This window comes from Hymenobacter negativus (assembly GCF_017571495.1).
GTDB lineage: Bacteria > Bacteroidota > Bacteroidia > Cytophagales > Hymenobacteraceae > Hymenobacter > Hymenobacter negativus.
In genome coordinates, this window is the sequence record NZ_JAGETZ010000003.1 from 346030 (window position 1) to 403700 (window position 57671).

Sequence of the window (57671 nt, forward strand, 5' to 3'; positions counted from 1 at the left end):
GGTTCGCATTGCTGGTCCGGGCCTTACGCAGCATGGCCTCCATTTCCGGTGTCTCGAAAGGCACCATCGATTGGCTTTGAAAAATGAGTTGATATGCGCCCATAGCATCCAGGAAAAATTGAACAAGCGAATGCATGCCGGCCCAGCGCGGAATGCCACCAAAAAAGAGCGACGAGCGTAATATTACCTTAATATTTTGCTTTGTATATGAGTAGCTTAAATATAAGCATTTTTATAAATGTATTTGAGGGCTAATTGTACGTAAATGCGTTCAAAAACAGCTAATCAGCTTCTGAAAAAGGAGGTAATAGCCACGAAGAAATAGCTGGGAAGCGGCGACTGGCAGCACCCGCTCCTCACGCCACAAGAAATCTCCGAAACGGCCTTCCTGTCATCGAAATAGCGTCGAGTTTACGACCTTGTTGGTTTCAAGACTTTTTTCTGATGAAACAACTCGTCCTTTCGGCCCTCGTGGCCTTGCTAGTGGCCGCTTCTGCCCGCGCCCAAACCACGCCTACCGTCATCCCGGAACCAGTGCCCACCGCGCCCACGCCCGACCCGCTCTGGCGCAAGTCCCTCAAAACCGGCCTTGGCCTCAACGAATCGCTGCTCAGCAGCAACTGGCGCGGCGGGGGCGTCAACACCATCGGCTTCAATGCCCTGGCCAATGCCCGCGCCAACCGCAAGCTCGGCCCCCACAGCTTCGACAACGAGGCCGATTTTCTCTTTGCCTTCTCCGAAACCAAGGGCCTTGGCTACCGCAAAAACCAGGACCGGCTCTACCTCGACACCAAATACGGCCGCGCCATCAGCAGCAAGTGGGACATGTTTCTTTCCCTCAACCTGCTCACCCAGTTTGCCCCTGGCTACAAGTACGACACCGATGCGGCGGGCCTCGACCGGGCCCAGCTCACGTCCGATTTCTTCGCCCCTGGCTTCGTCACGGCCGCCTATGGGTTTGAGTTCCGCCCCGCGCCCTACTTCCACCTGCGCCTCGCGCCCTTCGCACCGCGCCTGACGGTGGTGAACCGCGCCGACCGCTTCGTGGCCGCCCTCGGCGATACACCCTACGGCGTGAACCCCGGCCACAGCACCCGCTTCGAGGTATTGGCCGCCCAAATCCTGGCCGAACTCGATAAAAACATCAGCCCCAACGTCAACCTCAAGGCCCGCTACCTGCTGTTTGCTAACTATAAAAACGTTAACCCACAGGAAATTGACCACCGCCTCGACGTGGGCCTCACCGCCAAAGTGGGCAAATACGTGAACGTGGGCCTTACCGCCATCGCCCTCTACGACTACGACCAGGACAATGCCGTGCAGTTTTCCCAGGGCCTCACCATCGGGGTGGCTTATTCGGTGCAGAATTTTGTGGACGCGAAGAAGTAAAAAAAAATCTAACTTGTGGTTGAAGGGTAAGCGCCGCCACTGGCATACACTACAATGCAAGGCTCTGGCGCGCTCACTTTGCCAGCAATGCAACAAATATTGGCGCCCACTTGGGGCTGCTGGGTGGCCCCTGCGCTGTGCCATCCCCACTGACGTTACCATTCCATGACGTGCCTGAGCAGTTTGACTGGTTTGAATAATCGAATGAACACGACATCGAGCGTGAAAAAATGCTTGTGGGAACTACTAATGCTGGCGCTATTGGCCGGGCGCGGCTATGGGCAACAGCTGAAGAGCCGGGACGTGCGGCGAGAGGATTTTATCGTGGCGGGGCAGGCAGGCGAGCTTTCCGTACGGCGGGTAACGATAGGTGTGCCTGTGGCGGGCCGGCGGGTGCTGCTGCTGGTGCACGGCGGCGGGGCTGGTGGGGTAGCCTCTTTCGACTTGGCCGTGCCGGGCGGCTCTTTGGCTGCTGATTTGGCCGAGCGGGGCTTGACGGTGTATGTGCTGAACATCCGCGGGTGGGGCGGCTCGGCCGACCCACCCGTGGGGGCCACCGACACAACGTGCGTGAACCTGAGCTGCCGGGAAGCCGCCGACGACATTGCCCAAGTGGTACAGGCCGTGCGGCGGCGGGAGCGGGTGCAACAGGTGGCGCTGTTTGGTTGGGCCAGCGGCGGGCATTGGGCCGGATATTACGCCAGTCACCACCCGCGCCGGGTCAGCCACTTCATCAGCCTGAACGCATTGTATGGAGTGCGGGCGCCGTGGCGCTTGCGGCCGGGCTTTGCGCGGCCCACCGACTCGACCCACTTCAACCGGGCGTTGGGACCGTGGCGGATGACGGGCGTGGCCGGTATGAGCCCGGCGGTGTGGGACCAGCTCATCCCGGTGGCCGACAAAGCCCAGTGGCGCGACCCTGCCGTGGCGCGTGCCTACGCCGAAACGGCCGTGGCCCTTGACCGGGGCAGCTCTACCCGAACCCCGCCCACCTTGCGGGTGCCCGGTGGCTGGCGGGAAGAAAGTTTTTATCAGTCGCTGGGAGCTACCTACTGGCGTGCGCAGGCCTTGCGCATGCCGGTACTGGCTCTGCGCGGGGAACTGGATTTCTGGTCGCGCCCTGCCGACCTAGCGGCCTTGGCGGCGGCGCTGCCTCCCAGCGGCCGGCACCGGACGGTGAGCTTGCCGCTGGCCACGCACTTCGTATTTCTGGACCGGGCCGACAAAGGTCGGGACCAGCTGCTGCGCGAAATTGTGGATTTTTTGCAGTGACGGCCCCACCGCTGATGCGGAAGCGTTGAGTGAAATCTTAGAAGTTGTGGGAGAATAGAAGCGCTATTTATACTCTGGCGCATGTCACGCCGTGCTTATCCCACAGATTTAATCGATGCGGAATGGGTTCTGGTGGAGCCCTACGTCGCCACGAACGGATACGGCCGCCCGCTGCTGGGTCATTGAGCGCACCTTTGCCTGGCGGGGCAAGTACCGGCGCGTGGCCGGCCCCGATTACGAAACCAATCCACGAAATAGTGAGGCGTGGATTAAAGTATGTCTCAGCAACTTGATGTTGCGTCGGCTGGCCAAGCGAACAATATCCAAACCTGACGATTAACTTATCCTATACCCTCTTAAGCCGGACGGCCCGGCGACGATTTTCAATGGCTCCTTTCACCGTCAGCAGCAAATCAACGGCGCTGATTAGGACGAAGGGGTACGCAATGGCGAAGTAGCGGGCATCCACCAAATGGATGATTAGGCAGAACAGGCCGATGAGGTAAAGCGGAACAATCTTTACAATCAGGGCGGCAAAATTGGGGCGCCATCCCAACAGCAGGGTGCCTGCGAGTCCTAGCGCAACCAGCGCCAGGTACCACAGATGAACCAGGATTTTCAGGCCTTTTTGCCAGGGCGGTAGCTGCGCGAATGGGGCCGGAAAGAGGTAGTCGCCGGGGTGCGCAAACAGCAAGCCATAAGCCAGCTTGAAGGGCACGAGCACAAAGGCTCGCATGGGCCGTGTGCGCTGAAAAGCCTGCTTGTAGGCCACCAGGGCCCGTCGCGCCCTGGCCTCGGCCACTTGCCGGGGGGCAGGGGGGAGTGTGCTGTCCTGGGCCACCCCGAGGTAGCGCCTTACCAGCACCAACGAGTCGTAGGTAAAGGCTGGAGGCGCGATTTTGCCCGCTTCGCCCCGGAAATTGGGGGAGGAGTCCGTGGCGGGCTTGTAGAACCAGGCCATGTCGGTATCCGGCCGCCACCACGCATGCTCTTCCCCAATAGCGCCCATGAACTCGTTCAGCTCATTGAGGGCGGGCGCGGTTTTGTAGCCGGCCCAGGTGTTGCTTTGCAGGGGTACCAGGTGGTGGTACCAGGGCCAGTTGCGGGCCACCCACGCCCCATCGGCCACCAGAAAAGGCAACAGGAGCAGAGCCCCCCGCAGCAGGCCCTGCCGCAGCCCGGGCCCGCGGCCGCCCGCCTCCACCAGCGGGCGCAAGACATACCAGCCGGCCAGCAGCCCCAGCAGGGGAGCCAGAAACGGACGCAGAAAAACCATCCAGGCCAGCCAGCAGCCGATGCGGAGCACGGCGCCCGCGGGCGCGGGCCGCTGCCCCTGGCAAAACGCATGCACCCCAATGATTAAAGCACTGATGGCGAAGCTTTCGCTGAGCAGCCGGATGTCGAACACCGTGGTGAAGGTATTGGCCGCATAAAGCAGTACCGTCCACTGAAACGCCGCCGAGCGCTGCGTGGCTTGCTGGGCCAGCCGCCCCAGGCAGTACAGGGCCCACAAGCTCAGCACAAGCTGCAGCAGGACCACGCCATCGGCCGCCCCGCCGGGGCCCCATACCAGCCGCAACGCCCCGTATACCACGCCGTAGCCCGGCATGCGCCCGGCATAGGTTTCGAGCCGGGACAGGTCCTGCGCGTAAATGCCGTGCCGGAAGAGGTTTTCGACCGGGTCGAGGTAGGAAAAGGTATCGCCGCCGCGCACGGCGAAAACCCCACCTGCCGCGCTGCCACCCGAATAGCTGGGATGAATCAGGAAAGCCAAGCCCAGCTTGATGCAGCAGGCCAAACCAAAAAACAGCCACTCTTTGCGCGTCATGCTCATTAGTAGCCAAAGGAATTGATGCAAGGCGGGGTAAAAACCATCGGCTAAAAGTACACCCCCACCCCGATTTGAACCGCCATCCAAGCAACCAGACAGGTAGTGCCTGGCCCGGCCACGCCCCGGCGGCGGGCACGGCATCGCATAGCCAAAGTGGCTGGGCAATATGCCCGGTAAGCATGATTAGTGCAACGGTAATTTGAAAAAATGCTGTTTATGAGTGTACGGGAGCTCGGGATGAGTGTACGGGAACTGTAGACGAGGCTACGAGGGCCCGGGACGGGTGTACGGATGCAATGGCGGGCACTACGGGAGCGGGAGCGGCGGCTACGGTTGCCGAGGTGCTCCGTACGGGAGCCCAAGCAGTACCTACGGGCTTATTGGGCGTGGGAATTGGCTTGCTTTTGCTTGATAAATAAGGTAAATATGGTAATTATTGTGCAGCTTGCTGCGGGGCTCGATGGTCGGGCTTCGGCAGCCGTGCCCAGCGGCATCTTTATCTACCACAATCGATGAAACAGATTCAGGTCAAAGCCAATTACTCCATGTCGCAGGGCGACCTCATCCTGCTTTGCCACCTCAAGGCCGATTTCATGGACCGCGACGCTGGGGCTTTCGAAACACGCGGCATCAAGCCGGCCCGCGTAGAGGCCCTGCGCAAGCAGGCCGATGCCGCCGCTAACCTGCCCAGCGACGAGCAGCTCGACTACGCCAAGCAAGCCCTCACCGAGGCTGTTGCCACCCAGCGCGGCGTGGTGGAAAGCGGCATGGCCACGCTCATGAGCCAGGTGGCCATCGTGCACGACAACCGCAGCCTGGCCTACAAAGCCTTCGGCAGCGCCAGCCTTTACGACGACAGCGAGGGCGAGTTCTACGTGAACATGGGCCACCTGCTCGACTGGGCCAATGCCCGCGCCGACGAATACGTTGTGCAGGGCCTCACCTTGGCCCAGCTCCAGGCCCTGGAAACCGAAACCGAAAAATACCTGCTGGCCCTCAAGGCTCAGCGCCAGGCCATTTCAGGCCGCAGCGCCACCACCCAGGCCCGCCAAATTGCCCTCAATGCCCTCTACGACGAGTTGGCTGCCCTCTGCGGCATCGGCCAGGGCCTCTTCAAGCAAACCGACGTGAGCAAGTACGACGACTACGTCATTAACCCCGCCGCAGAATCGGGCACGCCCCCCGAAACGCTGCCGTAGGCGTGCGCGCTTGTCACAAAAAGCGCCGGAACCCCTGGGGATTCCGGCGCTTTTTTGGTGGAGCTACGTCGGTGGAAATGCGGCAGCAGCAGGATTCAGCACCACACCAATAGGCCACTAATCGTTATCCGCCTCGTTGTTTGGCTTGGGAACGGCAATTGTTGGCAGTTCCTCACCCAGTGATTTGGCAACCTGATAATGTGACCAATTTTCTATTTCCTGCCCTCCGTAAATAATCATTCTTACGGCTACGTCTTTGGTGTCCATGTCGCCAACGTACATTCTCAGATGGTCAGGGACATGCTCATAGCTGGTTTTTAGCCGCTGGACATTGGCAATAGTTGGGTTGGCTAAATAATTTTCATAGTCTTGCCTGCACATATTAATGGCTGAAGGCTGGCCATTTAATTCCCTAATGAAATCTTTGATTTCAAGTAGCTTATTCTCGATAGCTATACTGAACGAAGCTTCGGTTGCGATGAAACTACCAAGGCCATGAATGTATACTGCTGAATTAGTAGGAATTTCTGATACAATTTCTCCGCGCTCAATTAGCTCTTCAAAATCAGCCAAGCCTAAATAATAGGGCGCTTCTACTCTCGAAATCAGTATTGAGCTATCTGCAAATGCGCTGACCCTTATTAGGTAATAGGAGTTATCTTTTTTCTGAAACAGATTAATACTATCTCCATTTACTTTTTCAGGAAATGGGTCATTAGGATAACGTTTCAGCTCTTTATAAACGGTGCCATTTCCACTTTCACCTATTCTAGTGCCATTAATGACCTTTTGGCTATAATGGTATATGTTTTCCAGCTTGGGATTAAGCTCTCGAATTATTTCCTGGACATATTCGATAAAACTGTTTTTATTGAACAGCCAATCCCCATGCTGAATTTCCCAGCTTCCCAGCCCGTGGATGGATATTGACTCACCATCGGGAATGCTAAGTGACACCCATCCCTTGTTTACATCTTTCTTGAAGTACTCAAAGTCTTCAAAATTCCAGCATGAAACCCTACCATTCTCATACACATCGATGTCGACTAAGAAATAGCTTCCATTATGAATAATTGCTGGTATAGCAACCCCTTCAATCGTTTGAACTCTAAATACTCTGGTAGAAGGCTTAATCATGTTGCTGGCTTTTCGTTTAAATAGATTAAAACTCATCGGGAAGGGGTGGGAATGGTATTCAATAATTTACCGCAGCGCGTAAATCCGCTCAATTATCTCCACCACTTTTAAGCCCTCCAACGCATTGGTGGTGGCAAAGCTGCGGCGCTGCACGGTGTCCACCACGTTTTCGATGACCTGCACGTGGTTGGCGGCTGAGCCCTGGAAAGGGCCGTAGTCGTTGGCGGGGCTGGTGGGGGGCAGCGCGGGCATCTGGTAGCCTTCCAGGTGGCAATATTCTACCTTGTCCATGTACTGGCCGGCAATGCGCAGGCTGCCGCGCTCGGCCACCACGGTGAGGGAACTTTCGAGGTTGCGGTCCCACACGGCGGTGCTGTAGCTGAGCGTGCCGCTGCCGCCGCGCACAAGGTCGAAGGTGACGAGGCCGCTGTCTTCGAACTCGGTCAGCCCTTCGTGAGTGAAGTCCCGAAACCGGGCCGAAATATTGGCGATGTCGCCAAACACCCAGTACAGCAAATCGACGAAATGGCTGAACTGGGTGAAGAGCGTGCCGCCGTCCAGCGCCTGGGTGCCCTTCCAGCCGCCGGGCCTGTAGTAGCGCGCATCCCGGTTCCAGAAGCAATTCAGCTGCACCAGAAACACCTGGCCCAGGCGGCCCTCGTCGTACACCTGCTTCAGCCAGGCCGCCGGGGGCGAATAGCGGTTCTGCATCACCCCAAACACCAGTCGGCCCGTTTGCAGGGCCGTGTGCACAATGGTTTCGGCATCGGCCTTGTGCAGCGCAATGGGCTTTTCGATGACGACATGCAAGCCGTGACGCAGGCCGGCCACTGCCTGCGGGGCGTGCAGGCCGTTGGGCGTAGCCACTGTAAGGACATCAGCCGCAGGACCAGTTTGCAGGTATTCTTCGAGCGAAGCAAAGAACGGCACGCCGGGAAACTCCGCCGCGAGGCTGGGCTGCAAGTCGGCGCGCACGTCAATCAGCGCCGTTAGCGCGGCGCCAGTGTGGCGGGAAACCAGCGCGGCGTGGCGGCGGCCAATGTGGCCCACGCCACAGATGGCGAAACGGACAGAAGTCAGTGTAGAAACTTGCATGTTAGGAAATCATCGCCCAGAGTTTAAGAATCGAAACGCTCTTTTCGCTTCTTAAACTCTGGGCGAAATAATTATTGTCCGAAAAACTCGCTTATGCGCACTATCACATACTCCTGCTGCTCCGCCGTCAGCAGCGGATGTATCGGCAATGACAGCACCGCGCCGCACAGCCGTTCTGCCACCGGAAATTTTCCTGCTTGATATCCTAGGTAGGCGTATGCCGGCTGCGCATGAACCGGTAGCGGGTAATAAATCATGGTCGGTACTCCGCATTTCTGCAGGAACAATTGCAGCGCATCGCGACGGCTCCCGTCTTCCACCTGAATGGTGTATTGGTGAAAAACATGGCTGCTGCGCGCATCTCGTGCCGGGATGGCGATGCCGGGCACGGCAGCCAAGGCGGCATCGTAGCGGGCGGCTACGGCTTGGCGGGCGGCGGTGTTGTGCGGTAGCTGCCGCAGTTTCACCCGTAGCAGGGCAGCTTGCAAGGTATCGAGCCGAGAGTTGAGGCCGATACATTGGTGGTAGTATTTCTGGCTTTGGCCGTGGTTGGCGAGCTGGTGGAGCAGGGCAGCGCGCTCGGCATCGCGGGTTAGAAGGGCCCCGCCATCGCCGAGGCCGCCCAGGTTTTTGGAGGGAAAAAAGGACGTGGTACCTACCGCACCAACTGCGCCAGCGAAGGCCGTTTCGCCATCGCCAAACCGGAACGTAGCTCCAAGAGCTTGGGCGTTGTCCTCTATCAGGGCCATCCCATGGCGAGTGGAAATGCTCCGTAGCGTCTCCAAATCGGCACATTGCCCAAACAAGTGCACCGCCACGATGGCTCCTGTGCGGGGCGTAATTGCCGCTTCAACTGCCGCTGGGTCAACATTGAAGGTATCAGGAAGTACATCCACCAGCACCGGGCGCAGGCCCAGTAACGCCGCAGCTTCCAGCGTAGCCACGTAGGTGAAAGCGGGTGTGATGACCTCCGCCCCGGTCGGTAGATTCAGGTTCATCAAGGCCAGCGTGAGGGCGTCGGTGCCGTTGGCGCAGGGGATGACGTGGGCGCCACCCAGGTACTCGCCCAGCTCCGCCGCGAACTGTCCCACGGCCGGCCCCTGAATAAAGGCCGCCGAATCCAGTACCTCCCGCATGGCATCATTCAAAGCTGGTTGCAGGGCCGCGTGTTCGGCCGCCAAATCAAGCAGCCGAATAGGAGAGGAGGGGGCAGGAAGAATCAAAGCGGAGCGGTGAAAAAGGGGCTGGCCAAAGATACTGGGCAAACTCAAGCCAGTTCCCGCAATAGCCAGTGCAGCTTCAGCAAATCGAGGGCGCGCAGGTACGGGGTAGCCGATAGCAACTGCCGGCGCAACCCCGGCGCAGCGGCAGCCAGCCCAGCCGCGGCTAGCCCGGCCAGTTTCAGTTGCCGCAGTCGTAGGGCCGTTTGCAGCAGGCGCGAGTCAGTGCCGAGGCCATCCTGCTGGTACACCTGCACTAGGTTACGTACGGCCTGCTCGCTTTTCTGCAGGAAAACGTCGGCCGGTTCCAGCCCGGCGTGCAGCACCGGATTGTCTAGATGCAGCACCTGGACGTGCGCCGCTGCCAGCTCCACGCCAAATTTGGTATCCTCGTGGCCGTAGCCAGTCAGGCGCTCATCCAGCGGCAGCTGCCGAAAAATATCGGCCCGAATCAGCGCATTATTAATTGTGAGCTGCCCATAAGGCGACTCCTGCCGCACAGGAGCCGGCCGCGCTTCCCGCCCCTGCCCATACAGCCAGCGCAGATACAGCGCCGGGTCGGCGGGCGGGATTTTATCGTAGCAGGTGCCGCCGATGAGCACGGCAGCCCGGCCGTGTGCCGCCGCGTAGCGGGCTAGCAGCCGGGTATCCGGAAGCAGGCTGTCGTTATCGAGCAGCAGCAGCCACTCGTGCTGCGCCGCCGCCGCCAGCTGGTTGCGAATGGCGGCGCGGCCCACGTTGCAGGGCAATTCCCGATACTGTATTTCAGCGTGGGTGGCCAGCAGTCGGTTCAGCACCCGAAAGTCTTCGGATGAGCCGTCGTCTAACAGGATTATTTCAAAAGGGCCGGGCCAGTCGCTACGCTGCGCAAGCAGAGACTCTACCAATTCGCACACATTCCAATTAAAAACCGGAATCAAAATCGATAGCCCTGGCATCATTTCAATCGGTAAACAGCCTGAGTCCTTTAGTGCGTCCGGTTCGAGTATCCCGAATTTTCAATTCGGCTTGCGTCTGACTTTACCGCACGCGCGCCGAATCCAGCAATTCGCCGTCTTTGCATGTCAGCACGCGGTGAGGATATTGCTCAATGAGCTGAAAGTTGTGCGTCGCCATCAGAATAGCAGTGCCCGCATTATTTATCTCGCCGAATAGCTGCATGATGTTGGCCGAAACATCTGGGTCGAGGTTGCCGGTGGGTTCGTCGGCGAGCAGCAAAACGGGCTCGTTTAGCATGGCGCGGGCAATAACCACGCGCTGCTGCTCGCCACCCGAGAGGCGGTGCGGCATGCGGTTGGCGGCACCGCTCAGGCCCACGCGCACCAGCACGTCCGAAATGCGCTGCTGCTTCTGAGATTTGCCTTTCCAGCCCGTAGCGTTGAGCACAAACATCAGGTTTTCAGCCACCGTACGGTCAGAAAGCAACTGGAAGTCCTGAAACACAATGCCCAGCTTGCGGCGCAGGTAGGGCACCTTGCTGGCGGGCAGCTTGGGCAGCGAATAGCCGGCCACAGTGCCCAGCCCGCTTTGCAGCGGCAGGTCGGCATACAGGGTCTTCAGCAGCGACGACTTGCCTGAGCCGGTGCGGCCCACGAGGTAGCAAAAAGCTCCTTTCTCCAGCGCAAAAGTTACGCCTTGCAACACCGCCTGCTGCTCCTGCATTATGGTCGCATCGTGCAGCTCAATCACATTTTCGGTCATACAATTACAAACTCAGGGGCCGCAGTTTCCCGAATTCCAGCCCCGAAATCACCGCGGCCAACTCGGTTTCCTTGCCTTCGAGCCCGTAGCGGTGCAGGTCCTTCAGCGGCCGGTCGGCCCGGAAATACGCAATGAGCACGAACGCCTCGTCCCGCAACTGGATGTAATCCGGAATTTTGGCCTTGCCTTTTACTTTGATGATATACATAGTGGCAATTAGGAATGAAGAATGAAGAATGAGGAATTACAGAACGTCAAATTCTTAATTCCCCATTCTTCATTCCTAATTAGGCGTTACGAATTAACGCGTTTGTGGTCGGCAAGGAAAGTGGCCAGGCCCTTATCCGTAAGCGGGTGGTTGAGCAGGCCGGTGATGACGTTGAGCGGGCACGTCACCACGTCGGCACCAATTTCAGCGCACTGAATAAGGTGAGGCACGTGACGCACCGAAGCAGCCAGCACTTCGGTGGGGTAGCCATAATTACTGAAAATCTGCACAATCTGCTCAATCAGCTGCAAGCCATCGTGGCCGATATCGTCCAAGCGACCGACGAAAGGTGAGACGTAAGTGGCGCCCGCCTTGGCAGCCAGCAGGGCCTGGCCAGCGGTGAAAATCAGGGTGCAATTGGTTTTGATGCCCTTGTCGGAGAAATACTTGATGGCTTTGATGCCGTCCCTAATCATGGGCACTTTCACCACGATGTTGGGGTGCAACTCGGCCAGTTCCTCGCCTTCGCGAATAATGCCGTCGTAGTCAGTCGCAATTACTTCGGCCGATACATCACCGTCCACCAATTCGCAGATTTGGCGGTAGTGCGCCATCACGTTGTCGATGCCGCGGATGCCTTCTTTGGCCATCAGCGAAGGGTTGGTGGTTACGCCGTCGAGGACGCCCAGCTCCACGGCTTCGCGGATGTCGTCGAGGTTGGCGGTGTCGATGAAGAATTTCATTTAATGTAGCTATTAGCTGTTGACTATTAGCTGTTAGCGCTTTAACTGAGCACCTGAAAAGCTAATGGCTAACAGCTATCAGCTAACAGCTAATGAAAAAAGAATCGGCCCCAAAGCTACTCATTCATCCGCCAATATGCGGAATTGAGTAGCGCCGGGGCCGACGGGAAAAGACAAAAAAAAGCAAGCCAAAATCGCACCGCTACAACCACCTACCCTTGCTACCTTCCGGTCCTGGGGGAATTCAGCAGGAGCTGGTCGTTCTGACTTGCCGATGCAAAGGTAAGCCGGACTTTCTGCATTTCTGCAACAGCAGGCACATTTTGCGTGGAAAACTGCGGGGGCTTGCCGAGCTAGTGCCGGCAACTGCTTGACTGCTGGCGCACTATGCCCCAGAGCGAAAAAGGCAGTCTACCCGCGCAGGGTTTCTACCGCAACGGCATCAAAGAGCATAACTTCCCTGTATGCGTGTGCCGGCGTTGCTTTCTGATGAGGATTTGGTGGTCGCATTGCGGGTGCAGCAAACGGGTGCGTTTGAAGAGGTGGTGGCCCGCTACGGCGCACGCGTGCTCAACACCTGCCTGGGGATGCTCCCGCAACGAGCTGATGCCGAGGACGTGACCCAAGAAGTGTTTGTGGAAGTATACGGGCAGTTGACGGCCTTTCGGGGGGATGCGAAACTGAGCACCTGGGTTTACCGCATTGCCGTGAACAAGTGCCTGGAATGGCAGCGCTACCGCAAGCGACAGAAGCGGTTTGCCTTCTTTACCAGCTTGTTTGGAGTCGATAGCAATGTGCCAACCCACGACCTGCCCGACTTTGAGCACCCAGGAGTGCTGGCCGAGCGGCGGGAGCAAGCTAGTATTCTGTTGCAGGCAGTGGCGCAGCTGCCTGAGCGGCAGCAGGCTGCTTTCACGCTTTTTCACCTCGAAGGTTTACCTCACAGTGAGATTGCCGAAGCCCTGAGCTTATCAGTAGGAGCGGTGGAGTCGCTGCTATTTAGGGCCAAAGCCAGCCTGCGGCAACGGCTGGGTGCTTATTACCGGGAAAATATGTCGGACTAGCGCAGGGTTTCCCCATCGATGATATCTAAGCAATCAAGACAATGATGAGCAACAAACCAATTTCCGAGCATGCATGGGTGGAGCAAACGCTCCAGAGCCTGGAAGGAACTGCGCGTCCCGTGCCTTCGCCGTGGCTACACCAGCTGGTAGGCCATCGGCTGGCGGCCCGGCAGACGGCTGCGCTAGCTGAGGCCCCGGGGCTCGGCTGGATATTGACGCGGGTGGCGGTGGTGGCCGTCCTGGTGCTGGCCAATCTGGTCACGTTTGCCCACCACGACGATTTTGGACGCGGTAAGGACCCTTCGCCAATTGCCGCCGAATATGCTTACCCGACCCTGACGGACGTCAACTGACCACCCATCGCCGGCTCCAACCATGGCTCTTACTAAAACCCGTATTCTTTCGCTGCTCGTGCTGGCGTTGGCCCTATTGAATGTGTGTCTACTGGTGTTGTTGTGGTTAAGCCGTTCTGGCCCTACTCGTTCGGCCCGGCCCGGCGTGAGCTCCGTAGCGGCTTACGTGGTGCATGAGCTGGACCTCACGCCCCGGCAGCAGGAGCAGTATAAAGCCCTGCGCCAGCAGCACCAGGCCCGGATGCAGCATCTGCTACCAGCCCTCATGGCACGGCGGGAAGAGCTATTCTCTAATCTGGCCCAAACCGCTGCCGATACGGCCGCTCAGCCCCACTTGCTCGACCGGATTGCAGCACTCGAACGCAGCATCGACTCCTTGACCTACGTGCACTTTGTGCAGGTAGGTCGCCTCGTGACGCCGGCCCAGCAGCCGCGCTGGCAGCAGATAGCGCCAACCCTACCACGCATGATGCAGCAGGTCCGTCGGGGCCGGCGCGGGCCGCCAGCCCAGGGCCAGGCTTCCGAGGAGGGTAGTAGGCCACCGGTGGGTAATAGAAGGGCGCAATAAATGCCTTCCGGGCATAACATAATAGGAGCTCTTTTCAACTTTCGCGCGGTCTGGCCGCATGGTTTCCTCATTCAACGCATTCCATCGGCTGGTTATGGTCCTTTTTTTAGACATTTTCAATTTCTTTTTACTAGCTGCCCGCCTGCTGATGAGTACATCCGAAGGGCCCGGGCGCCCGTCAGGCCTGGTGCTGCGGGTAGAGCCAGTGTTTGGTGCCGCACCTTTGGTGCTGAACTCGCCTACCTACCAAACCGGCAAACTGAATAAGCTAGCCATCAGTCGGCTGCGGTTTTACCTGACTACAGTAGTGCTTCGCTACGCCGACGGCCGCACCTACGCGGAGCCGGCCAGCCACCACCTCATCGATACTGACCCGGAGGCCATGGCCTCACTGACGGTAGCGCTGCCCGGCGCCCCGGCTGGTAAGTTGCGCTACCTCACTTTTAGCGTAGGCGTAGATAGTGCAGCTAATGTAGCCGGAGCCCTTGGGGGCGACCTTGACCCTGCCCGCGGCATGTACTGGGCCTGGCACAGCGGCTACGTAAATGCTAAGCTGGAAGGCAGTGCCCCACAGCTAGCTACTCCACATCATGAATTTGCTTACCACATAGGTGGCTTTCGGGCTCCATTCAACACGCGCCGAACCATGACCCTGGCCGTGCCAGCTTCCATTGCCACCGGTGGCAGGCTGGTGCTTCGGGCTGATGTGGCGCGCTGGCTCGATGCGCTACCCATTGCCCAACTTGCTGACGTGCAGATACCCAATGCGGCAGCAATGACCGTGGCCGATGCCTGCAGCCGCATGTTTTACCTGTACGAGCCGCCTGTTCATGCCGGCCGCTAAGCAGCTCTTGCGCTGGGCACTGCTACTGAGTGCCTGGGCCGGTGTTTGTGCTTATAACCTGGCCTCAGAGTCTGGTGCGTTTGTGCAGCCGTTGGGCTGGCCGGCACCTGTATATCGCTTTCAGGACAACCCAGGGACGGCGGCGGGCCGCGAGCTGGGTCGACGGTTATTTTACGAGCCGGCCCTCTCACGCGACAGCTCCATTTCCTGCGCTTCGTGCCATTCCCCGGCGATGGCTTTCACCCACGCCGACCACCGCGTGAGCCACGGAATGGCCGGACGGTTGGGCACGCGCAACGCGCCGGGTCTTTTCAACCTGGCCTGGGCCACCTCTTTTCAGTGGGACGGGGGCGTGAACCACCTCGAAATGCAGCCGCTTAATCCCCTGACTCACCCCGCCGAGATGGATATGGCCCTGCCCCCATTATTGGTGCGGCTTAATGCCTCAGGGGCGTATCGGGGTCGGTTCTACCGGGCTTTTGCGGATTCGGTGGTGACGACGCCCCGGCTGCTGAAGGCGCTGGCGCAGTTCACGGTTTCGCTGGAGTCAGCCAATTCCAGGTACGATAAATACGTGCGCCACGAGCCCGGTGGGGAGTTTAGTGATTTGGAATTGAATGGTCTGCGGCTGTTTCGGGCCAATTGCGCCAGCTGCCACCGCGAGCCGCTGTTCACTAATAATGGCTTCGCCAACAACGGCTTGCTGCCCGATTCCATTTATAACGACCAGGGCCGTGCCACAATTACCGGCCGTGCTGCTGACTGCTACCAATTTCGGGTGCCTACACTGCGCAACATCGAGCTGACCAGTCCCTACATGCACGATGGGCGCTTTCAACGCCTGCGCGACGTGCTGCGGCACTACACCACGGGCATTCATACCGGCCCCACGCTGGCGGCCGAGCTGCGCAAACCATTGGTGCTGAACGGCGACGAGCAAAAGGATGTGCTGGCTTTCCTACTCACGCTCACCGACCGCGACTTCCTAACCAACTCGGCTTACCAGTACCCGCCGTCCGAATAATTCATACGACTGCTCAACCCAACCCTTTTTCCTATTTGAATTAACCCCAACTCCATGAAACACGCATCTATTACGCTGCTGGCCCTGCTGGCCCGTCTATGCTTGGCCGAAACCGCCCTAGGGCAGGCCACCAATCCGGCTATTACCAAGTTTTTGCAGAATACGACCAATGTGCGCGGCCGGCACTATGTGAGCGGCAACGCTACCCCCATTCAGGACACGGCACATGCCAATGTGCAGCGGGTCCGCTACTCGGCTACGGCTGTTTATGTCAACTGCTCAGGGATTCCGGCCTATGTCATCGGGCCGTATCTGGACAATAACCCGTCATTGGCCACCAACCGACAAAATCTCTTCAAACTTCCCCTGACGCCCCGGCCCAATACCGGTGTTGCCCGGGCCGTGACCGGAGGCAATATCGGCGTGCTCATCAATGGGGTGCCTATTTATAACTACGCCGATGGCATGAGCTACCAAAACCAGGGCGTGTGGCGTCAAAACGCCGTTGTGTTTGAGCGTGGAGGCTTTGACTGTTCCAAAGGGCACCCGGCACCGGTGTTTCTGACGACACCCGGGCCGGGCGTGACGCCGGTGGGCGGCAACTACCATCATCATCAAAACCCTTCGGCTTTCAATATCGCTACCGTGCCGCTGTCCACGGTATGCAACATTTACCTGGCCGATGGCCTGTACGTGCCCGATAGCACCCGGCACGCGCCGCTTATTGGCTTTGCATTTGATGGCTACCCCATTTATGGTGGTTACGGCTATACCAACCCGCTGGCCGTAAGCGCCATCAAGCGCATGGTGCCCAGCTTCCGCAAGCGCAATATCACGGCCCGCACTACACTACCCAATGGCAGTGCAGCCAGCCAGGTAGGCCCCACGCTGGCTGCTCAGGCCTTAGGAAGCTACTTTGAGGACTATGAGCAGGTGGCCGGTCTGGGCAACCTCGACGACCACAACGGCCGCTTTTGTGTGACGCCTGAGTACCCGCAGGGTACCTATGCTTACTTCGCTACCATCGACCGCGATGGCAATTCTGTGTTTCCCTACGTGCTGGGCACAACGTACTATGGTGTGGTTGAGGTCAGTAACTTTCCAAACATGGGCCTGGGCCAGCCCCCTACTAACGTAGTCATCAACGAGCCGGTGACGACCTACAGCCCCGTGGTATCGGCCACCAACCCGGCCAGTGCCGCTGCCCGGGTAACGGTGTACCCCAGCCCCACGCACGAAGTGCTGGTGGTGCAAATGACGTTGAGCTCGGCCGTAGTTCAGCCGGTTGAACTGCTCGACCTCTCCGGCCGCGTGATAGAACGGCAACTGCTTTTTCCCGGTTCTACGATGTGCTATTTCGATACGCAGGCCCTGCACGCCGGCGTGTACCTGGTGCGCGTGAATAGCGGCAGCGCTGTGCGGGTAGTAATTGAATAGCTCAGCTTAAGCAGCTGATAGCGTGATTTTTTTGGCCCGGGACGTGAAACTTTAGGACTGCGGAAAGTGCTCTGTTGCCCTGATAAGTATTCTCAGTTCTAAAGTTTCACGTCCCGGATTTCATAAAATCACTCAAAAGCTACGGCCGTTTTCAGCTACCTTTGTGCCCCATATGGAACGACTTATCATCCTCGATTTCGGCTCGCAATACACGCAATTGATAGCCCGGCGCATTCGCGAATTGCACGTGTTCTGCGAAATTCACCCTTATACGCACGCCTCGAACCTCGTCATCAGCGACGATATTCGGGGCGTTGTTCTTTCCGGCTCGCCCTGCTCAGTGCGCGATGCGGATGCCCCCAATCCTGACCTGAGCCACATTCTGGGCCAAGTGCCGGTGCTGGGCGTGTGCTATGGTGCGCAACTGCTGGCCCAGCAGGGTGGAGGCGAGGTGCTACCTGCCACCATCCGCGAGTACGGCCGCGCCCGGCTGGCCTCGTTGAACGACGGCTCGGCGCTGCTGGCGGATATGCACACCGGCTCGCAGGTGTGGATGTCGCACGGTGACACCATCAAAACCCTGCCTACGGGCTACGACATCATTGCCAGCACGCCGGAAGTAGCAGTGGCCGCCTTCAAAATCGATGGTCAGGACACCTACGGCATCCAGTTTCATCCCGAAGTAACGCACTCCACCGAAGGCAAGCAATTGCTGCGCAACTTCGTGGTGAACATCTGCCAGTGTGCGCAAACCTGGACGCCCGACCACTTCGTGGATTCGGCCGTGACGGCGCTGCAAAACACCATTGGTCCTGATGACCAGGTAATTCTGGGCCTCTCCGGCGGCGTGGATAGCAGCGTGGCGGCCCTGTTGCTGCACCGTGCCATTGGCCCGCGCCTGCACGGTATTTTCGTGGACAACGGCCTGCTGCGGCAGGACGAGTTTGCCACCGTGCTCAAGGCTTACGAAGGCCTCGGCCTGAACGTGACTGGCGTGAACGCCGCGCCCGAGTTCTACGCTGCCCTATCGGGCCTCACGGACCCCGAGGCTAAGCGCAAGGCCATTGGCCGCACCTTTATCGAGGTGTTTGACCGGGAGGCGCAGAAGGTGCAGGGAGCCCGCTGGCTGGCCCAAGGCACGATTTACCCGGATGTGATTGAGTCGGTTTCGGTGCACGGCTCATCGGTGACCATCAAGAGCCATCACAACGTGGGCGGCCTGCCGGAGAAGATGAACCTCAAAATTGTGGAGCCGCTGCGCATGCTCTTCAAAGACGAGGTGCGGGAAGTGGGCGCGGCCCTGGGCCTGCCCGGCGAGATTCTCAACCGCCACCCCTTCCCCGGACCCGGTCTGGGCATCCGCATCCTCGGCGACATTACCCCCGAGAAAGTGGACCTGCTCCAACGGGCCGACGGCGTGTTCATCAACCTGCTGAAGGAGCACAATCTCTACGAGCATGTGTGGCAGGCGGGCGCCATGCTGCTACCCATCCAAAGCGTGGGTGTGATGGGCGACGAGCGTACCTATGAGCGGGTAGTAGCCCTGCGCGCCGTGACTAGCGTAGATGGCATGACCGCCGACTGGGCGCACTTGCCCTACGAGTTTCTGGCCGAGGTGAGCAACAAGATTATCAACCAAGTGCGCGGCATCAACCGCGTGGTATATGATATTTCGAGCAAGCCGCCGGCGACGATTGAGTGGGAGTAACCGATAGGTAGCCCGGAAAAACGGAACGTCATGCTGAGCGCCGCCAGCAGCACCTCTACTACAGCAGTAAATCAAATTACTTACGTGGTAGAGGTGCTGCTGGCGGCGCTCAGCATGACGTTCTTCTTTCTTCTGTCAAAACAGCCAGATAACCAGCAAAAATGCGCTTCCATTGCCTCCAACACATGCCTGACGAAGGGCCTGGCCACGCTGCAGACTGGCTAATGGCGCACGGCCACGCGCTCACGTTCACGAAGCTGTTTGAGCCGCACTCAGCATTCCCGGCGCTGTCCGATTTTGACGGGCTGCTGATTCTGGGTGGGCCGATGAGCGTGCACGACGAGGAAAACGTGTCCTGGCTGCGCAAGGAAAAGGCTTTCATCCGCGAAGCTTTAAAGGTGGGCAAGATTACGTTGGCTATTTGCCTGGGGGCGCAGCTGGTGGCCGAAGCGCTGGGCGGGGAGGTGCGGCCAAATCATGCGCCGGAAATTGGTTTCTGGACGGTGCGGTTTTCGGCGAAGTCCTTGGAGCATCCGCTGCTGCGCGGATGGCCGGAGAAAGCAGCCGTGCTACACTGGCATCTGGATACGTTCACGGTACCGCCGGGCGCGATGCGCGTGGGCATGTCGGCGGCCACGGCCACGCAGGGCTTCGTGTGGGGCGATGGCGTGATTGGTCTGCAGTTTCACCCCGAAATGACCGTGCCGATGGTGGAGAAACTGATGGAGCTGGAAGGGCACGAGCATGCCGAGGAAGCGGAATTCGTGCAGACGGCGGAGCAGATTCGGACTAAGATGAAATCAGTTTGGAAGGGGCGCAAGCTGCTGGAGGCACTGCTAGAGAATCTGGTGGCGCTGCATGAGGGAGAGCACGCTGAAGCAGCTAATTTGTGACAAGGCGTACCCGCTCAAAAGAGAAAGACCATATTGCCCCAGACTGGTCGCGACCAGTGAGTAATTGAAATTCAATGGCCAGTTCTTCAATTGTTTGTGTAACAGTATGCGTATAGATTTCAAGGGCATTGAACCCATCAGCCGTTAGACTCATCGGATTTAGATTGAGGTTGTCGATGCCTTGAAATTCAAGCTTCAACTCGTCGTAGCTCTGCGAGACTTCGTTGTAAACCGCAAGGAGAATTGTTAGCTCGCGATGCTCAAAATCGATGTTAAGCGAGTTAACACTCATGTCGTGCAGCGACGTTTGCTTTAAGTTTTCAACGTCTGTCATAACACTGGGCTGAGAGAAACGGACATTATTAAAACCCTTTCGGCAGCTCAATCCCTTTAATCGTCTTATACAAGCTCAGCGCGTTCTGGTCGGTCATGCCGGCCACGAAATCGGTGAGCAGCAAAATCTTTTCATAAGCTGAAACGTGGGCCTGGTGGCCTTCGGCGCGGAACTGTTCGGGGAGAAGAAGCAGTAATTTACGGCTGCGGTGGCCCTGGCTGGCGTCGAAGATGGCGCATAAGAAGGCATCGAGCAGGCCGCCCAGGACGTCGAAGCCAGCCGCCTCAATTTCCAGCACCGGGCGGCTGCGGTAGAGTTGGTTGATACTGATGCGCTGCACTTCCTGCAAATCGGTCCAGCAACTGAGCTCTTTGATAAGGGACTGGTCGTAGTGGCCGCTTAGAATGGTGGGGGCGTGTTGGGCAAACAGGCTGGCAAGCTCGGCCACTAGCTTGCCGATGAGGCGGGCGCGGATGTAGCCCAACTCCTCGCGCCAGTCGTGCCACTGCACGCTGCCCACACGGCCGGCTGGGTCGTTGAGCATCTTTTTGAGCAGGGGCAGGCCGGTTTCAGGCGCGATGAGGCCGAGCTTGAGGCCGTCCTCGAAGTCGATGATGCGGTAGCAGAGGTCGTCGGCGGCTTCGACCAGGAAAGCCAGTGGGTGACGGTGGTAGAAGCCAGTAGTGGCGTCTTTGGGCAGCAGACCCAACTCGGCGGCTACGTGTTGGAAGCGGGCGGCTTCAGTCTGAAAATGGCCGTATTTCTTCTCGGACGCACCGCCGACTTTGGCCGCATCAGCTACTAGGCTGGGGCGCGGATACTTGGTGAAAGCGCCCAGCGTGGCGTAGGTGAGGCCCAGGCCGGCAGTGCCGGAGCTGTGGGCTGCGTAAGTATGCGTGAGGATGCGAAAACCGGCCGCATTGCCTTCAAAATGCTGCAAATCGGCCACTTCGGCGTCGGTGAGTTGCGCCAAGTGCGGGGCCGCAGCGGCGCTGAGGAAATAGCTGCTGATGGCGTCTTCGCCGGAGTGGCCGAAGGGTGGGTTGCCGATGTCGTGGGCCAGGCAGGCGGCCGATACGATGTCGCCGCAGTCCTGGTCGAGGTTGGGCAGTTGAACAGCTAATTTCGCATCGGCCTCCATGAGGTGGCGGGCAGCAAGGCGGCCCAGGGAACGGCCCACCACGGCGGTTTCGAGCGAGTGGGTGAGGCGGGTGTGCACAAAATCGGTTTCGGGCAGGGGCATTACCTGGGTTTTGCGCTGCAGGCGGCGGAAGGCGGAGCTGAACACCACCCGGTCGTAGTCCTGCACGAAGGCCCCGCGTACGGGCGCGGCACTGGTGGCGAACAACTGCTGGTCGGGGAAGCGGCGCTGCGAGAGCAGGCGGGGCCAGGACATAATGAATTCGGACATAGAGCGAGCGAAGAATGGGGCGCTTCTGCTAAGGGTGGAAACAGGCTCTGCGACCCGAAAAAACCTAAAGCAGGCATTACCAACGATGGTAACGTGGCTAGCGCAACTGGTCAGTTACTGCGCCAACTGCTCATCGAGCTGCCGGAAGGGGTTGAGAGCCGTCAGGTTGAGCACGAAGCGGATGCGGTCGGTAAAATCCTGGCGGCTGCTGGGGAAATTGTTGGCGTATTGCGAACCAGCCACGGGCAGGTACAGCTGAAAAATGTCGCGCACCACGGGCAGCACCAGGCCAGCATCGTAGTAGGTGCGCCGCGCATTGCCGGGGTTGCCAATGGCCAGCTGCGACGTGCTGCTAACCCCGAAGTCGGCGAATACGGCGAGGTCAGTCACCGGCAAATCGACTTGCAGGTTGAAGGTGCTGAGCCAGTCGGTGCTATACACGGGCAGGAAGGCTTTGAAGGCGCCGTCGCGGTCGTCGGTCTGGTGGAGCTGCGCGGTGAGAGCGTGCGAAATCTGCTGACGGTCGAGGAAGGCAGTTTGGCGGCGGTAGTCGGGGCTACCGCTCAGGCCCAGCACAAATGCTGGGTTGCTGGGCTGCTGCAGGAACCGCCCGCCAAACAAGCGCGCCTGCACCTTCTTTTTCAGAGAGTAGTAGCGGAAGTAGCTGGCGCTGGCCCGCAGCAGAATGGAGCCGCGGTCGGCTTTATCGTCGGCGTTGCTGGCAATCATGCGGTTGAGGTCGACGGATGCGCTCCAGCCTTGCAGCGCGTTGCGGTGGCTCACGTTGTAATCAATGGCTTGAAATACGCCGGTTTCGTTGCGGTCTTCATCGTGAATAATGGTATTGGCAAGTTTGAGGCGCTGGTGCGGACCCTGGCCCGGCGCGTGGGGCCACACCAGCGTCAGGCTGGGCTCGGTTTTGATGTAGCGCTCGAAGCGTTGGGCGGTGAAGGCAATGGTGGCCCGCTGGGCAAAGCTGGCGGGCAGCACGTTGAGCTGGACCGTGCCAATGCCGTTCAGCTCGTTGCGGTTGAAGCTGTACATGGGCATGGCCAGGTATTGGAGCCGTTTGGGCACCAGCGGGCTGTTGTAGAACGCCGCGCCCAGCATGAATTTATCGGATGTATTGGCCCCTAGCACCGGCAGCCAGTTGATGGTGGCTTTGTCCCAACGCTCCACGCTGGCCAGCGGGCGCAGGCGCAGGGGCGTGCGACGCGAAGGATGGTCGGTGACCGTGAGTCGGTCGTTGCGGCGGTTGAGCTGAGGTGCCACGTAGTTGGCATCTACCACGAGGGCGGCCACGTTTTCGCGCTTGAAGTTGAGTTGGCTGGTGGCTTCTTCCTCGGCGTTGGGGTCGGTATTGCCGAAGGGTGGCGTCCAGAGGGTTTCCAGCACCTTGCCCTGGGCATCGACGGACGACACCGGCACGGCCCAGGGCGTGGGCGAGTCGGTGCGCACCAGCACCTTTACCACATCGCTGAAGCTGGCCAGGGTCTGCAAATCGGCGTCGTAGTGCTGGGTATTGGTCAGCATGCCCTGGAAAAACCAGCTCAGCTTCTGGCCCGTGCTTTCCTCAAACACCGCCTGCATGTCCTCCGGATAAGGATGCTTAAACTGCCAGCGCTCGTAGTAAAGGTGCATGGCCGCGTCGAATTTTTCCTGCCCCAGGTAGCCGGCCAGGTACTTCAGCAGCGAACCCGCTTTCTGATATACTACTACTGTACCATAATTCAATGTGGTATAATCGGCCGAAGTAAGTCCCTGCACCGGCTGGTCGAGGTTGCGGCTGGCCAAGGCCTGGTAGGGCACTTGGTTAATGGCATCGCCGGGCAGGTTTTCTATGCCCAGCGCCTTGGTGATTTTGGATGACTTTTCCAACCCGCCCAACATGCTGGTCTGCGGGTTGCTGAGCGCCGTCACGCGCTGCTCCACGTAGGTGTTCACGCCCTCGTCCATCCACGGAAAGTCCCGCTCATTTGAGCCCAGGATGCCGTAAAACCAGTTGTGGCCTACCTCGTGCACAATGGCCTCGGGCTGGGTCACGGTCACCATGGGGTACTCCATGCCGGCGCCGGCGCTCAGGGCGCCGTCCACGGCAGTGGCGGCCGAGTAGGGGTACTCGCCTACCCAGCGCGAATAGTAGGTAATGGCGTCATTCACGTCCTGGAGGCCCTTGGTCCATTTCTCCGCATCGCGGTTGGTGAAAAGCACCCACGACGTGACGGTGCGACCCGAGGGCAGGGTCACGCCACTTTTCAGCACGTTGAAGCGCTTGTCGGCAAACCAGGCGAAGTCGTGCACCCGGTCCTGCTTGTAGCGCAGGGTTTTGGTCGTCGCATCGGAGGCCGGAAAGCTGAGGTCGGAGCCAAAGTCTTTGGCGGTTTTCTTGCCGGCAGCGGTAGCGGCCAGGGCATCCATGCGGGCGCGCTCGTCGGGGTTTTGCAGCTCGCCGGTGGCTCCCACCACGTAGTTGGTAGGCAGGGTAATGGTGACGTCGAACGTGCCGAACTCGGAGTAAAATTCGCCCTGGTCGAGGTAGGGAATGGGGTGCCAGCCGCGGCGGTCCAACACAGCCGGCTTGGGGTACCACTGCGTAATCTGGTAGCTCTGCCCCACGTGCCCAAACCGCGAAAACGACACCGGAATCTTTACCCGAAACGGCGTGCTGATGCTCGCGCTAGCGCCCGGTGCCAGCGGCTGCGGCAGCACCAGCTTGGCGATGTCGGCATTGGCAGGGTCGAATTCCAGCTTGGCCGCCTGGCCGTTTACCTTGAAATCGAGCCCATCGATAAAACCCCGCTCTTGGGCTGGCGCAAACTGGAACTTGCGCTTGCCATCGCGCAACTGCTGCTTGGCGAAGGCCGTGGAATTATCCTTGTAAGCATTGGGCCACAGGTGAAACCAGATGAAGGTGAGGGCCTGCGGTGCGTGGTTGGTGTAGGTCAGCTCCTCGCGGCCGGTCAGGGTATTGGCCTTATCATCAAGTGCCACATCGATGGAGTAGTTGACTTCCTGCTGGAAGTATGGGCCGGTGGCTTTCGCGGCGGGCTTGGGCTTATGCTTTTGGCCCAACGCCAAGCCGGGCAGCAGGGCCAGAAGGCCGAAAAGTATGCGTTTGGTCATGCTTCAGAATAGGGGTGGGAGGAACGCCGCACCATTACAGGCGAAGCTACGGAAAGGGCGGGAACCATGCCGTGCCATACCTTCCGACAGCTGCCTGGTCTTCCGAAAAACTGCGCCTTGGTACACCGAGCGGCATATCCGTCCACTGAGCTAAATCGTATTCGGCTTGTGAAAAGTCACTAGCATCCCATGAAAGACAAGCTGGAAAGATTCATCGAAGCACAGGCGCAGAACTACCAGGCTGCGCTGGCCGAAATACGCCACGGCCGCAAGCGAACCCACTGGATGTGGTACGTATTTCCCCAAATCCAAGGGCTGGGCTTTAGTGAAACAGCCCGGTTCTACGAGTTACGTGGCACCGCGGAGGCCGCCGATTTCCTGGCCCACCCGGTGCTGGGCCCGCGCCTACTCGAAATCAGCAAAGCCCTACTCAGCCTGCCTTCCAACGATGCCCACGCCATCATGGGCAGCCCCGACGACCTGAAGCTGCGCTCCTCCATGACGCTTTTTGCCGTGCTGCCCGGCGCGCCGCCAGTTTTTCAGCAAGTGCTGGACAAATTTTACCGGGGCGGCAAGGATGAGAAAACGTTGCGCATTATTGGGGGTGAGTAAATTTCTCAGCTTTTTGTAACGGCTGAGTGCCTGCTGCGATAACTGCTCAATAAGAAACGTAAGCCCGTTTCTAACCATAGATAAAATGGAAGCAAGGCCGAAACGCGAAGTTCCTCAGACGCCCGCCGATAGGGCAGCGGAGATGCTTGCCTGGGGCGTATTGGCCCTGCTCTGGGCCCTGACTATCTGGAGCCTTTTCCAGCTGCCCGCTACGATTCCAGTGCATTTCAACGGCGACGGCGTAGCCGACCACTACGGCGAGAAGGGCAGTTTGCTCCAGTTGCCGCTGGTGGCTACTGCGCTATTCGCGGTCCTCACCGCCCTCAGCAACTACCCGCACATTCTGAATTATCCAACTCCCATCACGCCCGCTAATGCGCTGAGCCAGTACCGCGGCGCCATCCGGCTGGCTCGTGGCTTGAAAATCGTGATGGTGCTCGCTTTTCTCCTGCTCGTTTTTCAAACCAGACGAGTAGCTGCCGAGCAAACCAGTAGAATTGGGCAAGAGGTTCACCAATAGTCTCTTATTGGCGAAAGATTTACGAGAGGTAATCAGCTCAGGGAGGATTCTACCTGCGTGCGGCCCATGAGGCGCACCGTCCCGTACCCCACCAACAGAAACAGTCCGAAAACCAGCGTCACGCCCCAGGTACCGGGGAAGGAGAACGGATGCAAAATCCGGTTCAGAATGTCGTAGAACAGCGAGAGCGGGTTGGTGAGCACGTCCCAGGAGTTGAAGCGCAGGTAACGGCCCAGGTAGATGCCGAAGCTGCTGAGTAGCAGTGCCACCGTAGCAAACCCCCAGCCCGCCCAGAAGCCCAGCCGCTGCTGCACCAGCCGCTGCATGTCGGAAAGCGAGGCGTAGGCCAGCATCAGGCCGTTCCAAGCGCAACTCAGGATGAGCGCGAGGTCATACCAAAGCGGCACACCGGGCCGGGTATCGAGGTGGAATAAATCGGTGAGGATGTAGGGGGCGTTGGGAAAGAACAGCAGCCACGCCGCGCCCACTGGCAGCAGAATACGTGCTTTCAGCGAGCCTTTGGCGGTGCCCAGCATAGTGCTCAGCCCAAATGGAATAACGGCCAGAAACAGATTCCAGATAAGGAAGAGGAAGGTAAGGCGGCCGGTCATGGCGGCCCGGCCGATAATCAGGAGCACGCTCAGGGCGATGGAGGCGGCCAGCACGAATACCAGCGTGAGCCGGGCCCGGGAGAAGGGAGAAACGGGGAGAACAGAAGCTTGCATAAGCTTAAAGATAGGAGTGTGCGACGAAGACAAGCCAGCCACGCGAATAGCGTAAGGACAACCGAAGCGCGCAAAAGGCTGTTTGGAAGGCGCAGAAACGTGCTCAGAGAGTGTTTTAATGTCTTTGAAAGGAGTAAAATCTCGTTCAATAGATGTTTCTAATCCTTTCGAAGGTCCGATACGTCATTCAGAAAGACAAATACATATGCTGCCAGGTAACTTGTAATGCTTCGATAGGGGGATTATAAGGATAAAAAAGACCTAGAGTGGTTTCAGAATCAGTAGCTAGTAGCGCAAACTTTCAGTTCGCGTTTTAAAACGACTGCCAAGCGGCGCAGGGACGCGAACTGAAAGTGCGCGCTACGGTCCGGCCGATGCATTAATGCCGAAACGGCCCTAAATACACTTAATGTAATCGGACCTGTTTTCTTTCTGCTAAATGTGGGGGAAGAGTGGCTGCCTGGGTACCCCCGGCTTTTATAGCTAATTTTGCCCCGCTTACCACGGGGGCAAGCCTGTTTTTTGGTTCAATGACGTTACTTTTTACGCGGCTGTCGCTTCAATGGCTTACGGCTGGCCTGCTGCTGGCTAGCTCCGTGTTTGCCCAAACACCTGCCGCGCCCGCGCCTACTAAAGCGCCCGCACTGAAAGCCCCTGCCACCAAGGCCCCCGCCGCTCCGACAGCTACCAAAACGCCGGCTGGCTCCACTGCCGCTCCGGCAAGCACCAAAGCGCCGGCGGCCACCACGCCCACCGGCACTAAGCCCACTCCCGCCAAGGCCCCGGCAGCCAAGCCCCGCCCCACCGCCGTGCCGCCCGCCGAAGCCAGCGTACGCTACCGGGCCGGCAAAAATCAGCTCGACCAAGGCAACTACGCCGCCGCGCTGGCGCAGCTGGAGCTTTTGGCCCAGCCTACCTCCCGCTTCGCCCGCGCCGCCGATGCCGCCTACTTGGCCGCTGTAGCTGCCGCCCGCCTCAAGCAGTGGCCCGATGCTGAGCAGTTGCTCAACCTGCTCCGCACCGAGTACCCCACGTACCCCAACATGCCTGATGCCTTATTTCTGCAAGGGCAGGCTTCGTTCGAGCAGGAGGATTTTGATACTGCTCTCAAAACCCTGAGCCTGCTGCCGCCCGACAAGCTAGTGGCCGAGCGCGACGCCATGAAGGCCGCCTACCTGCCCCGTATCAAGGACCGTAACACGTGGCTGCGCAACCTGCGCCGCTACCCCGACGACGCTGCCCTGGCCCGCGCCTATGCCGACCACCTCATCGTCGGTGGCGCTTACACCGACGCCGACCGCCCGCAGCTCGATGAGCTGATTGCCAAGTTCAGCCTCGACCGCGCTCGCTACACGCCGCGCCCGCGCCCAGTATCGGTGCGCAAAACCAGCTACAACATCGGCGTGCTGCTGCCCTTCGAGCTGAGCGATCCCAGCTGGCAGACCGTGCGCAAAAACCAGTTTGTGACCGACCTCTACGCTGGCCTGCGCTTGGCCCAGGACAGCCTCCAGCGGGCCGGTCACCCCGTCCAGCTCTTTGCCTACGACACCGGCGCCGATACCCTCACCCTAAAGCAAACTCTGGCTCTGCCCGAGCTGGCTAGCATGGACATGCTCATTGGGCCCATCTACAAATCGGGAGCCCGCCTGCTGGCCCGCTACGCCCGCGAGCACCAGATTATCTGCGTCAACCCGCTCTCGCAAGACGGCGATTTGGTGCTTGATAATCCCTGGCACTACCTGTTTGCGCCCAGTGCCGCCACCCAGGGCCGCCTAGCTGCCCAGTTTGCCGCCAACTCCTTTGGCTTGGGCAAGCCCGCCATTTTGTTGGCCGAAGACGGATTCGACGACACCTCGTTTGCAGCCGCTTACAAGTCGACTTATGAGGAATTAGGCGGTAAAATCAGCATCCAGCGCCGCTTCAACGCCGAAGTAGATGCCGAGGTAACCGCCGCTTTCGCGGGCCTCGACCTGGCCGGAGCCAGCCACATTATGGTGGCTTCTGATAACCGCCGCACCGGCCCCGTGGCGCTGGCCGCGCTGCGCACCCCGCCGGCTGGGGTCCCGCGGCCGCTCATGCTGTGCCCCAGCGCCTGGCTCGAAAACAGCCGCATCGACCTCGCCCAGCTCAGCGGCAACGTGTATTTTATCCAATCCAAGTACTTCGATGAAACCGCGCCGGGCTTCCGCCGCTTTCGCCAGCTCTACCTGCAAAGCCAGCACATCCCCCCGTCTGTCTACGCCGACCAGGGCTTTGAGCTGCTGCTTTATTTCGGCAATGCGTTGTTCCAATACGGCCCTGCCTTCCAGCAAGGCCTGGCTGCCGCTCCCCAGCAGCCCGGTGCCATCTTCGAAGGCCAGAGCTACAGCGGTGGCGCCCACGACAACCAGGTAGTGCCCATTGTGAAGCTTAATAACTTGGAAATTCAGGTGCTGCGATAAGTTGTTCAACACTCAGCTTGTCCTGCTGAGCGTGGCCTAAGCATCGTTGCCAAGTAGGTAATCAGGCTTACTGTTGCAGTAAAGATGTTCCGGGTGTGCTCAGCAAGATGGTCATCATAAAATAAATATCCATAACCCAACTATGCTCAATCTGACCACTTCCGCTGCCCTGTTCGAACGCGCCAAAACCCTTATCCCTGGTGGTGTCAATTCACCGGTGCGTGCCTTTCGCTCGGTGGGCGGCTCGCCGGTGTTCATGCAAAGCGCCAACGGTGCCTGGCTCATCGACGTGGATGGCAACCGCTACGTTGACTTTATCAACTCCTGGGGCCCGATGATTCTTGGCCACGCCCCGCAAATTGTGCTCGATGCTGTGGCGCAGGCGCTGCCGCATTCGCTCAGCTTCGGTGCACCCACCCACCGCGAAGTGGAAATGGCCGAACTGATTCGGGAGATGGTGCCCAGCATCGAAAAAGTCCGTCTGGTAAACTCCGGCACCGAAGCGTGCATGTCGGCCATTCGGGCCGCCCGAGGCTACACCGGACGCGCCAAAATCATCAAGTTCGAAGGCTGCTATCACGGCCACGGCGACGCCTTCCTGATTGCGGCTGGCAGTGGTGCCCTCACTGCGGGCGAGCCTGATTCGGCTGGCGTCACCCAGGGCGTGGCCCAGGATACCCTCACCGCACCCTACAACGACCTGCCTGCCGTGCAGGCCCTCATCGCCGCCAATCCCGACCAGATTGCCGCCCTCATTCTGGAGCCCGTAGTGGGCAATATGGGCCTCGTAGCCCCCGCCGAGGGCTTCCTGCCAGCCCTGCGCGACCTCTGCACCGAGCAAGGCATCGTGCTGATTTTCGATGAGGTAATGACCGGCTTCCGCCTTGCGCCGGGTGGTGCCCAGCAGCTCTACGGCATCAAAGCCGACATGACGACGCTGGGCAAAATCATCGGCGGCGGCTTGCCCGTGGGTGCCTATGGCGGTCGAGAAGACATCATGAACTGCGTAGCACCCGCTGGCAAAGTGTACCAAGCCGGCACCCTTTCCGGCAATCCCATGGCTACCGCCGCCGGCATGGCCCAACTCCGCTACCTGCACGAGCACCCCGAACTTTACACGGCCCTCGAAGCCAGCAGCGCCCGCCTCGCCGACGGTACCCGCCAAATTGCCGCCGAGCTCGGCCTGAATTACACCGTGAACCGCGTGGGTTCCATGTTTAGCCTGTTCTTCACCAGTGAGCCCGTCACCAACCTCGACGATGCCAAGAAGTGCGATACGGCTGCTTTTGGCCGCTATTTCCACGCTATGCTAAACCGGGGCATCTACCTCGCACCTTCGCAATTTGAAGCCCTGTTCGTGTCCACCGTCATCACCGACAAGCTGGTGGAGAAATACCTGACTGCCTGCCGCGAGTCGTTGGTTGAGGCACATAGCGCATAGTAGCACAAAGTTTAAAATTGAGTTTCGCCAAGGCCGTCAGGCATGATAAGTTGTGTAGAGCACTCAAAAGCCCATTGCCCTGGCGAAACTTAATTTTTAAACTTCGCGAAACCCTGCGCTTTACCTTTGCCCCATGGTAAAACAGGTTTTTCTGGTTTTTCTGCTGCTTTTCGGGCAACTGGCCCACGCCGAAACCCCCGCCCAGGCCAACAAGCGGCTTTTCGATAAAACCATCGACGAGCTCAACTTTCGAACCATGGAAACGGTGTACGACAAGTCGTTCACCCGCGGCAAATTCCCACTCACGCTGCGCACCGCCGCTGCCCGTCGCAGCTTCGATGGATTTGGCGATAATGCAGGCCTGAAGCAGTTGTTCTTGAATTACAACGGAATTGCGGAGCGCTATAAAAACCGTTTCGGCAACGGGCCGCTCACGCTGGCAGAATTTGAAAAACAACTCAAATCGGTGTTGTTGGACAAGAATTTCGAGTTCTTCATTCATAACCTGCCGCGCGACGAGCGGGTGTCCCTCATCCGGGCCGAGCAGCGCCTCATCCAGCAAGCCACCGCGCAGTTCAACGACTCGGGTGCTCCGGCCGGCCCTGCCGCGGCCGTTACCGAAAACGAAGCCCAACCTGAGGCCCCCGTCACTGCACCGCTCACCACCAACGGCGATGCCAGTCCGGAAGCTGTCCCCGCCACCGTTTCCGACGAGGCCCCACTCACCAGCGCCCCGGTTGTCAGCGGCCCCGCGCCGCAACATGATTGGCTCGATTACTTCACGTTGCTGCTCAGCCTGACCAGCGTGCTGATGCTTTTCTATATTATTACCAGCGTGCTACCTACAATCAGCCGCCGCATCAACAATCTGTCGGCCAATCCAGAGCCGGAGCCCGAGCCTCGTAGTTTCAGCAGTCGCCTGCGGCCTACGCCCCAACCAGGCCTACGCGAAGACCGTTACGAAGACGATGAGGACGAAGAGGAGGGAGGCCCGGAGCCCACAGGGCCTTATCGCCACCATGACGACGACTAAACGAACTGCCTGACCATTAAATGGCTGCGTTTCTACATTTTTCTGCAAACCAAAGTATCCAGTACTCCAATCCCCATGATTCTTACCGACCAGCAAATCCTCGCGGAAATCGAGAAAGGCACCATCGTCATTCAGCCTTACGACCGCAGCTGCCTGGGCACCAATTCCTACGATGTGCATTTGGGGAAATACCTGGCCACTTACCGCGACGAAGTGCTGGACGCCCGTAAGCACAACGAAATCGACACTTTCGAAATCCCGGCCGAAGGGTTTGTGCTCCAGCCCGGCCGCCTCTACCTCGGCGTTACGGAGGAGTACACCGAAACGCACGCTACTGTGCCTTTCCTCGAAGGAAAGAGCAGCGTGGGCCGCTTGGGTATCGACATTCATGCCACTGCGGGCAAGGGCGACGTAGGCTTTTGCAACCATTGGACTTTGGAAATCAGCGTGTCAATGCCCGTTCGGATTTACCACAACATGCCCATTGGCCAGCTCATTTATTTTACCGTGCAGGGCGATGTAAATACCCTGTATAATCGCAAGCAGAACGCCAAATACAACGACAAAACGGACAAACCGGTAGAATCGATGATGTGGAAAAACAAGTGGTAAAATATAGCGTTGGCGTAATGCAGGCACACTAAACCCGAACCGCAAGCCGTTTTTCTACGTTGAAATCCATACCGTGCCGGTTCTCACTGGCACGGCCCTTGCGTAAGTGTGTTACCTAAACCCTACGACGATGACTACGAAAACTGCTTTTGCTTCCGTTCTCTTGGCGCTGCTGGCTGGTGCCGCTTCCGCACAGCAATCCCCCAACAATAATGTGCAGGTGCAGGACAAAACCCAGCCCACGCCTCGCCTTAACCCCGTCACCGACCGCGCCGAGCACCTGAGTAACCAGATGGTCCGTGACCTGCGCCTCAATAACTACCAAGCCGAAAAGCTCCGCGCCATCAATGCCGATAAAGTAGCGAAAATGGCTGCCATCGAGCGTAAAAATGCCGGCAATCCCAGGATAATTGACGAGCAGTGCAACGGCGTCTGCAAAGAGCGGGACCGCGAATTGCAGGCTGTACTCAGCAACGACCAGTATAGCAGCTATTTTAGCTCGCGCGCCAATTACTACAAGTACGACAAGGATTTTGCCAGCCAGTCGGCCAGCATTTTGCTCACTAACTCAGTGCAGAATCCTGCCCCGTCTCGGGCCAATGATGCATCAATAGCACCCGCCGCCTCCCGGCCTGCTAACCGCCCGGCCGGCAACCTAGGCCGCAATGCTCGCTAGACAGTACGCATATTGCAGCTTGCGTCACGCAAGAACAAAAAAGCCCCGCTGGTGTCATCCAGCGGGGCTTTTTACTTTGGGTATTTACTAGAAATTCACAAGCTAAAGTGAGTTTCACAAAGACATTACTCCTGTTCCTGCTTATCCAGATATTCCGACAACTCTTTGCAGAGCGCGCGCATCTTGTTAGCCATCTCCTTATCGTCGGTGGCGGTTACAATGTTCTCGGCCATTGAGCCGATATTGTCAACCACAAAGCGCTTCATTTCATCCACGGGCATGTCCTTGGTCCAGAGGTCGATTTTCATAGTGCCTACCTGCTCTCGGTCCCACAGCGCAATGTTTATGGCTTTGGCGAAGTGAATATCCGGCCCCGCATCGGTGGCCGACCAGCTAATAGCTTCGGGTACTTTGTTATCGTCGAGGGCGATGCTAAAGCGAATTTCTGATTTTTTCATAAAGGGGTAAAAGTTGTCATCCTGAGCGTAGCGAAGGACCTTATCGGGTTAGAACGGCTTTCGTTCAGCAGTGATAAGGTCCTTCGCTACGCTCAGGATGACAGTTTTGTAAGCAAAATGTTAGACGTAGTTGTTCAGCATCACCGGCATCACCAGCATCAGGATGCTTTCGTTATCGTCCGGGGTGGTGGGCATGAGGAGGCCGGCACGGTTGGGCGTACTGAGTTCCAGCGTAATTTCCTCGGAGTCAATATTCGACAGCATTTCGAGTAGGAAACGGGCATTGAAGCCAATTTCCATGTCTTCGCCATCGTACTGGCAGCTCAACGTTTCCTTCGCTTCGTTGCTAAAGTCCAGGTCTTCAGCCGATACTATCAACTCCGAGCCAGCGAGGCGCAAACGCACTTGGTGAGTCGTCTTGTTAGAATAGATGCTGATTCGACGGACCGAATTTAATAACTCCGAACGATTGATGACCAGCTTATTAGGGTTGCTTACGGGAATTACATTCTCGTAATCCGGGTAACGCTCGTCAATCAGGCGGCACACCAGGCGCATCTGGTTGAACGAGAAGAAGGCGTTGCTCTGGTTGAATTCCATCTTCACCGGCGTGGCCTCGGAGGGCAGCGTGCCCTTAAGCAGATTGAAGGCTTTGCGCGGGATGATGAGGTTGGCGGTTTGGCCGGCGCCCACGTCCTGGCGGCGGTAGCGAAGCAGGCGGTGGCCGTCGGTGGCCACGAAGGTCACCTGCGCATCGGCCAGTTGCACGAGGATGCCGGTCATGGCCGGGCGCAACTCGTCGGTACTCACCGCGAAAATGGTTTTGTTGATGGCCCGTGCCAACGACGAGGACGGCATCTCAATTGGGGCGGAACCCTTCACCACCGGCACGCGGGGGAAATCGGCGGCGTTCTCGCCGGCCAGCTTGTAGCGCCCGTTCGAAGAACTGATTTCGATGGTATAAGTTTCCTCGTCCAGCGTGAAGGTCACGGGTTGGTCGGGCAGGTTCTTAAGGGTATCGAGCAGGATGCGGGCGGGCGCGGCAATACGACCAGTATCGCGGGCCTCCACGGGCAGTTCGGTAATCATGCTCGTCTCCAGGTCGGAAGCGGTGATGGTGAGCTTACCGGCCTCAATCTCAAAGAGAAAGTTCTCCAGAATGGGCACCACGGGGTTGTTCGTAACCACGCCGTTGATGCTTTGCAGCTGCTTAAGCAGCGCGGAGGAGGATACAATGAATTTCATGGTGCGAGGCTAGAGTTGGGGGTTGGCGGGGGGCAAAGATAGGGGGCAGGGTTGGGGTTTGGAAAGGCGATTTAGTGTTTACGCAAATGCACCTTATGGAATGGCTCCCCGGCTTTGTTAGTCAAGGTATTCGTCTAAACTCACTCGCTGATAAAGCGTCTAATGCCCTTCGCTGGACCAAGTTCATCTAATGCAATTGCGAGTTTTTGCTGAAGCAATTTTTCTACTTCAAGTAAAGTCGATGCGTGATGAAGTTCTTCAATATCGTATTCTTCCAAATCACCGGATTTAGCCGATGGGTCGTGTACTTCTGCATTGGAAATCAAAAAGTGAGTGCCTTTTAGGATGACAGCCACAGTTCCGAATACGTTTGTATTGAAATGGTCTTGTAACTGATGCGCATAATGTTTGTGCTGCTCCTATCCTTTGAGTAGCGCATTAATAACCAATTCCCTATGCGAATATTTTTACACTCATAATTGGCTGACATCCATTAAGCCCCAAACGCTGCATAGCGCCGCTTGCGCCGCCACGCCCGCACGGCCCCAAACACACCCAGTAGCGCCAGCGGCACGCCGAGGTTCAGCAATTGCCAGCGGCGGCGCTGCTCGGCCAGCTTTACCTTATCGAGCGGGCGAAGGGTAATTTGCTTGCCGCGCACGGCGATGAGGCCGGTTTCGTCGAGTAGATAGTCGGTAGCGTTCAGGACCAGCTCACGGTTGGCAAATTCGGTGTTGGCGAGGCGGTCGAAGCCCAAGCGGTAGGGATTACCAGTTTTGGGGTCGACGTCGGAGCGGATGAAGTCGCCGTCAGCAACTACCAGCACTTTGCTGGGTTTGGCGTTGGCCGGCTTTTCGGGCTGGAATTGGAGGGTGCCCGGCCGGGCGCGGTTGGCGAAGAGCGAATTGAACTGACCTTCGAGCAGGTAGGCTACCGGCTGGAATCCTTTCTGGTAGAGCTTGGGGTTCGGTTCCAGGCGGGCATCGTTGAAGTTGATGGGCACTGGGGCGGGCAGTATCCGCGTATAGCGTGAGGTGGACATCAACGCGGTTTTGCGAATGCCAGTGGCCTTCACCGTATCGAGGTTGCCCACGAATTTCAGATACACCGCGTCGAGGTTGCGGGTGATAGGGTGGGGACTGAACTTATTGATAAGTGGGTAGAGCTGCCAGGGCATGGGCTCAATTTTTGGCTTGTTGCCATCCATGCCGGTCACGAGCGGAATTTGGCCGCTATTCAGGTCCAGGAGCAGGTTCTGGTTCAAGCGCAGGCCATATTTAAAGAACAGGTCGTCGAGGTTAAGGTTATAGGGCGTCGCCAGTGCCACACCATTGCGGCTCACGCTATCTAGGTCCACGCGCAGAGCATCCACAAAAAACAGGGCCCGGCCGCCCTGGGTGATAAACTGGTCGAGCTTGAACTTCTCGTCTTCGGTGTAAGGCGTTTTGGGTTGGGCCACTACCACAGCATCCAGGGCGCTTAGGTCTTTTACCTTGCTGAGCGTCACGCGGAACACGTCGTACTGCTGCTGCCAGGTGCCCAGGATGTCGCCGGCTTGCACGTTGGTCAATTCGCCGTGGCCCTCAATTACGCCGATGCGCTTGCGCAGGGCCGGCACCAGCGTGCGGATGGTACTGGCCAGTTCGTATTCCAGCCCTTCAATGCTTTGGTTGAGGCGCACATCGGCCGGGGCGGCCTGGTTGCCGCGCAGCAAAAGCACGGGCCGGTCTTTGCCGCCCACGCTTACCACGGCGTAGGGAAAGATGATTTTTTCGACGCGCTTGCCATTTTCGGTGGCACCAAGGTTGGTGGGCTTCAAGCCTTTCTTGAACAGCGAGGTGTAGAAGGCATTGCGTGCCGCTTCGGTGCTGCCCGCGCTGGGGTCGATGAAAATGTAGTTTAGGTTGGCCCCGCCGTACACTTGGAATTCGTTCAGTGTTTCGCGCACGCCCTGTTCCAGGCGGCGGAAAGCAGGCGGAAAATCACCGGTAAGGTACACCGTGATGGTAACTGGCTGCTTGAGGTCGCGCAACAGTTTTTTGGTGGCATCCGACATGGTGTAGCGCTTTTCTTCGGTCAAATCGACCCGAAAGAAAAAGCGTTGCGCCGCGAAATTGAACAGTAGCAGCAAGCCCAGAACTGCCGCAAACTGCAACAGGTCGCGCTGCTTGCGCGAAGCCGGAACCGGTGCCGTTACGGGCGAATTAGTCAACGTATTCTCCATTACCAATTCCGGCTCCGTAATACCAGCCGGGTTGCCTGCAAAGCCACCGCAACTACACTAAAAAAATAAACCAGGTCCCGCGAGTCAATCAAGCCCTTGCTCAAGTCGCGGTAATGCGCCGCAATTCCCAACTGGCCTATATAATAAGCCGCGCTGCCCTGGAGCACTGAAGCCAGCGAATCGAACCCTGAATAAACCAGAAAACAGCCCACCACGGCCACTAGAAACGCAATAATCTGGTCGCGCGTGAGCGCCGATGCCAGGATGCCAATGGCGGCAAATACCGCCGCCAGCAGCGCCAAACCCAAGTAAGAACCAACCGTTGCGGCCGAGTCAATATTGCCTTCCGGGCTGCCCAACTTGTATACCGAAAAGTAGTAAAGCAACGTCGGAATCAGGGCCAATAAGGCGAGCAGAAAACACGCTAAATACTTGCCGCCAATTATCTGTCCATCGGTCAGAGGACGAGTTAATAATAGCTCAATAGTGCCAGCTTTTTTCTCCTCTGCAAATGTGCGCATGGTGATGGCCGGAATGAGGAACAGGAATATCCAGGGAGCCAGATTAAATAGCGTCTGCAGGTCGGCGTAGCCGTAATCCAGCACGCTGCTATCGGGGAAAACCCAGACGAACAGGCCGGTGGCAATCAGGAACACCCCCAGCACCACGTAGGCGACGGGGGAATTCAGGAAAGCATTAAATTCTTTTCGAAGGATTGTTAGCATAGTGTCTGAACGTCCTGTTGAGCGGAGCCGGAGCAACGCTACTGCGCAAGTAATTAATTAGTCTTGGGGTAGAGTCATTTCGGCTCCGCTCGGCAGGACGTTCTGTTTTGGTCTTTCTGTTATTACTCGTTTCTATTTCGTCAATTCCCCAAACACCTCTTCCAAACTCTGGTGCTCCTGCCGCAGCCCCAGCAGAATCCAGCCTTCCTGCCCGGCCAGGCGCGACACGGCGGCGCGGACATCCACGCCAAGGGCAGTGCGGAGCAGCACCGCGCCATCGGGGGCGGCCTCTACGTGGCGCACGCCAGACAGCTTCGCCAGCTTGGCCGTATCCACTGCGCCTTCAAACTCGGCCCGGACGATGGTTTCGCCGGCGGCGCGGGCCGCGAGCTCGGCTACCGGACTATCGGCCACCAGCTTGCCGCGGCTGATGATGAGCACGCGGGAGCACAAGGCCGTGACTTCAGGCAGAATGTGGGTGCTGAAAATAACGGTTTTATCCTCGCCCACTTCGCGGATGAGTTGGCGGATTTCCAAAATCTGGTTGGGGTCGAGGCCAGTCGTTGGCTCGTCCAGGATGAGTACGTCCGGGTCGTGAATGAGGGCCTGGGCCAGCCCTACGCGCTGGCGGTAGCCTTTGCTGAGCGCGCCGATTTGTTTGTTCTGCTCGCGGCTCAGGCCCACGCGGCGCACCAGTTCGGCCACACGGGTGCGCAGGTTTCGGCCGCTCAAGCCATGCACCGAGCCGATGAACTCGAGGTACTCGTGCACATACATATCGAGGTAGAGCGGGTTGTGCTCGGGCAGGTAGCCCACGTGGCAGCGCACCGCGAGGCTGTCGGCCAGCACGTCGTGGCCGGCTACGCGTACGGTGCCAGCGGTGGGAGGGAGGTAGCCGGTGGCAATTTTCATCGTGGTGCTTTTGCCCGCACCATTTGGCCCGAGGAAACCCACAATTTCACCCTTGCCCGCCGTGAAGCTGATGTTGTCCACGGCATTCTGCGTGCCGTAGGTTTTGGTCAGGTGTTCAATTTCTACCATGTAAATCTTTGATTAGTTTTTCGCCCTCCGCGTTATCTCCATTGCCTGCCCCCAAAGGGGCTAGGGGAAGGGGCAGTGTGGAAGGCGGCAACTCATTTCACATTCGCCGGGCGCAGCTGTATTTCGGAAATCATGGTTGTGTCCGGTGCTTCAATGGCATGCACAATGGCGGCTGCAATGTCTTCGGGCTGCATCTTGTGCGGGTCGGGCGTAGTGCCAGGCTCTTTGCCGTTGAAATTCGTTTCAACCGAGCCCGGCATGACGCATGTCACGCGGATACCATTCGGGCGCACTTCCTTGAACAGCGAATCGGAAAAGCCCCGCACCGCAAACTTGGTGGCGCAGTAGCCACTCATGCCGGCCGTGCCTGCGGTGCCGGCCAGCGAAGCCACGTTCACGATATGGCCCGCGTGCTGGCGCTTCATTTGGGGCAGCACAGCGCGGGTGCACAGGAAAGTGCCGAGCACATTAGTGTCGAACATGGTTTTCCAGTCTTCGGTCTTGAAGCCGTCAACGTCGCCCATGATGCCCAGGCCGGCATTGTTCACCAGCACATGAATTTCGGGACCAAGCTCGCGTTGGGTATTGGTAAAAGCCTCCGTGATGGAATGCTCGTCCTGCACATCGCACTCAAAAAACTGAAAACGGTCGTGCGTGAGGCCATCAGGGGCGGTGCGGGCCCAGCCGGCCACGGCCGCGCCGCGCGCCAGCAGGGCTTCCACGGTGGCGCGGCCAATACCTTTGCTCGCGCCGGTCACAATAGCAACTTTACCGGTGAGGTCCATTTATCTTTGGGAAAAGTAAGGATGCAAATGCACTATACGAGTTTGCGGCCGCAAGTTAGCGGCCTGGGAGGGTTTGCAGGTGTATGGCGCGGGCTAAGTCGCGTTGTATTGGGCGGGGCGCTGGCGGTTGGGCTAAGCACCTGCGGCCCCGGCCACGGTACCGACTGTTTGAAAAGCACTGGTTCCATCGTTACCCAGCAGCGCGATGTAGCTGCTGGCCTGGCTACCGTTACCGCATTCGATAACGTGGACCTGCGCCTCGTACAGGACACCCAAACCTACGCCGAAGTGCGGGCTGGCGAGCATTTGATTGATGATATTGTGCTGACCCGTAAAGGCGATGCATTGGAAATAAGCAATACCAGCACCTGCAACTGGGCGCGCAGCTACGATTCACCCCGCGAGGTAACCCTGCACCTTCCTCGTATTACCAACGTGTTTTTGCGAGGGCAGGGCAACGGAAGCACGATGGGACAGTTCGTGCAGGACACCATTTTTTTCCACCTCATCGGGGCGGGCGACTATAACATCAACGTGCAGGCCCGCCAGCTTTTTCTGGACCAATACGAGTTGGGCGACATCAATATCCAAGGCTCGGCGGAGGAAATGAATTTCACACTAGGGGGCGCAGGGCGGCTGTTTGCCCAAGGCGTGCGCCTGCGCCGGTGCTATTTTAATATGACCCGCGACAGCGACGGTGATGCCCACGTCCGGGCCACTGATGCCGTTGGCGGAACCGTGGCGGGCAATGGCACGCTGTATTACGGCGGCCCACCAGCCTCTACTGATATTCGGGTGACGGGGCGGGGCAGCAAGCGAGTGGAATAGGCCACACTTGTCCTACACTGCCTCGAATGGACTTGCTCGATTTTTATTTTGCCTCCGCAACGTCCAAATACGATTAAAGAGCCTACGCATCTACAAATCGCCCAACTGGGGCCTAATTAGCAGCTCCTCAACCACCGCGTGGGGTGAAAGCGAATAAGTTGAAAATACTGCCTCCGCTACATCATCGGCCTGCACAAACCGCTCGCGCGGCAGGTCTACACCGGCCCAACTAGCCGTGAGCGTAGGGCCAGGAAGCACGGCAGTTACGCGCACCCCGCTGGCTTTTAGCTCCTCGCGCAGGTTTTTGGTAAAGCCTAGTAAGGCATGCTTGGCAATGCCATAGGAGCCACCGTTGGGGTAAGCTGTAATGCTGGCCGTAGAGCAGATATTGAAAATATGGCCCGAGCCCTGGGCGATGAGGCCTGGTAGCAGGGGCAAGGTCACGTCGTATGCGCTTAGCAGGTTCACCGCCAGCATCTGACGCAGTTGCGAACCATCGGCCGGCTCATCCTGCAGGCGGCCGGGTACGAAGGCGCCGGCATTGTTCACCAGTGCTTCTACGGGCAGCTTCAGGGCCAGCACAAAGGCGGCAAAACGGGCGCAGTCGGCCTGCTGACTAAGGTCGGCGGGCAGGGTGTGTAGCACGGCGCCGGGAACATCGGCCGTCATCTCGGTTGTAAGCCTGTCCAGGTCAGTAGCCGAGCGGGCGCAGGTAGCTACCGGGTAGCCCGCTTGCAGAAAGCGCGACACGACGGCCCGTCCAATACCTTTGCTACCACCTGTGACCACAATTAATTTTTCGCTGGTTTGGGCTCTGTTCATTTGATTTTACGTAAGGTGGCGGGGTAGCCCGCGTCTTTCCTGCGGCAACAGCCGGCCCTAAACTTCGGTTTTTATTTCTCATCAACTTTCCATGCTTAAAACTTTCGGCTCGTTCGTCCTCTTTCTGCGCGGCATGGTCACGCGCACGGAGCGGTTCCGCGTCCTCTGGAACCGCACCATCGACGAGGCCATTCTCATCGGCGTCGATTCCATCGTCATCGTTTCCATCGTGTCGGCCTTCATCGGAGCGGTAACCTGCGTCCAGATTGCTTACAACCTCACCAATCCGCTCATTCCGCAGTCCACCATTGGCTACATGGTGCGCGAAATGACCATTCTGGAACTGGCTCCCACCATCACCAGCATCGTGCTGGCTGGCAAAGTTGGCAGTAGCATTGCCGGTGGCCTGGGCACCATGCGCATCACCGAGCAGATTTCGGCGCTTGAGGTAATGGGCATCAACTCCACGTCTTATTTGGTGCTGCCGCGTATTCTAGCAGCCCTGCTCATGTTCCCCCTGCTCGTGATTTTGGCCATGCTGTTGTCCATTCTTGGCGGCTACTTGGCTGGCACGCTCACTGGCGTCATGACAGCTCAGGATTACATTGAAGGCATTCGAACCGATTTTATTCCCTACAACATCGTGTTTGCCCTCATCAAAGCGGTGGTGTTTGCCTTTCTGGTATCGGGCATTTCCGCTTTCAAAGGCTATTTCACTACCGGCGGTGCTTTGGAAGTAGGCGCAGCCAGCACCGGCGCCGTTACCAATTCGATTATCGCCATCCTGATTGCGGATTTCGCCCTGGCCGCTATACTGCTCTGAGTTAGTTGTCAGTTGCTCGTTATGAGTTGTCAGAACTACTAACGAGCAGCTGTTTAGCTGATGTCGAGCAACGAATAATTGACAACTACCATGATTGAAGTATCCAATATAGAAAAGTCGTTCAACGGCAACCCTGTACTTAAAGGCATCACCTGCACATTCGAATCCGGCAAGTGCAACCTGTTGCTGGGTGGCTCAGGCACCGGCAAAAGCGTGCTGCTTCAGTGCATTGTAGGGCTGATGAAGCCCGATATCGGTTCTATCACCTTCGATGGAACCGTATACACGAACAGTAAAATTGACATTCGGCAGGAAATCCGGCGCAAAATCGGGATGTTGTTTCAGGGCTCGGCCTTGTTCGACTCTATGACCGTTGCCCAGAATGTGGAGTTCCCCCTGCAGATGCTCACGCCCGAAATGAGTGCGGAAGAGCGTCGCGACCGGGTTGAGTTCTGCCTTAAGCGCGTAGGACTTGAAAACGCTGGTAATAAGATGCCTGCCGAGATTTCGGGCGGTATGAAAAAGCGGGTGGGCATTGCCCGCGCCATTGCGCCGCAGTGTACCTACCTGTTTTGCGACGAGCCTAACTCCGGCCTCGACCCTGCCACAAGCATCAAAATTGACAACCTGATTCACGAAATCACGCACGAATACAACATCACCACCGTCATCGTAACCCACGATATGAACTCGGTGATTGAGATTGGTGAGCACATCATCTTCCTGCACCAGGGGAAAAAACTTTGGGATGGTACCAAAGACGAAATTCTCAACGCCAACGTACCCGAACTAAGAGACTTCATCTTCAGCAGTAGCTTGGTGCGCGCTGCCAAACGCGTCGACGACGAAACGGAAGGCGGCATGGCCGCTTTCGCTGAAGAAAGCGAATCGGGTGGTGGCATTTAGGCTTATTAGCCGCTAATTTTGACTGTGAAATAACCAAGAAAGGCCACTCAATTGAGTGGCCTTTTTTGATTTGAGTACCTTTTATTGCATCCGCCTGAGTGTCAATAGCAAGTCGCAGGAACCGCAGTTAATCAACTGCAATCAAGGATTTCACGTGAGCCAGATGGTGTTGTCCATGCCACGCGTATAGCGCCAGCGTCTGGTCGAGGGTGGAGGTGCGCTGGTTGCCGGGATGATAAAAAGTGCGCTGCCAGTCCCCCTCGTTTAGGTGATGCAACAGCGTAACCAGTCGGGTGTGCAGCGACTCCAGCAGCGCCAACGACACGGTGATGGGCGTAGCTGCTACGTCGGGTAGTTCGGCCCAAGCCTGTTCCTCATAGGGTTTAATAGTCGGGTTATCCTCGGTCAGGGCCAGCCGGATGCGCACGTAGGCATTCATATGCGAGTCGGCCACGTGGTGAATCACCTGCCGGCCGTTCCAGCCGCCGGGCCGGTAAGGCTGCTCCAGGCCTACACCGCCTACCGCTCTGGCCGCGACAGTGAGTTGCGCCGGTAGCTCGGCAATCTGCTGAATGAGTGCCGTGCGCTCGGCGCCGGTCAGAGGTTCGCTCGGAAGCTTAGCGCGGCCAATCGGATATTTCAGTAAGTCGTCGGGTTGATTCATGGCACAAATAAAACGAAAGCGCTGCCTCTATTCGAAGCAGCGCTTTCAGCGTAATAAATCAACTCAGCAAACTGGCCTTACACCGCAGTGAGCAGTACAACTAAAATTCGTTAAATCGGCGTTTAGCCGTTGCGCTTATTCAGTTCATCACGGATTTTGGCAGCCTTTTCATAATCTTCTTTTTCAAGAGCCTGCGCCAGCATTTTGGTCAGCTCATCCAAGGAAACCTGACCGCTGGGTTCGCGCGGCTCGGGCTGAGCGCGAGCGGCGCGGGGCGATTCATTTTCGGCATCGTCGTCATCTTCATCGTCGTCATCTTCCGGGTCGGTTTCGTTCTCGTCGAGGTCGGAAAGAATAATGCCGGCTTCGCTCAGCACGCTTTCAACGGTGTAGATGGGCACCCCAAAGCGCAGGCCAATGGCAATGGCATCGGAGGGCCGGGCATCAATTTCGAACGTAGCAGCCCCGTCAGAGCACACAATGCGCGAGTAGAAAACGCCTTCTTTAAGGTCAGAAATCACCACTTCCAGAATTACAACGTGCACATGCTCCGCGAACGACTTGAACAAGTCGTGCGTGAGCGGCCGGTTGGGGCTGATTTTTTCTATCTGAATGGCAATGCTTTGCGCTTCGAACATGCCGATGATGATGGGCAAGCGGCGGTTGCCGCCCTTCTCGCCCAGAATCAGCGCGAAGGAGCCAGATTGTGACTGACTGGACGAAAGGCCCAGGATTTCAAGCTGGATTTTTTTCAAGGTAATGGGGACTGGAGTCTTGGGGCGATGGGTAAGTGCGGGTGGGCAACGGCCGGGGCCAGAGAAAAGGATGTATCTGCAAATAAAGGAAAGTCCGGGCAACCGCCGCTAAAACCTGCCCTTGAAACCGCAAATGCCAAAAAAAGATTGGGGACTCAAGCCGCCGTTTTCTCCCGAAAACCAGCTGCCTGAATCCCCAATCACTTCACAACAGTATTAATTAAGCGCTTTCACGGCAGCAGTCAGCTTGGGCAATACGTCAAAAACGTCGCCCACGATGCCATAATCGGCAGCTTTGAAAAAAGGTGCTTCCGGGTCTTTGTTGATGACTACAATCACCTTCGAGCTGTTCACGCCGGCCAGGTGCTGAATGGCACCCGAAATACCGCAGGCAATGTACAGGTTAGGCGAAACGGTGATGCCCGTCTGGCCCACGTGCTCGTGGTGGGGACGCCAGTCGACGTCCGACACGGGCTTGGAGCAAGCCGTAGCTGCACCCAAAGCTTTGGCTAAATCCTCAATCAAACCCCAGTTCTCCGGCCCTTTCATGCCACGGCCACCGGAAACCACCAGCTCGGCTTCGGGCAGCAACACGCCACCGGCCTGGTCCTGCATCACTACCTGCTTGGGAGCATCCGCGAAGTCGGCATCCGAGAGCTGGGCCGAGAAGCTGGCTACTTCGGCCGTCTTGCCAGCGTCATGCTGGGCTTCGGTCGAATTTTTCTTCACTGCAATGATTTTGCGGTCGCCGCTCAGCACCACGTCCGAAAACGCCTTGCCCGAGAAGGCACCGCGCTTCACCGTGAACTGGCCGCCATCGGTTTTGGGTAGCTCAACCACATTGGTGGCCAAGCTGGCCTTCAGCCGGACCGACAGGCGCGAGCCTACCGCCGCACCAATGTTGGAGTTAGCCAATACGATGATTTTAGCTTGTTCCTGCTCGGCCGCCGTGGCAATGAGCTTGGTATAGGCATTGTTCACGAAGTCTTTCAGGCGCGGCTCCGCGTCATACAGCACTTTCGTGATGCCCTGCTCGCCCAGTTTGGCCAGGTTGGCCTCATTTGCATTGCCTACGGCAATGGCGGTGGCAGTGGTACCCAGCTGAGCAGCCACTTGCGCCCCATAAGAGGCCACTTCCAACGACGACTTTTTCACCTCGCCGTCGGCGCATTCAACTACAACTAATACAGACATTTTTTCTTAATGAAGAATGAGGGATTAAGAATGAAGAATGAGAAATCGAAGAGTGGCTTAACTACCAAGTCTTCAGTACTCATGCTCCATCCTTCATTAAATAACCTTGGCTTCGGTGCGCAGCAGCGTAATCAGCTCGCCGGCATTGGCTGGGTCGATGAGTTTTACGCCTTGCTTTTTGGGTGGCAGGGCATACTCAGCTACCGTAGTGCGGGCGGGTTCGCCCACGGCAGGCACCACTTTCAGGGGCTTGGTGCGGGCCGTCATGATGCCGCGCATGTTGGGAATGCGGGGCTCGCACATAGGCTGCTGGCACGAGGCCACGAAAGGCGTATTCACGGTCACAATCTCCTTGCCCCCTTCAATTTCGCGTTCCAGTGTAGCAGTGTTGCCGCTCATGTCCAGCTTCATGGCCGGAGCCACCGTCGGAATGCCGAGCATTTCGCCCACCATGCCGTGCACTTGGAAGCCGTTGTAGTCAATGCTTTCCTTGCCCATCAGAATTACGTCGTAGGCACCTTCTTTGGCAATGGCCGCAATCTGTTCGGCCACGAAATAAGCATCAGTTGGCGCTGCGTTCACGCGGATAGCGTCATCGGCTCCAATAGCCAGAGCCTTACGAATGTTAGGCTCCGTGTCGGCTTCGCCCACGTTGAGGACGGTAACAGTGCCGCTGCCGGCTGCTTCCTTCAACTCAATGGCACGGGTGAGTGCGTACTCATCCCAAGGATTAATCACAAACTGGACACCGGCCTTATTGAACTCCTTGTTATCGGGCGTGAAGGAAATTTTGGTGGTCGTGTCGGGCACGTTAGAAATGCAAACCAGAAACTTCATCTAAAGAGGGTTTGGGTGGCGAAAATCAAAGAAAAAAGGCTGCATGCATAACAACCTGAAGGAGCTTGCCGGTTTCCGGCAACAACCCTTATGCAATGAGATGCGGTAGAAAAGCCGCAATTTTGCCTCAAAGGTAAACAAATCTCCCTCCCTAATGCACACTTCATCCTCACGTTTGCAGCAGTTATTGGCTTTCTACGCCGACGACCCAACCGATGCCTTCACCATATATGCCCTGGCTACCGAATACCGGGCCCAGGAGCCAGAACGCGCCTGGGAATTTTACCAAAAGTTAATGTCTGAGCACCCTGACTACGTGGGCACTTACTATCACGCCGGTAAGTTGCTCGAACAGTTTGGGAAAAAGGATGAAGCAGAAAAAGTGTATCGAACCGGCCTACAAGTAGCCCGCAAAGCAGGCCAACAGCATGCTGCCAGCGAGTTGCTTCAGGCACTGAATAGTTGCCTCGGGCTGGACTACGAAGATGATTAAAACCCGATTTCGGCTTGATTACCGTGAGAAATTCAGCTCAGTACTTGAAATAACTTACTTGAGAAAATAGGATTATTTTTTTAATCAATGCTTTTTATAGTTGAGCTATAGATTGTGTCAATAAGGTGGTATTGGAGGCCTATAATTCATTTAGCAGGCAAAAGTGGTAATTGGTCGGCTGTAATAGGAGCTCTGTCGGAATATAGCAAAGGCACGGTTTATAATTCGGCTACTTTGTTCCGGCTAATAACTGTGCCTCTATTATTTCTTCCGCCTTCATGTCGGTTTTCCTTGATAACGTCCGTCCTATTTTTCCGCCGGTTCTGAGCGGACATTTAGCGGCGCGCATGGGGGAAAGCGTGAAAGGAATGAATCGGGCGCTGCAAGCCGCTATACCGGTGATGGTGAGCGGGCTTATAGCCAATGCCACAACAGATAAGGCCCAGGCTTTTGCCCTCTGCCAGCAAATGCAGCGGTCAAGCTATGCGCTTCACGCAGGCGTAACGGGCACGTTGGCCATGCTAGGCGACAAGGCTGCCCCCAACAGCGCAATGGCAGGGGGCAGCCACTTGCTGAAAGCCGCGTTTGGAAGTTCAGCGCAGGAAATAATATGCGCTTTGAGCAATCATGCCCAAGTTCGGCCGCAAGCTATGCGCGAAGTACTGGAGCTGGTAGGCGCAACGTTGCTGGGGGCGCTGGGGCAATATGCCTCACGTCAGGAACTGGACGCTGATGGGCTGGTGGGTATGCTAATGAGCTTGCGGGGCAAGGCGTATGCGATGCTGCCCAGCGAGTTGAAGAACCTCTCTGTAGTTCTCGGGCTGCGGTCAAAGTCGCGCTGGGAAGTGAAACTGGGTCCGGTGACTTACCTGGTGGCCCGGCAAACAATAGGACCGCACTTCTGGGCACGGTGGTACATAACGGCGTCATTAATCTTGATTATGGCGGGGGTAGGCGTAGCGGCTTTTAAAACTTTTCATCCGGCATCCACCGCCCAGCTACCAGCGCAGGCCGCCCCGCACCGCCCTACCGGAACTATGACAATTGTCGCCAAAGGAGGCCGAGCGCCACTGCTCACCGGTTTTTAACCGACTTAAGCCTTCTGTTCACCGAGGAAAAGATGGTGTTGAAGGCCTATTAGAATCTTTCATTTTATCCTCATGAGCGGACCGACACCTTTGTCAGGTCATCAACAAAGGATATGTCCCGTCTACTTTTTGCGATTTTACTGAGTCTGGGGAGTGCCGCGCAGGCCCCCGTATTCGCCCAGGGCGTAGCTGCTCCTGTTGCCATGCAAGCCGCTTTAAGCGACACCGTGCGGCTCACGCTGCCCGAAGCAGAGCAGCGGTTTTCTCAGAACAACTTGGCCCTGCTGGCCCAGCAGTACAATGTGACCGTGGCCCAGGCCCAGGCCGTGCAGGCCCGCCTCATCGACAACCCCACCATTTACGTGGAGCAGGATGTGCTGCGTCGGCGCATTGCCCGGCCTACAGTGCCGGAGGGAACGGCTGCAAGTGAGGCAGTAGTGACTGTGCAGCAGCTGTTCTCGCTGGCCGGACGCCGCAAGGCCGCTGGCCAGGCGGCCCAGCAAGGCGCCTTGGTAGAGCAGTACAACCTACAGGACCTGCTGCGCAACCTGCGCTACCAACTGCGCACCACTTACTACGATATTTTCTTTAAGCAACAGACTCTAAAGGCTTACGCTACGGAAATTGCGTCGCTGACACGCACCGTAGGTCTATACCAGACCCAGTTTGAAAAAGGCAACATTGCCCTGAAAGAGGTCATTCGTTTGCGAGCCTTTCTTTTTACGCTGCAAAGCGAGCGTCAGAGTATCCTCAACGACGTCGCTTCTGACCAGGCCGACTTGCATGTGTTGCTACGCGATGCCACCGGCAGCCAGTTTGTGCCCGTGGCAGACATCCGCCGCACCCGGGACCTCACCCTGAACGGGTATTCTGAGCAGCAACTCATCGATACCGCTCTGGTGCGCCGCACCGACCTGAACGCCCGCCGTGCCACCCTGGAGCAGCAAAACCTGAATCTGAAGCTGCAACAGAAGCTGGCCGTGCCGGACCTGGCCGTGGGCTACACCTACGACAAAGCTGGCTCCTATATCAACAATTATAATGCCCTGACCCTGGGCATGGCGGTACCGATTTTCAACCGCAACCAAGGCAATATCCAAGCAGCTAAGGCTCAGATTGCCAGCAGTAAGCTATTGGTGGACCAACAGCAACTCATCGTGCAAACGGAGGTGCACCAGGCGTACCAGCTCGCGGCTCGCAACGACGAACTGTTTCAGAACACCGACCGCGATACTGCGCCTTTTGCCCGGCTGATGGTGGGCATCGAGCAGAGCTATGCCAAGCGGATTCTGTCGGTAGTAGAGTACATCGACTTTTTCGAGTCTTACAAAAACAACTTGGTGCAGCTAAACACGCTGCGAGCCAATCGGGTAAGAGCCTTTGAGCAATTGAATTTTGCTGTGGGCAAGCCCGTCTTTCGCGCCGACCAGTAAGGTTTGCACTGTTCGCTTCCCAGCCAATCAATCACACTGTACATCATCAAAAGCTAACGGCTAACAGCTAGTAGCTAACAGCTTACCACAATGAACCGCACCTTCCTCGCATTGCTGACCGCCGTTTCGCTGGTTAGCTGCTCCAAACCCGAAGTCAAAGAAGAAAAGAAGGAAGGCTTTAAGCTTTCCGATACCATGATGCAGCAGATTGTGCTGGACACGGTGCGCGAGCGACCAATTCAAGACGAGCTAGTGCTGACCGGTGAAATCCAGGCCGATGGTGACAAGACCGTGCAGGTGTTCCCATTGGTAGGTGGCGTAGTCGAGAAGCTAAATGTGCAGCTCGGCGACAAGGTGACCAAAGGCCAGGTGCTGGCCGTCATCAAGTCGGGTGAGATTGCCGACGTACAAAACCAAACCACCGCTGCTACGTCTGACCTCGACATTGCCCGGAAAAACCTGGCCGTGGCCGAGGACATGTTCAAAGCAGGCCTGAACTCGGAGCGCGATGTAGTGCTGGCCCGGGCCGAAGTGACCAAGGCGCGCGGCACGGTGGGCAAGAACGTGAAGCAGCTCAGCGTGTACGGCATCGGGGCCGACGGCATGTACGAGCTGCGGGCGCCCATTTCAGGCTTCATCACGGAGAAGAAAGCTACCGACCACGAGCAGTTTAACGACGACAACGTGGGCAACCTCTTCACCGTGAGCAACCTCGATGATGTCTGGATTATGGCCAACGTGTTCGAGTCGGATATCTCGAAGGTGAAAGTGGGCTACGATGCCGACGTGACTACGCTTTCTTATCCCGACAAGCATTTCCGGGGCAAAATTGACAAGGTGTTCAACGTGCTGGACCCCGACAGCAAGGTGATGAAGGTGCGCGTTCGCCTCGAAAACCCCGGCTATCTGCTGAAGCCTTCGATGTATGCCCAGGTACGCGTTGAGAATACGGAAGGGGTGAAGGCCCTGGCTGTGCCCGCTAAATCGGTCGTTTTTGATAAGGACCGCAATTTCGTGATGGTGTACCGCGACCGCACCCACGTGGAAACCCGGCCCGTGACCATCAGTAAGACGGTGGGTGACTACAGCTACGTGAGCGCCGGCCTCAAACCCGGCGATGTGGTCATTGCCAAAGACCAGCTTTTGGTGTATGACGAGCTGAACGACTAGCTTTTTATTAAGCTTTTAGCTACCAACTGCTAGCTAGTAGCTCTCCTTTTTCAGGGTTTATTGACTGCTTTGAACAAGCAGAAAACGGTCGATTTTTCGACCGAACGGCCACGCTTTTGCCGAAAAAAAGCCATCAGCTAACGGCTACCAGCTAACAGCTACAATCAAATGAACAAGTTCATCCAAGGCATTATTGCCTTTTCGCTGAAGAATAAAGGCTTCGTCTTTTTGCTGACGCTGGCCGTCATCATCATGGGCGTGGTGAGCTACCGGAACACGCCCATTGAAGCCTTTCCGGACGTGACCAATACCGAAATCACCATCATCACGCAGTGGCCCGGCCGCTCGGCCGAGGAGATGGAGAAATTCGTGACCGTGCCGATTGAAATAGCCCTGAACCCGGTGCAGAAAAAAGCGTCGGTGCGCAGCACCACGCTCTTTGGCCTGTCGGTGGTGAAAGTGATTTTTGACGATGGTGTGGACGACGCCTTTGCCCGCCCGCAGGTGAACAACCTATTGCGCGAAGTGGACCTGCCCGACGGCATCACACCCGATGTGCAGCCGCCTTATGGCCCCACCGGCGAAATCTACCGCTACACGCTGGAAAGCAAGGACAAAAGTGTGCGCGAGCTGAAAACCCTGCAAGACTGGGTGATTGAGCGCAACCTGAAAGCCGTGCCCGGCGTGGCTGATGTGAATAGCTTTGGCGGCGAGGTAAAGGACTACGAAATCAGCGTAAACCCTGGCAAATTGCAGGATTTTGGCCTCACGCCGCTCGACCTGTACAACGCCGTGCAGCGCTCCAACATCAACGTCGGCGGCGACGTGATAAACCAGGGCCAGCAGAACTACGTGGTACGCGGCATTGGCCTGCTCAACAACATCTCGGACATCACCAACACGGTGATTAAGAACGTGAACGGCGTGCCCATTCTAGTGCGCGATGTGGCCCGCGTGACTGAAAGCGCCCTGCCGCGCCTGGGTCAGGTGGGACGCGGCTTTGAGGACGACAAGCTGGAAGGCATCGTGGTGATGCGCAAGGGTGAAAACCCGTCGGAAGTTATTGCCCGCCTGCACGACAAGGTCAACGAGCTGAACACCAAGATTCTGCCGCCCGACGTGAAGATGAAAACCTTCTACGACCGGCAGCAGCTGATTGACTTTTCGACGGAAACGGTGATTCACAACCTGATGGAAGGCATCGTGCTGGTGACGCTCATTGTGTTCCTGTTCATGGCCGACTGGCGCACGACGGTGATTGTGTCGGTGATTATTCCGCTGGCGCTGCTGTTTGCCTTCATCTGCCTGCGCTTGCGTGGCATGAGTGCCAACCTGCTGAGCATGGGCGCTATCGACTTCGGTATCATCATCGACGGTGCGGTAGTGATGGTGGAAGGGCTGTTCGTGGCCCTCGACCACAAGGCGCACGAGATGGGCATGGAGCGGTTTAACAAGCTCTCCAAGCTCGGGCTGATTAAGAAGTCGGGCCGCGATATGGGCAAGTCCATTTTCTTCGCAAAGGCCATTATTATCACCGCCTTGCTGCCGATTTTTTCCTTCGAGAAAGTGGAGGGCAAGGTGTTCAGCCCGCTGGCCTGGACGCTGGGCTTTGCCCTGCTGGGCGCCCTGATTTTCACTCTGACGCTGGTGCCGGTGCTGGTGAGCATCCTGCTGAAAAAAGACGTGAAGGAGAAAGAAAACTTCTTCGTGCGCGGTGTGAACCGGGGCGCCGAGCGGTTCTTTGCTTTCACTTACGCCCGCAAAACAGCAAGTTTGATTGTGGCTTTTGCCATCACGGCGGTGGGGCTCTACTCGTTCTCGTTCTTGGGTTCGGAGTTCTTGCCGGAGTTGAACGAAGGCTCGATTTATGTGCGGGCGCAGCTGCCACTGAGTATCAGCCTGCAGTCGTCGAATGAGCTGTGCAACCAGATGCGGCGCGACTTCCTGAGCTTCCCGGAGGTGAGCGACGTGGTGAGCCAGACCGGCCGGCCGAACGATGGCACCGACCCGACGGGCTTCTACAACAACGAGTTTCTGGTGCAGCTCAAGCACACGCCGGAGGTAGAGAAGAAGATGAAATCCAAGGCCTACCGCGAAGATTTGGTGGAGCGCATGAAGGCCAAGCTCGACAAGTTTACCGGCGTCGACTTCAACTTCTCGCAGCCCATCACCGACAACGTGGAGGAAGCCGCTTCGGGTGTGAAGGGCTCAATTGCAGTGAAGATTTACGGCACCGACCTGGCCACGCTGGAAGCCAAGGCCCGGGAGGTGTACGAGGTGCTGAAAACCGTAAAAGGCATCGACGACCTGGGCGTGTTGCGTAACATCGGCCAGCCAGAGTTCCATGTCGACCTTGACGAGCGCCGCATGGCCAGCTACGGCGTGGACAAGTCGGATGCCAACTCGGTGCTGGAAATGGCCGTGGGTGGCAAGGAGGCCACCCAACTGTATGAGGGCGAGCGCAAATTCCCCATCCGGGTGCGCTACGAGCCGCAGTTCCGCCAGACGCCGGCTGAGATTGCGGCCCTGATGGTGCCCACGCAAAACGGCAAAACCATTCCGCTGAGCGAAATCGCCAACATCGGTTCTGTGACTGGTCCCAGCCTGATTTACCGCGACGACAACCGCCGCTTTGCCGCCGTAAAGTTCTCCATCCGGGGCCGCGACATGGGCTCGACCATCGCCGAGGCTCAAGAGAAAGTGAACCGCCACGTGCAATTGCCCAAGGGCTACGAGCAAAAATGGACCGGTGATTTTGAGAACCAGCGCCGCGCCACCCAGCGCCTCACGCAGGTGGTACCGGTGAGCTTGGCCCTCATCTTCTTCATCCTGTTCATCCTCTTCGGCAACCTGAAAGATGCCGGGCTAGTGCTACTCAACGTGCCGTTTGCCATCATTGGCGGCATTGCGGCGCTGCTCATCACGCACACCAACTTCTCGATTTCGGCTGGTATCGGCTTCATCGCGCTGTTCGGCATCTGTATTCAAAACGGGGTGATTCTCATCTCCGTCTTCAAGCAGAATCTGGTGAAGAAGCACACGCTCGACCATAGTATTAATGAAGGCGTGATTTCGCGGGTGCGCCCCGTGGTGATGACGGCCCTCATGGCCACCATCGGCCTGATGCCGGCCGCCATTTCCACTGGCATTGGCTCAGAAACTTCCAAACCGCTGGCCATCGTGGTAATCGGTGGGCTGATAACGGGTACCATTCTGACCCTCTTTATCTTCCCGCTGGTGTTTGAACGCTTCTACCGGTCGGAGCACACGCACTACGGCGACGACCTCGCCGCTGAGCGGGCCGCCCGCAAACAGCCCGTAGGAGCGCACTAATGTAGCGTGGACTCTGCGAGTCCGCGCCCCAGTAGCACGTCTGCACGAAAGATGCGCGGACTCGCAGAGTCCACGCTACATAAAAAGCCCGCTGTCCATTCCGGCAGCGGGCTTTTTTGTGTTTTGCACCTTCATTTAACCCTCATGGATTACTCACCATCTTTTCACCAGATTCTTATTGTCTAGTCTATTCCCACCCGCTACTGCGTTCCATGAATAAGTTTATTTCAGGCATCGTCGCCTTCTCGCTCAAGAACCGCTTCTTCGTCTTTTTCATGACGGCGCTGCTGGTGGCGGGCGGGAGCTACAGCTACCTGCACACACCCATCGAGGCGTTTCCGGACGTCACCAATACCCAGATGATTATCGTGAGCCTCTGGCCCGGCCGCTCGGCCGAGGAGGTGGAACGGTTCGTGAGCACACCGATTGAGGTGGCCATGAACTCGGTGCAGATGAAAAGCAACATGCGCAGCATCAGCATGTTCGGCTTATCGGTGCTCAAGATAAATTTTGAGGACAATGTGGAGGACTTTTTCGCCCGGCAGCAGGTGAACAATTTGCTGAGCGGGGTGAACCTGCCGGCCGGGTGCGACTCCCACGTGCAGCCACCATACGGGCCGACGGGCGAGATTTTCCGCTACACCGTGCAGAGCCGCACGCCGCGTACGACCAACGAACTGCTCGCCATTCAGGACTGGACGGTGGAACGGCAGCTAAAGTCAGTGCCCGGTGTGGCCGACATCGCGGCTTTCGGCGGCACGCGCAAGGTGTACGAAATCAGCGTGAACCCTGCGATGCTGGCCAAGTACGACATGACTCCGCTGGAGGTGTACGACGCCGTGCAGAAGTCGAACCTGAACGTGGGCGGCGACGTGATTGAAAAGAATTCGCAGAGCTACGTGGTGCGCGGAATTGGCCTGCTGACCAAGCCCGAAGACATCGGCAACATCATTGTTAAGGACATCAACAACGTGCCGGTGCTGGTGCGCAACGTGGCCCGCGTGACGGAAAGCAACGCCCCGCGTGTGGGCCAGGCCGGCCTCGACGACCAGGGCGACGTGGTGGAGGGCATTGTGATTATGCGCAAGGGCGAAAACCCCGCCGAGGTGCTGGGCCGCGTGAAAGCCAAAATCGCGGAGCTGAACGAGAAGGTGCTGCCCAACGGCGTGTACCTCAAAACCTTCTACGACCGCGACGTGCTGATGGACCACTGCACGCACACCGTCATTCACAACCTGATTGAAGGCATTGTGCTGGTAACGCTAATCGTGCTGCTGTTCATGGCCGACTGGCGGACGACGCTTATCGTGGGTGTGGTAGTGCCGCTGGCGCTGCTGTTTGCCTTTGTGTGCTTGCGCCTGAAGGGCATGAGCGCCAACCTGCTGAGCATGGGCGCCATCGACTTCGGTATCATCATCGACGGGGCGGTGGTGATGGTGGAGGGCATCTTCGTGGTGCTCGACCACAAGGCCCAGAAGGTGGGCATGGAGAAGTTCAACAAGCTGGCCAAGCTCGGGCTCATTAAGAAAACCGGCGGCGAGCTGGGCAAGGCGGTGTTCTTCGCCAAGCTCATCATTCTGACCTGTTTGCTGCCGATTTTCTCGTTTGAGAAAGTGGAGGGCAAGATGTTCAGCCCGCTGGCCTACACCCTGGGCTTTGCGCTAGTTGGCGCGCTCATCCTCACGCTCACGCTGGTGCCCGTGCTGTGCTCGCTGCTGTTGAACAAGGACGTGCGCGAGAAACACAACCCAATTGTGAGCTTCTTCGACCGGATTGTGACCAGCGCGTTTGGCTTCACGTACCGCAACAAGCTGCTGAGTTTCGGGGTGGCCATGGGGGTGGTAGTGGCAGGCTTGTACTCGTTCAACTTCCTGGGGTCCGAGTTTCTGCCGGAGCTGAATGAAGGCGCGCTGTGGGTAGAAACCAAGCTGCCGATGTCGTCCTCGCTGACGGAAACCAACAAGATGGCGGCCAACTACCGTCGCATCCTGCGCTCGTTCCCAGAAGTGACGTCGGTGCTGAGCCAGACTGGCCGCTCGAATGACGGCACCGACCCCTCGGGCATCTACTACGTGCAGGCGCAGGTCAACCTCAAGCCCAAGGAGGAGTGGAAGCGCAACATCACCAAGGAGCAGCTGATTGACGAGATGGACAAGAAGCTGAAGGAGTACCCCGGCATCATTTTCAACTACTCGCAGCCCATCATCGACAACGTGGAAGAGGCCGTGGCCGGCATCAACGCGGCGCTGGCCGTGAAGATTTTCGGTAACGACCTCAAGGAACTCGACGGCAAGGCCAATGAGGTGATGAAGGTGCTGAGCAACGTGCGCGGGGTGAAGGACTTGGGCATTCTGCGTAACCTGGGTCAGCCCGAAATGAGCGTGCGCCTCGACCAGACCCGCATGGCTGCCTACGGCGTCCAGACTGCCGACGCCCAAACCGTGGTGGAAATGGCCGTGGGCGGCAAGGCTGCCACCCAGATTTACGAGGGGGAGCGCAAGTTTGATGTGACCGTGCGTTACCCCAAGCAGGACCGCGATAATGAGAGCAAAATCGGCGAGTTGCGCGTACCCACCATTCGGGGCAGCAAAGTAGCGCTAAAGGAAATAGCCGACATTGGCACCGCCAATGGCCCGGCCTTCGTGTACCACGATAACGGCCAGCGCTTCATCGCCGTGAAGTTCTCCATCCGCGACCGGGACATGGGCTCCACCATTGCCGAAGCACAGAAGAAAATGGACCAGAGCATCAAGCTCGGCAAGGGCTACCGCATTGAGTGGGCCGGCGAGTTTGAGAACCAGGTACGGGCCACCAAGCGGCTAGGCCAAGTGGTGCCAGTGTCGCTGGTCATCATTTTCATCCTGCTGTTCATCACTTTTGGCAATGGCAAGGATGCCGCGCTGGTGCTGGCCAACGTGCCGTTTGCCCTCATCGGCGGCATTGCGGCACTGCACATCACGGGCGTCAACTTCTCGATTTCGGCCGGCATTGGCTTTATTGCGCTGCTGGGGATATGTATTCAGAACGGCATCGTGCTCATCACCGTGTTCAAAGAGAACCTGCGCAAGAAGATGAGCTTGGCCGACAGCCTGCGCCTGGGCGTGGCTTCGCGCGTGCGCCCGGTGGTAATGACCGCCCTCATGGCCATGATTGGCTTGTTCCCGGCGGCGCTCAGCACCGGCATCGGCTCCGAAACGCAGAAGCCGTTGGCCATCGTGGTGATTGGTGGACTAGTATCGGCAACCATCCTTACGCTGCTGATTTTCCCGCTCATCTTCGCCTTCTTCTACCGCGAGATGAACCAGAACGGGCCCGCGCCCCGGCGGCGGGCCCGCCGGCCGGAATTGGTGGGTGCGTAAACGTTGCCATTTGCTTTCGGTTTTTGAAGATTTCTAAAAACGGAGAGCAAAAAATCGGTTGCTTTTGCTCTCCGTTTTTGCAGGTGTTTAAAAAGGGAGAGCAAATGGCCGCGCGGTGGGCTATTAATAATCAGCGCCGTTTGCGTGATTGCTTTCCGGCCGTATTTGCTGGGCGGATGCATCTTTGGATGGTATTTCCTGATAACCCGCCTTTTCGATGGTTAAACACCTACGTGCTAATTGCTACCGCAGCAATGAGGGCCGCATAACCGGCCTGCTGTTTTTGCTTGTTCTGTTGCTAGGGGCGGGCCCCGCTGCCCGGGCGCAGGCAACCCTGGCGGCAGCTACCGTGGAGGTAAGCGCAGCGGCCCAGGCAGCGCCGCCGCGCATTCAGCTTAGCTGGAAGCCCGACGCGCAGGCCACGTCTTACGACGTGTACCGCTGGAGTAAAGGGGCTTCCCTCACCACGGCCTTGCTGCTAGGCCAACTCACCAGCGGAGCCGCCATGCTGGGCCAATATGTGGACAGTACGGCCGTGGTGGGCCGGGTCTATGAGTACCGGGTGCGCAAGAGTTCCGGTGCCAGTAACAGTGCCGAGGGCTACGTGCTCGCCGGTATTGAGGTAGCGGCCAGTGAGCGCCGGGGTACGGTGGTGCTGGTAGTGGATTCAACCCACGCGGCGTACTTGGCTTCCGACCTAACCCAACTGCAAGCCGACCTGGTGGGTGACGGCTGGAAGGTGCTCCGGCACGATGTGGCGCCTACCCGCACCCCAGCCCAGGTGAAAAGTCTGATTCTGGCCGATTACCAGGCTGACCCGAGCCAGGTGCGCACGGTGTTTCTGCTGGGCCATGTCGCGGTGCCATACGCCGGC

The 57671-nt window shown here is 57.8% G+C and carries 54 protein-coding genes and 1 other RNA gene (2 of these 55 only partly in view); 29 read left to right on the forward strand and 26 right to left on the reverse strand.

The genetic code is table 11. The features are described 5' to 3' along the window. Positions 1-103 carry the beginning of a BLUF domain-containing protein gene (locus J4E00_RS08275; protein WP_208174669.1) on the reverse strand. The gene continues 353 nt to the left of window position 1, outside the view, so the window shows 103 of its 456 coding nt (coding positions 1-103); its start codon is at positions 101-103; the stop codon falls past the left edge of the window. 341 nt (positions 104-444) lie between these two features. On the opposite strand from J4E00_RS08275, the gene J4E00_RS08280 reads away from it, so the two are divergent. Beyond that, positions 445-1389: a DUF3078 domain-containing protein gene (locus J4E00_RS08280; protein ID WP_208174670.1), complete on the forward strand. Its 945-nt coding sequence runs from the start codon at positions 445-447 to the stop codon at positions 1387-1389. Between the two features lie 204 nt (positions 1390-1593). Continuing rightward, positions 1594-2661 carry an alpha/beta fold hydrolase gene (locus J4E00_RS08285; RefSeq protein ID WP_208174671.1) on the forward strand — a complete coding sequence of 356 codons (1068 nt, stop codon included), beginning with the start codon at positions 1594-1596 and terminating at the stop codon, positions 2659-2661. Positions 2662-3007: 346 nt separating this feature from the next. Here the strand turns inward: J4E00_RS08285 and J4E00_RS08290 are convergent, their stop codons facing one another. Further along, complete coding sequence (locus J4E00_RS08290; protein WP_208174672.1) at positions 3008-4489, reverse strand: hypothetical protein; 1482 nt, start codon at positions 4487-4489, stop codon at positions 3008-3010. A 515-nt stretch (positions 4490-5004) separates the two neighbouring features. Between J4E00_RS08290 and J4E00_RS08295 the strand changes: the two genes are divergently transcribed. Continuing rightward, on the forward strand, positions 5005-5691 hold the full coding sequence (locus J4E00_RS08295; RefSeq protein WP_208174673.1) for a hypothetical protein: 687 nt from the start codon (positions 5005-5007) through the stop codon (positions 5689-5691). A gap of 117 nt (positions 5692-5808) precedes the next feature. On the opposite strand, the gene J4E00_RS08300 is transcribed toward J4E00_RS08295, so the two are convergent. The 8 genes from J4E00_RS08300 to ffs form a co-directional block, all read right to left on the reverse strand. Continuing rightward, the gene (locus J4E00_RS08300) at positions 5809-6864 is read right to left on the reverse strand and encodes a hypothetical protein (protein ID WP_208174674.1); all 1056 of its coding nucleotides are present in this window, start codon (positions 6862-6864) and stop codon (positions 5809-5811) included. A 30-nt stretch (positions 6865-6894) separates the two neighbouring features. Further along, entirely contained in the window at positions 6895-7923 is a 1029-nt protein-coding gene (locus J4E00_RS08305) for a Gfo/Idh/MocA family protein (protein WP_208174675.1), read from the reverse strand. A 71-nt stretch (positions 7924-7994) separates the two neighbouring features. After that, the gene (locus J4E00_RS08310; protein WP_236049619.1) at positions 7995-9146 is read right to left on the reverse strand and encodes a DegT/DnrJ/EryC1/StrS family aminotransferase; all 1152 of its coding nucleotides are present in this window, start codon (positions 9144-9146) and stop codon (positions 7995-7997) included. Between the two features lie 44 nt (positions 9147-9190). Further along, complete coding sequence (locus J4E00_RS08315) at positions 9191-10084, reverse strand: glycosyltransferase family 2 protein (RefSeq protein WP_208174676.1); 894 nt, start codon at positions 10082-10084, stop codon at positions 9191-9193. Between the two features lie 79 nt (positions 10085-10163). Then, positions 10164-10844 carry a cell division ATP-binding protein FtsE gene (locus J4E00_RS08320; protein WP_208174677.1) on the reverse strand — a complete coding sequence of 227 codons (681 nt, stop codon included), beginning with the start codon at positions 10842-10844 and terminating at the stop codon, positions 10164-10166. Positions 10845-10848: 4 nt separating this feature from the next. Then, on the reverse strand, positions 10849-11052 hold the full coding sequence (locus tag J4E00_RS08325) for a fructose-6-phosphate aldolase (protein WP_208174678.1): 204 nt from the start codon (positions 11050-11052) through the stop codon (positions 10849-10851). An 86-nt stretch (positions 11053-11138) separates the two neighbouring features. Then, positions 11139-11795, reverse strand: coding sequence for a fructose-6-phosphate aldolase (gene fsa / locus J4E00_RS08330; RefSeq protein ID WP_208174679.1), 657 nt, complete (start codon positions 11793-11795; stop codon positions 11139-11141). 177 nt (positions 11796-11972) lie between these two features. After that, positions 11973-12070, reverse strand: an RNA gene (ffs, locus tag J4E00_RS08335) — signal recognition particle sRNA small type. Between the two features lie 195 nt (positions 12071-12265). Between ffs and J4E00_RS08340 the strand changes: the two genes are divergently transcribed. The 9 genes from J4E00_RS08340 (at position 12266) to J4E00_RS08380 (ending at position 19686) form a co-directional block, all read left to right on the forward strand. Next, positions 12266-12859, forward strand: coding sequence for an RNA polymerase sigma factor (locus J4E00_RS08340; protein ID WP_317196602.1), 594 nt, complete (start codon positions 12266-12268; stop codon positions 12857-12859). A gap of 41 nt (positions 12860-12900) precedes the next feature. Then, positions 12901-13212, forward strand: coding sequence for a hypothetical protein (locus J4E00_RS08345; protein ID WP_208174681.1), 312 nt, complete (start codon positions 12901-12903; stop codon positions 13210-13212). 22 nt (positions 13213-13234) lie between these two features. Continuing rightward, positions 13235-13780 (forward strand): periplasmic heavy metal sensor, encoded by a 546-nt coding sequence (locus J4E00_RS08350; protein ID WP_208174682.1) that lies wholly within the window; start codon positions 13235-13237, stop codon positions 13778-13780. Positions 13781-13874: 94 nt separating this feature from the next. Next, positions 13875-14624, forward strand: coding sequence for an MbnP family protein (locus tag J4E00_RS08355; RefSeq protein WP_208174683.1), 750 nt, complete (start codon positions 13875-13877; stop codon positions 14622-14624). After that, positions 14611-15648: a cytochrome-c peroxidase gene (locus J4E00_RS08360; protein WP_208174684.1), complete on the forward strand. Its 1038-nt coding sequence runs from the start codon at positions 14611-14613 to the stop codon at positions 15646-15648. Before J4E00_RS08355 ends, J4E00_RS08360 begins: the two co-directional genes overlap by 14 nt. A 54-nt stretch (positions 15649-15702) precedes the next feature. Beyond that, a complete protein-coding gene (locus J4E00_RS08365) occupies positions 15703-17085 on the forward strand; it encodes a YHYH protein (protein ID WP_208174685.1) in 1383 nt (460 codons plus the stop codon). A gap of 172 nt (positions 17086-17257) precedes the next feature. After that, entirely contained in the window at positions 17258-18793 is a 1536-nt protein-coding gene (guaA, locus tag J4E00_RS08370) for a glutamine-hydrolyzing GMP synthase (RefSeq protein WP_208174686.1), read from the forward strand. Positions 18794-18823: 30 nt separating this feature from the next. Next, a complete protein-coding gene (locus J4E00_RS08375; protein ID WP_208174687.1) occupies positions 18824-19018 on the forward strand; it encodes a hypothetical protein in 195 nt (64 codons plus the stop codon). Further along, positions 18979-19686 (forward strand): type 1 glutamine amidotransferase, encoded by a 708-nt coding sequence (locus J4E00_RS08380; protein ID WP_208174688.1) that lies wholly within the window; start codon positions 18979-18981, stop codon positions 19684-19686. The genes J4E00_RS08375 and J4E00_RS08380 overlap by 40 nt, the downstream gene beginning before the upstream one ends. Here J4E00_RS08380 and J4E00_RS08385 read toward each other — a convergent pair. The 3 genes from J4E00_RS08385 to J4E00_RS08395 form a co-directional block, all read right to left on the reverse strand. Continuing rightward, positions 19676-20020: a hypothetical protein gene (locus J4E00_RS08385; RefSeq protein ID WP_208174689.1), complete on the reverse strand. Its 345-nt coding sequence runs from the start codon at positions 20018-20020 to the stop codon at positions 19676-19678. The genes J4E00_RS08380 and J4E00_RS08385 overlap by 11 nt on opposite strands. Positions 20021-20048: 28 nt before the next feature. After that, positions 20049-21431 (reverse strand): dGTP triphosphohydrolase, encoded by a 1383-nt coding sequence (gene dgt, locus J4E00_RS08390; protein ID WP_236049622.1) that lies wholly within the window; start codon positions 21429-21431, stop codon positions 20049-20051. A gap of 114 nt (positions 21432-21545) precedes the next feature. After that, positions 21546-24554, reverse strand: a complete 3009-nt coding sequence (locus J4E00_RS08395) for a M1 family metallopeptidase (RefSeq protein WP_208174690.1) — start codon at positions 24552-24554, stop codon at positions 21546-21548. 189 nt (positions 24555-24743) lie between these two features. On the opposite strand from J4E00_RS08395, the gene J4E00_RS08400 reads away from it, so the two are divergent. Beyond that, complete coding sequence (locus tag J4E00_RS08400; protein ID WP_208174691.1) at positions 24744-25166, forward strand: DUF1810 domain-containing protein; 423 nt, start codon at positions 24744-24746, stop codon at positions 25164-25166. An 85-nt stretch (positions 25167-25251) separates the two neighbouring features. Further along, a complete protein-coding gene (locus J4E00_RS08405; RefSeq protein WP_208174692.1) occupies positions 25252-25686 on the forward strand; it encodes a DUF1648 domain-containing protein in 435 nt (144 codons plus the stop codon). 32 nt (positions 25687-25718) lie between these two features. On the opposite strand, the gene J4E00_RS08410 is transcribed toward J4E00_RS08405, so the two are convergent. Next, positions 25719-26411 (reverse strand): DUF1361 domain-containing protein, encoded by a 693-nt coding sequence (locus J4E00_RS08410; RefSeq protein ID WP_208174693.1) that lies wholly within the window; start codon positions 26409-26411, stop codon positions 25719-25721. A gap of 530 nt (positions 26412-26941) precedes the next feature. On the opposite strand from J4E00_RS08410, the gene J4E00_RS08415 reads away from it, so the two are divergent. The 5 genes from J4E00_RS08415 (at position 26942) to J4E00_RS08435 (ending at position 32614) form a co-directional block, all read left to right on the forward strand. After that, a complete protein-coding gene (locus tag J4E00_RS08415) occupies positions 26942-28852 on the forward strand; it encodes an ABC transporter substrate-binding protein (protein WP_208174694.1) in 1911 nt (636 codons plus the stop codon). 142 nt (positions 28853-28994) lie between these two features. Continuing rightward, the gene (gene hemL, locus J4E00_RS08420) at positions 28995-30293 is read left to right on the forward strand and encodes a glutamate-1-semialdehyde 2,1-aminomutase (protein WP_208174695.1); all 1299 of its coding nucleotides are present in this window, start codon (positions 28995-28997) and stop codon (positions 30291-30293) included. A gap of 133 nt (positions 30294-30426) precedes the next feature. Continuing rightward, the gene (locus J4E00_RS08425; protein ID WP_208174696.1) at positions 30427-31326 is read left to right on the forward strand and encodes a hypothetical protein; all 900 of its coding nucleotides are present in this window, start codon (positions 30427-30429) and stop codon (positions 31324-31326) included. Between the two features lie 75 nt (positions 31327-31401). Continuing rightward, positions 31402-31938, forward strand: coding sequence for a dCTP deaminase (gene dcd, locus J4E00_RS08430; RefSeq protein ID WP_208174697.1), 537 nt, complete (start codon positions 31402-31404; stop codon positions 31936-31938). A gap of 130 nt (positions 31939-32068) precedes the next feature. Beyond that, on the forward strand, positions 32069-32614 hold the full coding sequence (locus J4E00_RS08435) for a hypothetical protein (RefSeq protein ID WP_208174698.1): 546 nt from the start codon (positions 32069-32071) through the stop codon (positions 32612-32614). 125 nt (positions 32615-32739) lie between these two features. Here the strand turns inward: J4E00_RS08435 and gldC are convergent, their stop codons facing one another. The 7 genes from gldC to J4E00_RS08470 form a co-directional block, all read right to left on the reverse strand. Next, entirely contained in the window at positions 32740-33072 is a 333-nt protein-coding gene (gldC, locus tag J4E00_RS08440; protein ID WP_208174699.1) for a gliding motility protein GldC, read from the reverse strand. Between the two features lie 120 nt (positions 33073-33192). Continuing rightward, positions 33193-34317, reverse strand: coding sequence for a DNA polymerase III subunit beta (dnaN, locus tag J4E00_RS08445; RefSeq protein ID WP_208174700.1), 1125 nt, complete (start codon positions 34315-34317; stop codon positions 33193-33195). A 140-nt stretch (positions 34318-34457) separates the two neighbouring features. Beyond that, positions 34458-34673 carry a hypothetical protein gene (locus J4E00_RS08450; protein ID WP_208174701.1) on the reverse strand — a complete coding sequence of 72 codons (216 nt, stop codon included), beginning with the start codon at positions 34671-34673 and terminating at the stop codon, positions 34458-34460. Between the two features lie 137 nt (positions 34674-34810). After that, positions 34811-36541, reverse strand: coding sequence for a gliding motility-associated ABC transporter substrate-binding protein GldG (gene gldG / locus J4E00_RS08455; RefSeq protein WP_208174702.1), 1731 nt, complete (start codon positions 36539-36541; stop codon positions 34811-34813). Further along, positions 36541-37266, reverse strand: a complete 726-nt coding sequence (gene gldF / locus J4E00_RS08460) for a gliding motility-associated ABC transporter permease subunit GldF (RefSeq protein WP_208174703.1) — start codon at positions 37264-37266, stop codon at positions 36541-36543. Before gldF ends, gldG begins: the two co-directional genes overlap by 1 nt. A 132-nt stretch (positions 37267-37398) precedes the next feature. Next, positions 37399-38307: a gliding motility-associated ABC transporter ATP-binding subunit GldA gene (gene gldA, locus J4E00_RS08465; protein ID WP_208174704.1), complete on the reverse strand. Its 909-nt coding sequence runs from the start codon at positions 38305-38307 to the stop codon at positions 37399-37401. 92 nt (positions 38308-38399) lie between these two features. Continuing rightward, positions 38400-39092: an SDR family oxidoreductase gene (locus tag J4E00_RS08470; RefSeq protein ID WP_208174705.1), complete on the reverse strand. Its 693-nt coding sequence runs from the start codon at positions 39090-39092 to the stop codon at positions 38400-38402. Between the two features lie 168 nt (positions 39093-39260). Here J4E00_RS08470 and J4E00_RS08475 point away from each other — a divergent pair, with 168 nt between their 5' ends. Further along, positions 39261-39920 (forward strand): GIN domain-containing protein, encoded by a 660-nt coding sequence (locus J4E00_RS08475; RefSeq protein WP_208174706.1) that lies wholly within the window; start codon positions 39261-39263, stop codon positions 39918-39920. Between the two features lie 90 nt (positions 39921-40010). Here the strand turns inward: J4E00_RS08475 and J4E00_RS08480 are convergent, their stop codons facing one another. After that, on the reverse strand, positions 40011-40742 hold the full coding sequence (locus tag J4E00_RS08480) for an SDR family oxidoreductase (protein WP_208174707.1): 732 nt from the start codon (positions 40740-40742) through the stop codon (positions 40011-40013). 91 nt (positions 40743-40833) lie between these two features. Between J4E00_RS08480 and J4E00_RS08485 the strand changes: the two genes are divergently transcribed. Both J4E00_RS08485 and J4E00_RS08490 read left to right on the forward strand, forming a co-directional pair. Then, entirely contained in the window at positions 40834-41565 is a 732-nt protein-coding gene (locus J4E00_RS08485) for an MlaE family ABC transporter permease (RefSeq protein ID WP_208174708.1), read from the forward strand. Positions 41566-41655: 90 nt separating this feature from the next. Next, positions 41656-42471, forward strand: a complete 816-nt coding sequence (locus tag J4E00_RS08490) for an ABC transporter ATP-binding protein (RefSeq protein ID WP_208174709.1) — start codon at positions 41656-41658, stop codon at positions 42469-42471. Between the two features lie 127 nt (positions 42472-42598). On the opposite strand, the gene J4E00_RS08495 is transcribed toward J4E00_RS08490, so the two are convergent. From J4E00_RS08495 to J4E00_RS08510, 4 genes are all read right to left on the reverse strand, one after another. Next, positions 42599-43135 carry a YfiT family bacillithiol transferase gene (locus J4E00_RS08495; protein ID WP_208174710.1) on the reverse strand — a complete coding sequence of 179 codons (537 nt, stop codon included), beginning with the start codon at positions 43133-43135 and terminating at the stop codon, positions 42599-42601. Positions 43136-43257: 122 nt separating this feature from the next. Next, positions 43258-43890, reverse strand: coding sequence for a bifunctional nuclease family protein (locus J4E00_RS08500; RefSeq protein ID WP_208174711.1), 633 nt, complete (start codon positions 43888-43890; stop codon positions 43258-43260). A gap of 216 nt (positions 43891-44106) precedes the next feature. Next, on the reverse strand, positions 44107-45084 hold the full coding sequence (locus tag J4E00_RS08505; RefSeq protein ID WP_208174712.1) for an electron transfer flavoprotein subunit alpha/FixB family protein: 978 nt from the start codon (positions 45082-45084) through the stop codon (positions 44107-44109). 96 nt (positions 45085-45180) lie between these two features. After that, positions 45181-45921 (reverse strand): electron transfer flavoprotein subunit beta/FixA family protein, encoded by a 741-nt coding sequence (locus J4E00_RS08510; protein ID WP_208174713.1) that lies wholly within the window; start codon positions 45919-45921, stop codon positions 45181-45183. Positions 45922-46075: 154 nt separating this feature from the next. Between J4E00_RS08510 and J4E00_RS08515 the strand changes: the two genes are divergently transcribed. From J4E00_RS08515 to J4E00_RS08545, 7 genes are all read left to right on the forward strand, one after another. Further along, positions 46076-46414: a tetratricopeptide repeat protein gene (locus J4E00_RS08515; protein WP_208174714.1), complete on the forward strand. Its 339-nt coding sequence runs from the start codon at positions 46076-46078 to the stop codon at positions 46412-46414. 278 nt (positions 46415-46692) lie between these two features. After that, positions 46693-47502, forward strand: coding sequence for a DUF937 domain-containing protein (locus J4E00_RS08520; protein ID WP_208174715.1), 810 nt, complete (start codon positions 46693-46695; stop codon positions 47500-47502). A 113-nt stretch (positions 47503-47615) separates the two neighbouring features. Further along, the gene (locus J4E00_RS08525; RefSeq protein WP_208174716.1) at positions 47616-48935 is read left to right on the forward strand and encodes a TolC family protein; all 1320 of its coding nucleotides are present in this window, start codon (positions 47616-47618) and stop codon (positions 48933-48935) included. Between the two features lie 90 nt (positions 48936-49025). Next, positions 49026-50105, forward strand: a complete 1080-nt coding sequence (locus tag J4E00_RS08530; RefSeq protein ID WP_208174717.1) for an efflux RND transporter periplasmic adaptor subunit — start codon at positions 49026-49028, stop codon at positions 50103-50105. 168 nt (positions 50106-50273) lie between these two features. Beyond that, complete coding sequence (locus tag J4E00_RS08535; protein WP_208174718.1) at positions 50274-53438, forward strand: efflux RND transporter permease subunit; 3165 nt, start codon at positions 50274-50276, stop codon at positions 53436-53438. Between the two features lie 212 nt (positions 53439-53650). After that, positions 53651-56797 carry an efflux RND transporter permease subunit gene (locus tag J4E00_RS08540; protein ID WP_208174719.1) on the forward strand — a complete coding sequence of 1049 codons (3147 nt, stop codon included), beginning with the start codon at positions 53651-53653 and terminating at the stop codon, positions 56795-56797. 217 nt (positions 56798-57014) lie between these two features. Continuing rightward, a protein-coding gene (locus tag J4E00_RS08545) for a T9SS type A sorting domain-containing protein (protein ID WP_208174720.1) crosses the window boundary here: on the forward strand, positions 57015-57671 show its 5' portion. The gene runs 3261 nt beyond the window's last position; the window shows 657 of its 3918 coding nt (coding positions 1-657); the start codon lies at positions 57015-57017; its stop codon lies beyond the right edge, outside the window.

Coding starts and splice junctions, on each gene's coding strand:
- J4E00_RS08280 (WP_208174670.1), top strand. CDS start 445: ATGAAACAACTCGTCCTTTCGGCCCTCGTGGCCTTGCTAGTGGCCGCT.
- J4E00_RS08285 (WP_208174671.1), top strand. CDS start 1,594: ATGAACACGACATCGAGCGTGAAAAAATGCTTGTGGGAACTACTAATG.
- J4E00_RS08290 (WP_208174672.1), bottom strand. CDS start 4,489: ATGACGCGCAAAGAGTGGCTGTTTTTTGGTTTGGCCTGCTGCATCAAG.
- J4E00_RS08295 (WP_208174673.1), top strand. CDS start 5,005: ATGAAACAGATTCAGGTCAAAGCCAATTACTCCATGTCGCAGGGCGAC.
- J4E00_RS08300 (WP_208174674.1), bottom strand. CDS start 6,864: ATGAGTTTTAATCTATTTAAACGAAAAGCCAGCAACATGATTAAGCCT.
- J4E00_RS08305 (WP_208174675.1), bottom strand. CDS start 7,923: ATGCAAGTTTCTACACTGACTTCTGTCCGTTTCGCCATCTGTGGCGTG.
- J4E00_RS08315 (WP_208174676.1), bottom strand. CDS start 10,084: ATGATGCCAGGGCTATCGATTTTGATTCCGGTTTTTAATTGGAATGTG.
- J4E00_RS08320 (WP_208174677.1), bottom strand. CDS start 10,844: ATGACCGAAAATGTGATTGAGCTGCACGATGCGACCATAATGCAGGAG.
- J4E00_RS08325 (WP_208174678.1), bottom strand. CDS start 11,052: ATGTATATCATCAAAGTAAAAGGCAAGGCCAAAATTCCGGATTACATC.
- fsa (WP_208174679.1), bottom strand. CDS start 11,795: ATGAAATTCTTCATCGACACCGCCAACCTCGACGACATCCGCGAAGCC.
- J4E00_RS08345 (WP_208174681.1), top strand. CDS start 12,901: ATGATGAGCAACAAACCAATTTCCGAGCATGCATGGGTGGAGCAAACG.
- J4E00_RS08350 (WP_208174682.1), top strand. CDS start 13,235: ATGGCTCTTACTAAAACCCGTATTCTTTCGCTGCTCGTGCTGGCGTTG.
- J4E00_RS08355 (WP_208174683.1), top strand. CDS start 13,875: ATGGTCCTTTTTTTAGACATTTTCAATTTCTTTTTACTAGCTGCCCGC.
- J4E00_RS08360 (WP_208174684.1), top strand. CDS start 14,611: ATGCCGGCCGCTAAGCAGCTCTTGCGCTGGGCACTGCTACTGAGTGCC.
- J4E00_RS08365 (WP_208174685.1), top strand. CDS start 15,703: ATGAAACACGCATCTATTACGCTGCTGGCCCTGCTGGCCCGTCTATGC.
- guaA (WP_208174686.1), top strand. CDS start 17,258: ATGGAACGACTTATCATCCTCGATTTCGGCTCGCAATACACGCAATTG.
- J4E00_RS08375 (WP_208174687.1), top strand. CDS start 18,824: ATGCTGAGCGCCGCCAGCAGCACCTCTACTACAGCAGTAAATCAAATT.
- J4E00_RS08380 (WP_208174688.1), top strand. CDS start 18,979: ATGCCTGACGAAGGGCCTGGCCACGCTGCAGACTGGCTAATGGCGCAC.
- J4E00_RS08385 (WP_208174689.1), bottom strand. CDS start 20,020: ATGACAGACGTTGAAAACTTAAAGCAAACGTCGCTGCACGACATGAGT.
- dgt (WP_236049622.1), bottom strand. CDS start 21,431: ATGTCCGAATTCATTATGTCCTGGCCCCGCCTGCTCTCGCAGCGCCGC.
- J4E00_RS08395 (WP_208174690.1), bottom strand. CDS start 24,554: ATGACCAAACGCATACTTTTCGGCCTTCTGGCCCTGCTGCCCGGCTTG.
- J4E00_RS08400 (WP_208174691.1), top strand. CDS start 24,744: ATGAAAGACAAGCTGGAAAGATTCATCGAAGCACAGGCGCAGAACTAC.
- J4E00_RS08405 (WP_208174692.1), top strand. CDS start 25,252: ATGGAAGCAAGGCCGAAACGCGAAGTTCCTCAGACGCCCGCCGATAGG.
- J4E00_RS08410 (WP_208174693.1), bottom strand. CDS start 26,411: ATGCAAGCTTCTGTTCTCCCCGTTTCTCCCTTCTCCCGGGCCCGGCTC.
- J4E00_RS08415 (WP_208174694.1), top strand. CDS start 26,942: ATGACGTTACTTTTTACGCGGCTGTCGCTTCAATGGCTTACGGCTGGC.
- hemL (WP_208174695.1), top strand. CDS start 28,995: ATGCTCAATCTGACCACTTCCGCTGCCCTGTTCGAACGCGCCAAAACC.
- J4E00_RS08425 (WP_208174696.1), top strand. CDS start 30,427: ATGGTAAAACAGGTTTTTCTGGTTTTTCTGCTGCTTTTCGGGCAACTG.
- dcd (WP_208174697.1), top strand. CDS start 31,402: ATGATTCTTACCGACCAGCAAATCCTCGCGGAAATCGAGAAAGGCACC.
- J4E00_RS08435 (WP_208174698.1), top strand. CDS start 32,069: ATGACTACGAAAACTGCTTTTGCTTCCGTTCTCTTGGCGCTGCTGGCT.
- gldC (WP_208174699.1), bottom strand. CDS start 33,072: ATGAAAAAATCAGAAATTCGCTTTAGCATCGCCCTCGACGATAACAAA.
- dnaN (WP_208174700.1), bottom strand. CDS start 34,317: ATGAAATTCATTGTATCCTCCTCCGCGCTGCTTAAGCAGCTGCAAAGC.
- gldG (WP_208174702.1), bottom strand. CDS start 36,541: ATGGAGAATACGTTGACTAATTCGCCCGTAACGGCACCGGTTCCGGCT.
- gldF (WP_208174703.1), bottom strand. CDS start 37,266: ATGCTAACAATCCTTCGAAAAGAATTTAATGCTTTCCTGAATTCCCCC.
- gldA (WP_208174704.1), bottom strand. CDS start 38,307: ATGGTAGAAATTGAACACCTGACCAAAACCTACGGCACGCAGAATGCC.
- J4E00_RS08470 (WP_208174705.1), bottom strand. CDS start 39,092: ATGGACCTCACCGGTAAAGTTGCTATTGTGACCGGCGCGAGCAAAGGT.
- J4E00_RS08480 (WP_208174707.1), bottom strand. CDS start 40,742: ATGAACAGAGCCCAAACCAGCGAAAAATTAATTGTGGTCACAGGTGGT.
- J4E00_RS08485 (WP_208174708.1), top strand. CDS start 40,834: ATGCTTAAAACTTTCGGCTCGTTCGTCCTCTTTCTGCGCGGCATGGTC.
- J4E00_RS08490 (WP_208174709.1), top strand. CDS start 41,656: ATGATTGAAGTATCCAATATAGAAAAGTCGTTCAACGGCAACCCTGTA.
- J4E00_RS08495 (WP_208174710.1), bottom strand. CDS start 43,135: ATGAATCAACCCGACGACTTACTGAAATATCCGATTGGCCGCGCTAAG.
- J4E00_RS08505 (WP_208174712.1), bottom strand. CDS start 45,084: ATGTCTGTATTAGTTGTAGTTGAATGCGCCGACGGCGAGGTGAAAAAG.
- J4E00_RS08510 (WP_208174713.1), bottom strand. CDS start 45,921: ATGAAGTTTCTGGTTTGCATTTCTAACGTGCCCGACACGACCACCAAA.
- J4E00_RS08515 (WP_208174714.1), top strand. CDS start 46,076: ATGCACACTTCATCCTCACGTTTGCAGCAGTTATTGGCTTTCTACGCC.
- J4E00_RS08520 (WP_208174715.1), top strand. CDS start 46,693: ATGTCGGTTTTCCTTGATAACGTCCGTCCTATTTTTCCGCCGGTTCTG.
- J4E00_RS08525 (WP_208174716.1), top strand. CDS start 47,616: ATGTCCCGTCTACTTTTTGCGATTTTACTGAGTCTGGGGAGTGCCGCG.
- J4E00_RS08530 (WP_208174717.1), top strand. CDS start 49,026: ATGAACCGCACCTTCCTCGCATTGCTGACCGCCGTTTCGCTGGTTAGC.
- J4E00_RS08535 (WP_208174718.1), top strand. CDS start 50,274: ATGAACAAGTTCATCCAAGGCATTATTGCCTTTTCGCTGAAGAATAAA.
- J4E00_RS08540 (WP_208174719.1), top strand. CDS start 53,651: ATGAATAAGTTTATTTCAGGCATCGTCGCCTTCTCGCTCAAGAACCGC.